This window comes from Streptomyces sp. NPDC008139, assembly GCF_042957025.1.
Taxonomy (GTDB): Bacteria; Actinomycetota; Actinomycetes; order Streptomycetales; family Streptomycetaceae; genus Actinacidiphila.
In genome coordinates this window covers 115,344-173,014 of sequence record NZ_JBIBHM010000016.1, presented here as the reverse complement: position 1 = coordinate 173,014, position 57,671 = coordinate 115,344, and the positions used below count along the sequence as shown (strand labels likewise).

At 71.1% G+C, this 57,671-nt stretch carries 43 protein-coding genes and 1 pseudogene (2 of these 44 cut by a window edge); 12 read left to right on the top strand and 32 right to left on the bottom strand.

The window, feature by feature from the left end:
* On the top strand, nt 1–633 hold the end of the coding sequence (locus ACFZBB_RS30060; RefSeq protein WP_391128850.1) for an LCP family protein. 1,176 nt of this gene lie to the left of the window's left edge; only the last 633 of its 1,809 coding nucleotides appear in the window; its start codon lies off the left edge, out of view; its stop codon occupies nt 631–633.
* 171 nt (nt 634–804) lie between these two features.
* Here the strand turns inward: ACFZBB_RS30060 and ACFZBB_RS30055 are convergent.
* Nucleotides 805–1,851 (bottom strand): annotated as a pseudogene (locus tag ACFZBB_RS30055) (glycosyltransferase family 2 protein); the annotation flags it as partial.
* A gap of 118 nt (nt 1,852–1,969) precedes the next feature.
* Here ACFZBB_RS30055 and ACFZBB_RS30050 point away from each other — a divergent pair.
* Nucleotides 1,970–3,499: an LCP family protein gene (locus tag ACFZBB_RS30050; protein WP_391128847.1), complete on the top strand. Its 1,530-nt coding sequence runs from the start codon at nt 1,970–1,972 to the stop codon at nt 3,497–3,499.
* Nucleotides 3,500–3,664: 165 nt separating this feature from the next.
* Here ACFZBB_RS30050 and ACFZBB_RS30045 read toward each other — a convergent pair whose 3' ends face one another.
* Nucleotides 3,665–4,132: an acyl-CoA thioesterase gene (locus ACFZBB_RS30045; protein WP_223187544.1), complete on the bottom strand. Its 468-nt coding sequence runs from the start codon at nt 4,130–4,132 to the stop codon at nt 3,665–3,667.
* Between the two features lie 303 nt (nt 4,133–4,435).
* Here ACFZBB_RS30045 and ACFZBB_RS30040 point away from each other — a divergent pair, with 303 nt between their 5' ends.
* Complete coding sequence (locus ACFZBB_RS30040; protein ID WP_391128844.1) at nt 4,436–5,641, top strand: LCP family protein; 1,206 nt, start codon at nt 4,436–4,438, stop codon at nt 5,639–5,641.
* A gap of 157 nt (nt 5,642–5,798) precedes the next feature.
* Here ACFZBB_RS30040 and ACFZBB_RS30035 read toward each other — a convergent pair whose 3' ends face one another.
* The 4 genes from ACFZBB_RS30035 to ACFZBB_RS30020 form a co-directional block, all read right to left on the bottom strand.
* On the bottom strand, nt 5,799–6,221 hold the full coding sequence (locus ACFZBB_RS30035) for a hypothetical protein (protein WP_355350031.1): 423 nt from the start codon (nt 6,219–6,221) through the stop codon (nt 5,799–5,801).
* 167 nt (nt 6,222–6,388) lie between these two features.
* Nucleotides 6,389–7,084 (bottom strand): LAETG motif-containing sortase-dependent surface protein, encoded by a 696-nt coding sequence (locus ACFZBB_RS30030; RefSeq protein ID WP_391128842.1) that lies wholly within the window; start codon nt 7,082–7,084, stop codon nt 6,389–6,391.
* 294 nt (nt 7,085–7,378) lie between these two features.
* On the bottom strand, nt 7,379–8,551 hold the full coding sequence (locus ACFZBB_RS30025) for an acyl-CoA dehydrogenase family protein (protein WP_391128840.1): 1,173 nt from the start codon (nt 8,549–8,551) through the stop codon (nt 7,379–7,381).
* A gap of 140 nt (nt 8,552–8,691) precedes the next feature.
* Nucleotides 8,692–10,017 carry an LCP family protein gene (locus tag ACFZBB_RS30020; protein WP_391128837.1) on the bottom strand — a complete coding sequence of 442 codons (1,326 nt, stop codon included), beginning with the start codon at nt 10,015–10,017 and terminating at the stop codon, nt 8,692–8,694.
* Between the two features lie 110 nt (nt 10,018–10,127).
* Here ACFZBB_RS30020 and ACFZBB_RS30015 point away from each other — a divergent pair, with 110 nt between their 5' ends.
* Nucleotides 10,128–11,468 carry a nucleotide sugar dehydrogenase gene (locus ACFZBB_RS30015; protein WP_391128835.1) on the top strand — a complete coding sequence of 447 codons (1,341 nt, stop codon included), beginning with the start codon at nt 10,128–10,130 and terminating at the stop codon, nt 11,466–11,468.
* A gap of 140 nt (nt 11,469–11,608) precedes the next feature.
* Here the strand turns inward: ACFZBB_RS30015 and ACFZBB_RS30010 are convergent, their stop codons facing one another.
* A complete protein-coding gene (locus tag ACFZBB_RS30010) occupies nt 11,609–12,163 on the bottom strand; it encodes a CGNR zinc finger domain-containing protein (protein ID WP_391128832.1) in 555 nt (184 codons plus the stop codon).
* A 134-nt stretch (nt 12,164–12,297) separates the two neighbouring features.
* Between ACFZBB_RS30010 and ACFZBB_RS30005 the strand changes: the two genes are divergently transcribed.
* Together ACFZBB_RS30005 and ACFZBB_RS30000 are read left to right on the top strand one after the other, a co-directional pair.
* Entirely contained in the window at nt 12,298–12,666 is a 369-nt protein-coding gene (locus ACFZBB_RS30005) for a VOC family protein (protein ID WP_355347022.1), read from the top strand.
* A 326-nt stretch (nt 12,667–12,992) separates the two neighbouring features.
* Nucleotides 12,993–13,919 carry a lysylphosphatidylglycerol synthase domain-containing protein gene (locus tag ACFZBB_RS30000; RefSeq protein WP_391128829.1) on the top strand — a complete coding sequence of 309 codons (927 nt, stop codon included), beginning with the start codon at nt 12,993–12,995 and terminating at the stop codon, nt 13,917–13,919.
* 24 nt (nt 13,920–13,943) lie between these two features.
* On the opposite strand, the gene ACFZBB_RS29995 is transcribed toward ACFZBB_RS30000, so the two are convergent.
* The 3 genes from ACFZBB_RS29995 to ACFZBB_RS29985 all read right to left on the bottom strand — a co-directional run bounded on the left by ACFZBB_RS29995 (nt 13,944) and on the right by ACFZBB_RS29985 (nt 16,906).
* The gene (locus tag ACFZBB_RS29995; protein ID WP_391128826.1) at nt 13,944–15,137 is read right to left on the bottom strand and encodes a membrane dipeptidase; all 1,194 of its coding nucleotides are present in this window, start codon (nt 15,135–15,137) and stop codon (nt 13,944–13,946) included.
* A gap of 103 nt (nt 15,138–15,240) precedes the next feature.
* Nucleotides 15,241–15,780: a 5-(carboxyamino)imidazole ribonucleotide mutase gene (gene purE, locus ACFZBB_RS29990; protein ID WP_355347013.1), complete on the bottom strand. Its 540-nt coding sequence runs from the start codon at nt 15,778–15,780 to the stop codon at nt 15,241–15,243.
* A complete protein-coding gene (locus ACFZBB_RS29985) occupies nt 15,773–16,906 on the bottom strand; it encodes a 5-(carboxyamino)imidazole ribonucleotide synthase (RefSeq protein ID WP_391051693.1) in 1,134 nt (377 codons plus the stop codon). Before ACFZBB_RS29985 ends, purE begins: the two co-directional genes overlap by 8 nt.
* A gap of 290 nt (nt 16,907–17,196) precedes the next feature.
* Here ACFZBB_RS29985 and ACFZBB_RS29980 point away from each other — a divergent pair, with 290 nt between their 5' ends.
* Nucleotides 17,197–17,763 (top strand): GtrA family protein, encoded by a 567-nt coding sequence (locus ACFZBB_RS29980; RefSeq protein ID WP_391128823.1) that lies wholly within the window; start codon nt 17,197–17,199, stop codon nt 17,761–17,763.
* Between the two features lie 113 nt (nt 17,764–17,876).
* Here ACFZBB_RS29980 and ACFZBB_RS29975 read toward each other — a convergent pair whose 3' ends face one another.
* The 10 genes from ACFZBB_RS29975 to ACFZBB_RS29930 all read right to left on the bottom strand — a co-directional run bounded on the left by ACFZBB_RS29975 (nt 17,877) and on the right by ACFZBB_RS29930 (nt 28,398).
* Nucleotides 17,877–19,145 (bottom strand): ATP-binding protein, encoded by a 1,269-nt coding sequence (locus tag ACFZBB_RS29975; protein WP_391128820.1) that lies wholly within the window; start codon nt 19,143–19,145, stop codon nt 17,877–17,879.
* Between the two features lie 12 nt (nt 19,146–19,157).
* Nucleotides 19,158–19,832, bottom strand: coding sequence for a response regulator transcription factor (locus tag ACFZBB_RS29970; protein ID WP_188285980.1), 675 nt, complete (start codon nt 19,830–19,832; stop codon nt 19,158–19,160).
* Nucleotides 19,833–20,082: 250 nt separating this feature from the next.
* Nucleotides 20,083–20,457, bottom strand: coding sequence for a VOC family protein (locus ACFZBB_RS29965; RefSeq protein WP_391128920.1), 375 nt, complete (start codon nt 20,455–20,457; stop codon nt 20,083–20,085).
* Nucleotides 20,458–20,699: 242 nt separating this feature from the next.
* Nucleotides 20,700–22,055, bottom strand: coding sequence for a hypothetical protein (locus tag ACFZBB_RS29960; RefSeq protein ID WP_391128816.1), 1,356 nt, complete (start codon nt 22,053–22,055; stop codon nt 20,700–20,702).
* On the bottom strand, nt 22,052–23,212 hold the full coding sequence (locus ACFZBB_RS29955) for a hypothetical protein (protein WP_391128917.1): 1,161 nt from the start codon (nt 23,210–23,212) through the stop codon (nt 22,052–22,054). Before ACFZBB_RS29955 ends, ACFZBB_RS29960 begins: the two co-directional genes overlap by 4 nt.
* Nucleotides 23,213–23,312: 100 nt before the next feature.
* Nucleotides 23,313–24,581 (bottom strand): WxL protein peptidoglycan domain-containing protein, encoded by a 1,269-nt coding sequence (locus ACFZBB_RS29950; RefSeq protein WP_391128813.1) that lies wholly within the window; start codon nt 24,579–24,581, stop codon nt 23,313–23,315.
* 177 nt (nt 24,582–24,758) lie between these two features.
* A complete protein-coding gene (locus ACFZBB_RS29945) occupies nt 24,759–26,120 on the bottom strand; it encodes a beta-xylosidase (RefSeq protein WP_391128810.1) in 1,362 nt (453 codons plus the stop codon).
* A 135-nt stretch (nt 26,121–26,255) separates the two neighbouring features.
* On the bottom strand, nt 26,256–26,999 hold the full coding sequence (locus tag ACFZBB_RS29940) for a peptidase (RefSeq protein WP_391128807.1): 744 nt from the start codon (nt 26,997–26,999) through the stop codon (nt 26,256–26,258).
* Nucleotides 27,000–27,384: 385 nt separating this feature from the next.
* Nucleotides 27,385–27,888 (bottom strand): ATP-binding protein, encoded by a 504-nt coding sequence (locus ACFZBB_RS29935; protein WP_355346989.1) that lies wholly within the window; start codon nt 27,886–27,888, stop codon nt 27,385–27,387.
* Nucleotides 27,889–28,029: 141 nt separating this feature from the next.
* Entirely contained in the window at nt 28,030–28,398 is a 369-nt protein-coding gene (locus ACFZBB_RS29930) for an anti-sigma factor antagonist (RefSeq protein WP_391128804.1), read from the bottom strand.
* Between the two features lie 229 nt (nt 28,399–28,627).
* Between ACFZBB_RS29930 and ACFZBB_RS29925 the strand changes: the two genes are divergently transcribed.
* The gene (locus ACFZBB_RS29925; RefSeq protein ID WP_355346983.1) at nt 28,628–29,479 is read left to right on the top strand and encodes an RNA polymerase sigma factor SigF; all 852 of its coding nucleotides are present in this window, start codon (nt 28,628–28,630) and stop codon (nt 29,477–29,479) included.
* Nucleotides 29,480–29,517: 38 nt separating this feature from the next.
* On the opposite strand, the gene hutI is transcribed toward ACFZBB_RS29925, so the two are convergent.
* The 4 genes from hutI to hutU all read right to left on the bottom strand — a co-directional run bounded on the left by hutI (nt 29,518) and on the right by hutU (nt 35,202).
* Nucleotides 29,518–30,747: an imidazolonepropionase gene (gene hutI, locus ACFZBB_RS29920; RefSeq protein WP_391128800.1), complete on the bottom strand. Its 1,230-nt coding sequence runs from the start codon at nt 30,745–30,747 to the stop codon at nt 29,518–29,520.
* A 122-nt stretch (nt 30,748–30,869) separates the two neighbouring features.
* Complete coding sequence (locus tag ACFZBB_RS29915) at nt 30,870–32,258, bottom strand: formimidoylglutamate deiminase (RefSeq protein WP_391128914.1); 1,389 nt, start codon at nt 32,256–32,258, stop codon at nt 30,870–30,872.
* A complete protein-coding gene (locus ACFZBB_RS29910; RefSeq protein WP_391128797.1) occupies nt 32,201–33,397 on the bottom strand; it encodes an allantoate amidohydrolase in 1,197 nt (398 codons plus the stop codon). Before ACFZBB_RS29910 ends, ACFZBB_RS29915 begins: the two co-directional genes overlap by 58 nt.
* Before the next feature lie 146 nt (nt 33,398–33,543).
* Nucleotides 33,544–35,202, bottom strand: coding sequence for a urocanate hydratase (hutU, locus tag ACFZBB_RS29905; RefSeq protein ID WP_391128794.1), 1,659 nt, complete (start codon nt 35,200–35,202; stop codon nt 33,544–33,546).
* 173 nt (nt 35,203–35,375) lie between these two features.
* Here hutU and ACFZBB_RS29900 point away from each other — a divergent pair, with 173 nt between their 5' ends.
* Entirely contained in the window at nt 35,376–36,701 is a 1,326-nt protein-coding gene (locus ACFZBB_RS29900) for a diaminopimelate decarboxylase (protein ID WP_391128791.1), read from the top strand.
* A gap of 327 nt (nt 36,702–37,028) precedes the next feature.
* On the opposite strand, the gene ACFZBB_RS29895 is transcribed toward ACFZBB_RS29900, so the two are convergent.
* The 7 genes from ACFZBB_RS29895 to ACFZBB_RS29865 all read right to left on the bottom strand — a co-directional run bounded on the left by ACFZBB_RS29895 (nt 37,029) and on the right by ACFZBB_RS29865 (nt 53,686).
* Nucleotides 37,029–37,625, bottom strand: a complete 597-nt coding sequence (locus ACFZBB_RS29895; protein WP_391128788.1) for a hypothetical protein — start codon at nt 37,623–37,625, stop codon at nt 37,029–37,031.
* Between the two features lie 241 nt (nt 37,626–37,866).
* Entirely contained in the window at nt 37,867–38,736 is an 870-nt protein-coding gene (locus ACFZBB_RS29890) for a MurR/RpiR family transcriptional regulator (RefSeq protein WP_391128912.1), read from the bottom strand.
* 961 nt (nt 38,737–39,697) lie between these two features.
* A complete protein-coding gene (locus ACFZBB_RS29885; protein ID WP_391128785.1) occupies nt 39,698–45,796 on the bottom strand; it encodes a hypothetical protein in 6,099 nt (2,032 codons plus the stop codon).
* A gap of 77 nt (nt 45,797–45,873) precedes the next feature.
* A complete protein-coding gene (locus ACFZBB_RS29880) occupies nt 45,874–48,069 on the bottom strand; it encodes a hypothetical protein (protein ID WP_391128782.1) in 2,196 nt (731 codons plus the stop codon).
* A 761-nt stretch (nt 48,070–48,830) separates the two neighbouring features.
* Nucleotides 48,831–49,724: a hypothetical protein gene (locus tag ACFZBB_RS29875; protein WP_391128779.1), complete on the bottom strand. Its 894-nt coding sequence runs from the start codon at nt 49,722–49,724 to the stop codon at nt 48,831–48,833.
* A 273-nt stretch (nt 49,725–49,997) separates the two neighbouring features.
* On the bottom strand, nt 49,998–52,154 hold the full coding sequence (locus ACFZBB_RS29870; protein WP_391128776.1) for an MMPL family transporter: 2,157 nt from the start codon (nt 52,152–52,154) through the stop codon (nt 49,998–50,000).
* Nucleotides 52,155–52,333: 179 nt separating this feature from the next.
* On the bottom strand, nt 52,334–53,686 hold the full coding sequence (locus ACFZBB_RS29865) for an AMP-binding protein (RefSeq protein ID WP_391128771.1): 1,353 nt from the start codon (nt 53,684–53,686) through the stop codon (nt 52,334–52,336).
* A gap of 90 nt (nt 53,687–53,776) precedes the next feature.
* Between ACFZBB_RS29865 and ACFZBB_RS29860 the strand changes: the two genes are divergently transcribed.
* Entirely contained in the window at nt 53,777–54,202 is a 426-nt protein-coding gene (locus tag ACFZBB_RS29860; protein WP_355346956.1) for a hypothetical protein, read from the top strand.
* A 380-nt stretch (nt 54,203–54,582) separates the two neighbouring features.
* Here ACFZBB_RS29860 and ACFZBB_RS29855 read toward each other — a convergent pair whose 3' ends face one another.
* Nucleotides 54,583–55,971 (bottom strand): cystathionine beta-synthase, encoded by a 1,389-nt coding sequence (locus ACFZBB_RS29855; RefSeq protein ID WP_391128768.1) that lies wholly within the window; start codon nt 55,969–55,971, stop codon nt 54,583–54,585.
* Between the two features lie 224 nt (nt 55,972–56,195).
* Between ACFZBB_RS29855 and ACFZBB_RS29850 the strand changes: the two genes are divergently transcribed.
* Together ACFZBB_RS29850 and ACFZBB_RS29845 are read left to right on the top strand one after the other, a co-directional pair.
* On the top strand, nt 56,196–57,248 hold the full coding sequence (locus ACFZBB_RS29850) for a GDSL-type esterase/lipase family protein (RefSeq protein WP_391128765.1): 1,053 nt from the start codon (nt 56,196–56,198) through the stop codon (nt 57,246–57,248).
* A 139-nt stretch (nt 57,249–57,387) separates the two neighbouring features.
* Nucleotides 57,388–57,671, top strand: the 5' portion of a protein-coding gene (locus ACFZBB_RS29845) for an acetyl-CoA C-acetyltransferase (RefSeq protein ID WP_391128761.1). It continues 946 nt past the right edge of the window; the window shows 284 of its 1,230 coding nt (coding positions 1–284); it begins with the start codon at nt 57,388–57,390; its stop codon lies off the right edge, out of view.

The following is a 57,671-nucleotide window of genomic DNA, read 5'->3' as shown; positions in this document are numbered from 1 at the left end:
TCGGACCGCATCACGATGCTGACGATGCCGCACGACGCGGACCCGAAAGCCCCGCTGGCGCACTACATCCCGTCGGCGGACGCGCCCCAGGTCTGGTCGCTGCTGCGCAACGACGTGGCGATGGACGGCAACGGCAAGGCGAAGACCCCGGCGAGCGGGGCGCCCGCCACGACACCGGCAACGACCGCGCCGCAGGGCCCGGCCGCAGCGGCGTCCGACACCATCGCGGTCTCCGTGGTCAACGGCACGGCGGGCACCTCGGACGGTGTGGCCACGCCGAACCGGGCGGGCGGTATCGCCACCACGCTCAAGACCGCGGGCTTCACCAAGGCGGAGGCGAGCCAGCAGACCAAGCCGAGCCCCGGCACCACCCTCACGTATCCGACGAGCAGCGGTGACCAGGGCAGGGCCGACGCCACGGCGGTGGCCAAGGCGCTGAAGATCCCGGCGGGCAATGTGAAGGCGTCCGCGGACGTCGACACCATCACCTTGACCATCGGCGCGGACTGGAAGACCGGTACGGACTTCAGCAAGACGCTGCCGAAGAGCGGTTCCGTGCCGACGACGGCGGAGGCGGTGAACGGCGCGGACACGACCGGCTGCATGGAGGTGCTGCCGATCTACCGCTGGTAGGACGCGGGTGGGAGAGGGCGGGACCGGCAGGTGGTACGACCGGCCCGCGCGGGAAGCGGCTCACGCCTCCGCGCGGGCCGTCTCCGTCTGCTGGCCGTCCTGCTGGCCCTGACCGTCCTGTCGTCCCCGCTGTCCGTCCTGCTGGCCCTGCTGTCGCGACTCCCCGTCGCGCACCGCGGGGCGGCGGCTGGCGATCACCCGGCGGGCCAGCGAGCGCGGGCTGGTGAGGAAGCCGTAGCCCCAGCACATGTGCATGGTGGCCAGGGCGAGTGGGATACGCAGCCGGGCGCCGAAGGACAGGCCGCGGCCCGCCGGGAGCGAGCCGACGGTGATGGCGGCCACGTACGCGGCGGGCACCAGCAGCGCCCACGGGGTGACGGCCGCGCCGACGACGATGCCCGCCGCGTTGGCGAACAGGGCGACCGGGGCGGCCAGGTAGCGCAGGTTGACCGAGCCGCGGTGGTAGCGGGTGACGACGCGGCGCCAGCGGCCGTAGTCCTTGTACTGCTTGGCGAGCGCGCGCACGGTGGGGCGCGGCCGGTAGGAGACGCGCAGTTCGGGCGAGAACCAGATGAGGTGGCCGGCCTCGCGGATGCGGTAGTTCAGCTCCCAGTCCTGGGCGCGGATGAACTCCACGTTGTAGCCGTCCTGCCGCTCAAGCACCTCGCGGCGGAAGACGCCGAGGTAGACGGTGTCGGCGGGGGCGGCGGCGCCTCCGGTGTGGAAGGCAGCGTTGCCGACGCCGATCTTCGACGTCATGGCGGCGGCGACCGCGCGCTCCCAGTCGTTCTCGCCCTCGGCGTGCATGATGCCGCCGACGTTCGCCGCGCCCGTCTCGTCGAGGAGGCGGACGGCGGTGGCGATGTAGTCGGGCGAGAGCATGCCGTGCCCGTCGACGCGTACGACGACCGGGTGCCGGGACGCCTTGATCGCCGCGTTGAGCGCGGCGGGGGTGCGGCCGGTGGGGTTGGGCACCGTGTGGACCCGCGGGTCGGCGGCGGTCAGCTCGGCGGCGATCGCGTCCGTACCGTCCGTGGACGGGCCCAGCGCGATGACGACCTCCAGCTCGCCCGGATAGTCCTGCTCCAGGATGTGCCGCACCGAGTCGCGCAGATGGCGCTCCTCGTTGAGCACCGGCATGATCACGGAGACTGCCGGGGGCGCGGGGTTCTGCGGCGCGGCGGCACGGGTGGCGGGGTCAGGAGCGGCGGCGTTCATCGCGGCAAACGTTACCGCTAATGGGGGACCCCAGCGCGTGGGGTCAAGACCTACTGTCCTATTTGTCCCTAGCCTGAACGGGTCCGCACGCCCCTGTCACCGCACGGAGGGATTCCCTGTGCCGCCCACCCGTGTGCCGCCCACCCGAGTGCCCCCCGCGCGCCGACGTCCGCCGATCCGCTGGAGCACCCGGATCATCGGCGGCCTGGCCCTGCTGATCATCACCGCGAGCGGGGTGGGCCACGCCGTACTGAACGGGGTCAGCGGCGCGATCGACCGGGTGGACGCCTTCGGCGGGATGGAGGGGCGTCCCGACGGGTCCAAGGGCACCAACTTCCTGCTGGTCGGCACGGACGGCCGCGACGGCCTGGACCCGGCGGAGAAGAAGGCGTACCACCTGGGCGGCGCGCCCTGTCACTGCACCGACACGATCATGCTGGTGCACCTGTCGGAGGATCGTTCGCGCGCGAGCATCGTGAGCATCCCGCGCGATACGTACGTACGGCTGCCGGACCAGCCGTCGGCCGGCGCGTCGTCCGCCGGGTCCCCTCCGGCGAGCGCGTCGCCGCCCGGCACGCCGTCCGCCACGCCCTCCGGTACGGCGAGTGCCGCGCCCGCCGCCGAGGTACAGGCGGGCACCCGCCCGGCGAAGATCAACCAGGCATACGCGGACGGCGGCCCGAAGCTGACCGTCCGTACCGTCGAGCAGATCACCGGTGTGCACATCGACCACTACCTGGAGGTCGACTTCACGAGCTTCATGAAGACGGTCGACGTCATCGGCGGCGTCCAGGTCTGCACGACGCGCCCGCTGAAGGACTCCTACACCGGCCTCGACCTGCCGGTCGGCACCACGAAGCTGGACGGCGGACAGGCGCTCCAGTACGTACGCGCCCGGCATCTGGACGCGGCGGCGGATCTGGGGCGGATGCAGCGGCAGCAGCGGTTCGTGGCCCAGGTCATCCACAAGATCACCAGCGGCGGGACGCTGGCCAACCCGCTGGAGCTGAGCCGGGTCGCCTCGACCGTGCTCGGCTCGGTGCGCGCCGACCAGAACCTCAAGGCGGGTGACCTGATCGCGCTCGCGGAGGGCATGAAGGGCCTCACGGCCAGCTCGTCGGAGTTCGGCTCCGTGCCGCTGAGCGACACGGACTACTCCGTCCCGGGCGTCGGCTCCACCGTGAAGTGGGACACCGCCAAGGCCGGGAAGATGTGGGCGGCGATCCGCGCGGACCGGCCGCTGGCGGTGCACCACAAGACGGCCAGGAAGCACAAGGGCGTCAAGGTGGACGTCGCCCCCGCGACCATCAGGGTCTCGGTCCAGAACGGCACCGGCACCAGCGGGCTGGCCGCCGCCGCGCAGAAGGCGCTGGCCGCCACCGGTTTCGCGACCGTCGGCACCCCCGGGACGTCCGAGCACCCCAGCGCGCGGACCGTGATCCGCTACGACCCCCGTTGGGACCGCTCCGCGCAGTCCCTCGCCACCGCGCTGCCCGGCTCCGAGCTGGTGGCCGTGCCCGGCCAGGGCAAGACGATGAAGGTGGTGCTCGGCTCCGACTACAAGGCGGTCACGCCGGTGACGGCGGACGACGGCGGGGCGTCGGGGACGATGGACTCCGCGCTGACGGGTGACGAGGTCGGGTGCTGACCGGATGGAGTGCTGATGGGATCGGCTGCTCAACTGATCGGCTGCTCAACTGATCCGCCGCTGACCGGATCGGCTGCTCAACGGCCTGATGGCCGGACGGCCGGGGGTCTCGGGGGCGCGTCCCCGGGGCCCCCGGCCGTCTTTCCGAACCGCTCCGGACAGGCCCTAGTCGTCCAGGCCCTCGGCCGCCCGGCGGCGGCGCAGCTCCACGATCGCGCGGCGGCGGGCCAGGCGGTGGGTGCGGCGGATCTGGGCCTCCTGCCAGCGGCGGCGGTCGCGGTCGGTCTCGGGCAGGACGGGCGGTACGTGCCGGGGCTTGCCCTCGACGTCGACCGCGACGAAGACGAGGTAGGCGCTGGCGACCTGCTTGGCGACGCCCGACTCGTTCCAGCGCTCGGCCATGACGCGGACGCCGACCTCCATGGAGGTGCGGCCGGTCCAGTTGACCTGGGCCTTCACGGCGAGGAGGTCACCGACCCTGACCGGTTCGAGGAAGATCATCTCGTCCATCGCGCCGGTGACGGCGGGGCCGCCCGAGTGCCGTCCCGCGACGGCGCCCGCCGCGTCGTCCACCAGTTTCATGACGACGCCGCCGTGGACGGTGCCCAGCAGATTGGTGTCGTGCGCGCTCATGATGTGCGAGAGCGTGATGCGGGACGCCGAGGTCGGCTTGCCCGGGAGCGCCGCGCCGTCGGGGGCGGGGACGTCGGGCGTGGCCAGGGCCTCGGGCGCCCCCAGGGCCTCAGGCGCGGCCGGGGTGTCGGGCGCGGCCGGGCTCTCGGGGACTGCCGGGCTCTCGGGGGTGGGGCGATCGATCATGACAGCAACCTTATGTCCGTTGCGAAACGGTCGCGGCCGGTGGCCGAATGCATCGGGTCTGCTACAGAACCGCCGTGGATTCCCGGTCGTCGCCCGAGGCCGGGCACACTTTCCACCATGAACGGTTGGAGCGATGACACCGAGCAGCGCCGCGGCGCCGAGCCGCCGCTGCCCCCTGAACTGTCGCCGCGCCGGGCCGCCGCCGCGGCGGGCGGGGTACCGCCGCAGCCCGTCCGACGTCCCGGCCCCGCGGGGCCCGGCCGAGGCGGTCAGGGCGGAGGCGGCTTCGGCCCGCCCCCGCCCGGCGTGACCGCCACCGGCCCCCGCAGGCCCCGCTGGAGCACCCGCAAGAAGATCGGCATCACGGCGCTCGGTCTGGTCGTGGCGCTGCTGGTGGTGTCCGTCTCCACGTACTTCTGGGCCGACTCCAAGGTGCGCCGCGAGGTCGACCTGAGCAAGGTCGAGGACCGGCCGCCCACGGGCAAGGGCACCAACTATCTGATCGTCGGTTCGGACAGCCGTGAGGGGCTGACCAAGCAGGACGAGAAGGACCTGCACACCGGCGCCGCGGACGGCCAGCGCACCGACTCCATGATGATCCTGCACACCGGCGGCAACGGGACCACCATGATGAGCCTGCCGCGCGACTCGTACGTCACGATCCCGGCCTTCACCGGCCAGAAGTCGGGCAAGCGGTACGCGGCCTCCACGCACAAGCTCAACCGCGCGTACTCCGACGGCGGCCCCGAGCTGCTGACCCGGACCATCGAGTACAACACCGGCCTGCACATCGACCACTACGCGGAGATCGGCTTCTCCGGGTTCGTGAACCTGGTGAACGCGCTCGGCGGCGTCAACATGTGCCTGGACAAGCCGCTGAAGGACAAGGCGTCCGGCGCCGACTTCGCGGCGGGCTGCCAGAAGCTCAACGGCAAGCAGTCGCTGGCCTTCGTCCGGCAGCGGCACCAGGAGGCCGACCAGGACCTCGGCCGGATGCGCAACCAGCAGAAGTTCCTGTCGACGCTGGCCCACCAGGCGGCCTCGCCGGCGACGATCCTCAACCCGTTCAAGCTCTACCCGGTGATCGGCTCCGGGCTCGACACGCTCATCGTCGACAAGAAGATGAGTCTGATGAACCTGGCCTCGATGTTCTGGGCCATGAAGGGCGTCACGGGCGGCGACGGCAACTCCGTCACGGTCCCGATCGGCAACGCCAACTACATGACGCCCAATGACGGCGACGCCGTGAAGTGGGACATGGCGAAGGCGAAGACGCTCTTCGACGAGCTGAAGAACGACCAGAAGGTGACCGCCACCAAGTAGGTGCCGCGTAGGCACCGACGAGGCGGCACACACCGAGGCCCCGGCCCCCGAAGCGAATCGTCGCGGCGGGGGCCGGGGCCTTTGGTGACGGTACGGAGTCTGCTGCCTCGGGGTCTGATGCCTGGGCTCAGATGCCTCGGCGTCTGATGCCTCGGGCTCAGACTGCGGCCGGGGCTCCGGTCACGGCGGGCACCCACTGGTCGAGCTCGGTGCGCCAGTAACGGGCCACGTTCAGCCGGGTCGGCTTGGGCTCACCGGGGAGCTGGAACTTCAGCGAGCTCCACAGGGCGTTCCGCTTGACCTCGGACACCAGGCCCGCGGCCTCGGCGCGCGGTATCGCGGCGACGAGCTCCTTCGGGCGGGAGCTCATGCGGCCCGCCTTGTGGAAGACCACGGCCTGCTCGGTGACCGTGACGAAGTAGTACTTCACGAATGCCTGGGCGATCAGGCCGAGCGAGTTGATCAGCCACGGGCTCGGTCCGGTGACCGTGTGGATCGTGGCGATCGGACGGTCGCTCGGGTTGATCTCCGCGATGGCCTGAGCCACCTGCTCCTGCATCGTGGACTTGCGAATGGCCATAAAGGGTCCCCCTGCTTCAGGTGTGTGGACGATTGCCGCGACGCCGTCGGATGACGACGGCGTCGCAGCGTATCGCCTGCTGCCTGTCAGGTACGCGCAGGGTTTGCATTGATACACGCCGGTGACGAACGAGACCTCAGCGACGCGTAGTTGGCCGGATCGTGACCTTAGTGACGCGCACCGGCCGTACGACGACGCAGGCCGTAGACGGCGCCGCCGCCGACCACCACGAGCGCGCCGGCGACACCGGCGATCATGCCCGTGTTGCTGCCGCCACCGGTCTCGGCCAGGTCGGTGGTGCCACCGGCCGCGGGCGAGGGAGCGTTGGTGTCGTCAACCGCCGCCGCGCCACTGGTGCTCGGCGTCGCGGTGGGGGTGTCGGACGGGGCCGTCGACGGCGTTTCGGTCGCCGGCGTGGTCGGCGTGTCCGACGGAGTGTCGGTGGTCGGCGTGTCGGTCGCGGGCGTGGTCGGGGTGTCGACCTTGCACGCGGTCTCCGGCGTCGTCACGTCCGTGGTGCCGACCTTCTGGCCGGAAGCCTTCACGACGGTGACCGTGTACGTCGTGGACGGCGACCAGGCGACCGGGAAGTTGACGGTGACGCCCTGGCGCGTCCCGGTCAGGTTCTCCTGGTGACCGACCTGGGTCTGCCCCTGCGACACGGTGATGTTCACCAGCGTGTTGGAGTAGTCCTTGTTGGTGACGTCGATCGAGCCCTTGCCGTTGTCGCACGAGGCTTGGGCGGAGAACTCGGAGATGTTGCAAGCGAACGCGTTGCCTGCAACGCCCAGCGCGAGCGCGGCTGCGGCGGAGGCAACGCCGATGGTACGCACCGCGATTGCGGTACGGCGGGATATGGACACGTCTTCCCTTCACGGGATCGGATCACAAGCGCGGAAAGGGCACACAAGGGGCGGGATCGAACTCCCGCGCCATCTGTGGCCCTCAAACCTCTACAAGCCGCCGCGTCCGCTTGTCAATTGATCGCAAACCGCCCACTAAACGGCGCCGGGTGACGATCCCACCCGCCCGAACCACCGGACTACACCGGATAGTCGGACATAGCGATCTTCCCCCGATCGTTGTACTGGACCCCCCGAACCACCCTCCCCCGTCACCCACTTCACCCCCGTCACCCACTTATCACCACCCCCGCCCTAGGGGAGGTTTCGCGCCATCACGATGCGCTGGACCTGGTTGGTGCCCTCGTAGATTTGGGTGATTTTGGCGTCGCGCATCATGCGCTCGACGGGGTAGTCGCGGGTGTAGCCGTAGCCGCCGAGGAGTTGGACGGCGTCGGTGGTGATGTCCATGGCGACGTCGGAGGCGTAGCACTTGGCGGCGGCGCCGAAGAAGGTGAGGTCTTCCTCTTTGCCGCCGGCCGAGACGCGTTCTGACTTGGCGGCGGCGGCGTAGGTGAGCTGGCGGGCGGCTTCGAGCTTCATGGCCATGTCGGCGAGCATGAACTGGATGCCCTGGAACTCGGCGATGGCCTTGCCGAACTGCCGGCGCTCCTTGACGTAGCCCTTGGCGTAGTCGAGGGCGCCCTGGGCGATGCCGATGGCCTGGGCGGCGATGGTGATGCGGGTGTGGTCGAGGGTCTTCATCGCGGTGGCGAAGCCGGTGCCCTCGGCGCCGATCATGCGGTCGGCGGGGATGCGGACGTTGTCGAAGTAGACCTCGCGGGTCGGGGAGCCCTTGATGCCGAGCTTCTTCTCGGGGGCGCCGAAGGAGACGCCCTCGTCGCCCTTCTCGACCACGAACGCGGAGATGCCCTTGGAGCGCTTGTCGGGGTCGGTGACGGCCATGACCGTGTAGAACTCGGAGACGCCCGCGTTGGTGATCCAGCGCTTGACGCCGTTGAGCACGAAGGTGTCGCCGTCGCGTACCGCGCGGGTCTTCATGCCCGCCGCGTCCGAGCCGGCCTCGGGCTCGGACAGCGCGTACGAGAACATGCCCTCCTTGCGCGCCAGGGCGCCGAGGTACCTCGTCTTCAGCTCCTCGGAGCCGGAGAGCTGTACGGGCAGCGAGCCGAGCTTGTTGACCGCGGGGATGAGGGAGGAGGAGGCGCAGACCCGCGCCACCTCCTCGATCACGATGACCGTGGACAGCGCGTCCGCGCCCGAGCCGTCGTACGCCTCGGGGACGTGGATCGCGTGCAGGTCGTTGGCCTCCAGCGCGTCACGGGCCTCCTGCGGGAAGCGGCCCTGCTCGTCCACCTCGGCCGCGAACGGCGCGATCTTCGCCTCCGCGAGGGAGCGGACCGCGTCCCGGAGCATGTCGTGCTCGTCGGACGTACGGAAAAGGTCGAAGTCGGAGGATCCGGCCAAGGTGTCTCACTCCCCGAGTGCAGCGCTAACTACCGTTAAGTAACCCAATGATCCTAGGCCCGCGCCCGCGGCGCCACCTACGTGACGTTCATGACACCCGCGGAACACCGCACGACGCCTCACGACACCCCCGCAACGCCTCACGACACCTTGTCGCCGAGCCGGTCGACGGTGTTGTTCGCGAGGTAGTCGCTCATCGTGTCGTTGCGGAGCGCCTGCCACAGCTCGGAGGAGCCGTTGGCGTCCAGCAGCACCACGGACTGCTTCTTGATGGTGTCGAAGCCGGAGATCGGCGCGTTCATGAACACCATGTCCGAGGAGCGCACATCGCGCATGTTCCACACCAGGTCGCGCAGATCGCCGTTGGACAGCTTGTCGTCCACGCTCACCACGGACGTCACCTGGTCCAGGGTCCGCTTCAGCTTGAGCGGATGGGAGAAGGTGCCGCCGGAGAGCATCTTGGACAGCACGGCCCGCAGGAAATTCTGCTGCCGGTGCGTACGGTCCAGGTCGCCGCGCGGCAGGCCGTAGCGCTCGCGTACGTAGTCGAGGGCGTCGTCGCCGTTCATGTGGTGGGGGCCGGCCGTCCAGACCCCGCCGGGGCCGTTGCGGCGGTCGACCGTCTTGTCGACGGTGATGTCCACGCCGCCGACCGCGTTGGTCAGATTCTTGAAGCCGCTCCAGTCGATCACCGCGAGGTGGTCGACCTTCACCTTGGTGAGCCGCTGCACGGTGTCGATCAGCAGCGGCGGGCCGCCCCAGGAGAAGGCCGCGTTCAGCTTCGCCTGGCCGTGGCCGGGGATGCTCACCCAGGAGTCGCGCGGGAGCGAGACGACGTACGCGTGTTTGTGGTCGGCGGGCAGGTGCACCAGCATCATCGTGTCGCTGCGCTGGGCGCCCGGCTTCCACTCCGGCGCCTTGGCGTTCTTGCCGGTGGTCGGCAGGTCGGACCTGGCGTCCAGGCCGACCAGCAAAAAGGTCTGGCTGCCGCTCTTGGACGCCTGCGGCTGCGCGGCGGCCGGTACGTCGGTCGGGAAGGCGTTCGGGATGCGCTCGACGCGGCCGGTGTAGTGCTGGAAGGCCCAGTAGGCGGTGCCGACGACCAGCAGCACTCCGGTGCAGAGCAGGATCACGGCCGCGTACAGCACGCGACGGGTACGGCGGCGCCGCCGGGTCTTGCGCGCCGGGCTGTCGGGACCGTCAGGACCGTCGGGCGCGAGGCCGTCCTCCGAATCCGGCTCAAGTCCCGGCTCCGGCTCCCGTTCCGGCTCGGACCCCGGCTCGGACCCCGGCTCGGACCCCGGCTCGCGCTTGACGGCCGATATCCGCCCCGGTATCCCCTCCGGTTCCGGCGACCGCCCCTCGTCCGGCCCCCGGTCCGGCCGCTGATCCGGCGCCGTCACGTCCGTTCCGGTCGGGACCGTCCCCTCGTCCGTCCCGCCGCCTCTGCCGCTCGCGTCACCCACGATTGCACCCCACCCCTCGACCCACCCCTTGGATATCTGCACGCATTGTGGACCCCCGGCCCCCCGACCACCCACTATTTGGTCCGCGCGGTCCCTACTATGCTCTGCGCATGCCTCTGAAGCTCACCGTCATCGGCACCGGTTATCTCGGCGCCACCCATGCCGCCGCGATGGCCGAGCTCGGTTTCGAAGTGCTCGGCCTCGACATCGTGCCGAGCAAGATCGAGATGCTGTCGCAGGGGCGCGTCCCCATGTACGAGCCGGGCCTGGAGGAACTGCTCGCGAGACATGTGGCCGGGATCGAGGGCTCCAGCGGGCGGCTGCGCTTCACCACCTCATGGGAGGAGGTCGCCGAGTTCGGCGACATCCACTTCGTCTGCGTGAACACCCCGCAGAAGCACGGCGAATACGCCTGCGACATGAGCTACGTGGAGAACGCCTTCTCCTCGCTGGCCCCGCATCTGCGGCGCCCAGCGCTGGTGGTCGGCAAGTCCACCGTGCCGGTGGGCAGCGCGGCCGGGCTGGCGGAGCGGCTGCGCGAGACGGCCCCGGCGGGCGCGGACGCGGAGCTGGCGTGGAACCCGGAGTTCCTGCGCGAGGGCTTCGCGGTGCAGGACACGCTGCACCCGGACCGGATCGTGGTCGGCGTGACCAGCGAGCGCGCCGAGTCACTCCTTCGGGAGGTTTACGCCGGACCGCTCGCAGAAGGCACGCCGTTCATCGTCACGGACTACCCGACGGCCGAACTCGTCAAGACCGCGGCCAACGCCTTCCTCGCCACCAAGATCTCCTTCATCAACGCCATGGCCGAGGTCAGCGAGGCGGCGGGCGGCGATGTCGCCAAGCTCGCCGAGGCGATCGGGCACGACGACCGGATCGGCCACAAATTCCTCAGGGCCGGGATCGGCTTCGGGGGCGGCTGTCTGCCCAAGGACATCCGCGCGTTCATGGCGCGCGCCGGTGAGCTGGGCGCCGACCAGGCGCTGACGTTCCTGCGCGAGGTCGACTCCATCAATATGCGGCGCCGCACCAGCATGGTGGAGATGGCCCGCGAGGCGGTCGGTGGGAGCCTGCTCGGCCGCCGGATCGCCGTGCTGGGCGCCACCTTCAAGCCGGACTCCGACGACGTCCGCGACTCCCCCGCCCTCAATGTGGCGGGCCAGATACACCTCCAGGGCGGCCAGGTCACGGTCTACGACCCGAAGGGCATGGAGAACGCCAAGCGGCTCTTCCCGACCCTGCGTTACGCCCCCACGCCGCTGGACGCCGTCCGCGGCGCCGACCTCGTACTGCACCTGACCGAGTGGCGGGAATTCCGCGAGCTGGACACCGCCGCCCTCGCCGACGTGGCCCGCGAGCGGCACATCCTCGACGGCCGCAACGCGCTCGACCCCGCGGTCTGGCGCAAGGCCGGCTGGACCTACCGCGCGATGGGCCGCCCCTCCGCGTAACCGACGACACCCGCGGGGCCCGTACGCGACACCACCGCGTACGGGCCCTCGTACGTGCGCACGCGCCTCGTACGTGCGCACGTGAATGACCGGCCGTACGGGCCGCCGTACCGGAAGGGAACGGCCGCCCGTCACGCGCCTCAGCGCGTACGGCTGCGGTACGCCCGCATCTTGGCGCGACTGCCGCAGATCGCCATCGTGCACCAGCGGCTGCGGCCCGAGGGGCTGCGGTCGTAGTAGACCCAGCGGCAGGTGTCGGCCGCGCACGCCTTGAGGCGGGGCCAGGTGCCGTCGGCGACGGCCGAGGCGACGGCGGCGGCGACGCGGGCGGTGAGGGCCGGGGGTCCGGTCAGGCCGGGGGCGGGGCGTACGGCGGCGGCGCCCTCGGCGTCGACGGTCAGGTGCAGCGGCGCACGGGACAGCAGGCGTTCCAGCGCCTCCAGGGTGGCGGGCGGTACGTCGACGCCCGCGTGGGCCTGGCAGACGTCGCGCAGCGCCTCGCGCAGGACCAGGACGTCGGCGAGCCCTCCGGGGTCGAAGCCGGGCCCCTCGATGCCGCGCTCCCCCGCCCAGGCGGCCAGCTCCGCCGGGGTGCGCAGCGCGTCGTCGCCGCTTTCCAGGTCGACGGTGTTGACCAGGTCCTGGACCAGCCGCAGCGGTCCAGGCGCGGGACTGCGTTCTCCGGGCTGCTCCACCCTTGAAACGTTACCGCCACTCCGCCATGATGAAGTAACCGTTACCGGCTGAGACCGTTGTACTGGTAACCGTTGTACCTGGTGACCACGGCACCGGCAGGTAGCACGGCAGCCCACCACGAGAGGAATCCGTCATGATCGGCACCTTGGGCGCGGTCGTCCTGGACTGTCCCGACCCGCGCGCGCTGGCCGCCTTCTACGCCGAGCTGGTCGGCGGCACGGTCGACGCGTCGGAGGACGACTGGGTCGACCTCAACCGCGAGGACGGCCAGCGCCTGTCCTTCCAGCTCGCCCCGGCCCACCGGGCGCCCCGCTGGCCCGACCCCGAGCGCCCCCAGCAGTTCCACCTCGACATCGCCGTGGAGCGCGCCGCGATGGACAGCGCGGAGAAGCAGGTGCTCGCGCTGGGCGCGACGCTCCTGGAGGGCGACCTGGACGGCGCGCGCAACTGGCGCGTGTACGCGGACCCCGCCGGGCACCCGTTCTGCCTCTGCGCCTGCTGAACAGCCGCCGTCCCCCGGCGGCCCCGCCGCCGTCGCCCCGCGGTCACCGCTCCGCCCCCTGGCCATCGGCCGTCCGACGCCCGGCCGTATTCCGGCCGCTGCATCCTGCTCGCGGTACTACGATCCGGTAGGCGCGTGACTGGCGGGGACGACCGAGAGCGGTGGCCATGCTCCGAACTCCACTGCGGCTGCGGGCATCCCTGCGACGACCACCGGGGGAAGCCGCACCACTGGAGCAGCGAGAACGAATACATCAGGGGGACGAAGGGCGGGAAGAGGGGGACAGCGACGAGGCGGCCGGGCGGCCGGCCCGCAGGCGTACGCGGGTGCCGTGGCGCACCCTCGCCGGGCTCATACCCGTGCTGCTCGTCGGCGGCTGGGTGTCCCAGCACTGGTCGCTGATCGAGACCGGCTGCCGTGATCTGCTGGCCGCCAACCGAGGCTGGCTGCTGGCCGCGCTCGCGGCGACCGGCCTCGGCTGGGTGGCCAACGCCGTGGCCCGGCAGGGCACGGTGCTCGAACCGCTGCCGCCCGCGCGCCTGTTGGCCACGCAGTTCGCCGCGTCGGCCGCGGGACAGCTCGCCCCCGCCGGGATCGGCGCGAGCGCGGTCAATCTGCGCTTCCTGCGCACCCAGGGGCTGCCACTGCTCCGCTCGTCGGCCGCCCTCGCGCTGTACTCGCTGGCGGAGTCCATCGGCCGGGTGACGCTGCTGCTGGTGCTGCTCGCGCTCTTCCCGCACGCGCTGCACCTGCGCGGCCTGCTGCCCGACGGCAACGCGCTGCTGCTCCTCGGGCTGCTGGCCGTTCTCGTGCTCGGCGCGGCGGCGCTCGCCCTGGCGCTGCTCCGGCCGCTGCGCCGTACGATCCGCGACTTCCTGGCGGCGGCGCTCACCGACGCCCGCACGCTGCACACCCGGCCGTCCCGCGCGCTCGCGCTGTGGGGCGGCTCGCTGGCCTTTCCCGCGCTCCAGGCCGCCGGTCTCGCCGCGATCACCCTGGCGCTGGGGATACCGGTCTCCGCCGCGCACGTGGCGCTCGCCTATCTGCTCGCCACGTGTCTGGCGGCGGCCGTGCCGACGCCCGGCGGGATCGGGTCGGTCGACGCGGCGCTCGCCCTGGCCCTGGTGGCGGCGGGCGCCTCGACGACCGCCGCCGCCTCCGCCGTACTCGGCTACCGCATCGTCACGGTGTGGCTGCCGCTGGTGCCCGCCGCGCTGACGCTGGGCGCGCTGGTGCGGCGCAAGGTGCTCTGAGCGGGCGTTTTCGCGTCCACGGGGTCAGGCGCGCGGGCCGTCCAGGGCTGCGATCGTCGCCGTCGAGGGGCCGCGCCGGGCGCGGATCGCCGCGGCGGCCGACTCGGCCTCGCGCAGCACCCGTACCGCGTTCTGCCAGGTCAGCTTGGCGATGTCCGGGTCGGACCAGCCGCGGGTGAGCAGTTCGGCGATCAGGTGCGGGTAGCCGGAGACGTCGGCGAGGCCGTCGGGGGTGAAGGCCGTGCCGTCGTAGTCGCCGCCGATGCCGATGTGGTCGACGCCCGCGACGGCCCGCATGTGGTCGAGGTGGTCGGCGACGGTGGCCGCCGTGGCGACCGGGCGCGGGTGGGCGGCCTCGTACGCGCGCTGCACGGCCATGCCGTCCGGGGTGGTGTCGAGGTGGTGCAGGCCGTGGGCGCGCATGTTCTCGTCGGCCGCCGCGGTCCACTCGATGGCGGCGGGCAGGATGAACTTGGGCACGAAGGTCGCCATCGCGACACCGCCGTTGGCGGGCAGGGCGGCCAGGACGTCGTCGGGGATGTTGCGCACGTGGTCGCAGACGGCGCGGGACGAGGAGTGCGAGAAGAGCACCGGGGCCTCGGCGACCCGCAGCGCGGCGCGCATGGTGTCGGGCGAGACGTGGGAGAGGTCCACCAGCATCCCGAGCCGGTTCATCTCGCGCACGACCTCCTCGCCGAAGGCGGTGAGACCGCCCGCGACGGGCTTGTCGGTCGCCGAGTCCGCCCACGGGGTGTTGTCGTTGTGCGTGAGCGTCATGTAGCGGACGCCGAGGTCGTACAGGCCGCGCAGCGCCCCCAGCGAGCAGTCGATGGAGTGGCCGCCCTCGGCGCCCATCAGGGAGGCGATCCTGCCCTCGGTACGGGCGGTCTCCATGTCGTCGGCGGTCAGCGCGAGCCGCAGGTCGGCCGGGTAGCGGTCGGCCAACCGCCGTACGACGTCGATCTGTTCGAGGGTCGCGGTGACGGCCTCGCCGCCGGTCAGCTCCACCGACACGTACACCGACCAGAACTGCGCGCCGACGCCGCCCGCCCGCAGCCGCGGGATGTCGGTGTGCAGCCGGTCGCTCTGGTCGGCGGCGATGTCGAGCCGGTCGAGGTCGTACGCCACCTGCTCGCGCAGCGCCCACGGCAGGTCGTTGTGCCCGTCCACCACGGGGTGGGCGGCGAGCAGTTCGCGGGCGTGCGTCAGGTGGTCCACGTCGTACCTCCGGGTGGGGAGCGGGTGTTGGCGTCGGCGGCCGGGAGCCGGGGGCGGCGGGCCTTGCGGGGCGGCGGGCCTACGGGCTTACGGGCCTTGCGGGTTAGAAGCCGAAGCCGCCCGCGCCCTTCGCCTTCGCGCGCAGCCGCTTGCCCTTCTCCGTCGCCTGCTCGTTGAGCGACTGCTGGAACTCCCGCATCCGGGTGAGGAGTTCGGGGTCGTGGGCGGCGAGGATGCGGATGGCGAGCAGCCCGGCGTTGCGGGCGCCCGCGACCGAGACGGTGGCGACCGGGACGCCCGCGGGCATCTGGACGATGGACAGCAGCGAGTCCATGCCGTCGAGGTACTTCAGCGGCACGGGCACGCCGATGACCGGCAGCGGGGTGACGGAGGCGAGCATGCCCGGCAGGTGGGCGGCGCCGCCCGCGCCCGCGATGATGGTCTTCAGGCCGCGGCCGTCGGCCTGCTCGCCGTACGCGATCATCTCGTGCGGCATGCGGTGCGCGGAGACCACGTCGACCTCGTAGGGCACCTCGAACTCGTCGAGGATCTGCGCGGCGGCCTCCATGACCTCCCAGTCGGAGTCCGAGCCCATCACGACGCCGACCAGCGGGCTCCCGGCGGAAGCGGCGGGGTTACTCATCGATCGTTCCTCGCAGATAGTCGGCCGCGTGCCGGGCGCGCTCGCGCACGTCCGCCAGGTCGTCGCCGTAGGTGTTGACGTGGCCGACCTTGCGGCCGGGCTTCACGTCCTTGCCGTACATGTGGATCTTCAGGCCCGGGTCGCGGGCCATGCAGTGCAGGTAGGCCGCGTACATGTCGGGGAAGTCGCCGCCGAGCACGTTGGCCATGACCGTCCAGCGGGCGCGCGGGCGCGGGTCGCCGAGCGGCAGGTCGAGGACGGCGCGCAGGTGGTTGGCGAACTGCGAGGTGACGGCGCCGTCCATGGTCCAGTGGCCGCTGTTGTGCGGGCGCATCGCCAGCTCGTTCACCAGGATGGCGGAGCTGCCGTCGGCCGCGCGGGTCTCGAACAGCTCCACCGCGAGGTGGCCGACCACGCCCAGCTCGCGCGCCACGGTCAGCGCGAGCTGCTGGGCCCGCGCGGACAGGGCGTCGGACAGGCCGGGCGCGGGCGCGATCACGGTGTCGCACACCCCGTCGACCTGGACGGACTCCACGACCGGGTACGCGACGGCCTGGCCGTGCGGCGACCTGACGACATTGGCGGCCAGCTCCCGTACGAAGTCCACCTTCTCCTCGGCGAGCACCGGGACGCCCGCGCGGAAGGGCTCGGCGGCGTCGGCCTCGGAGCGGGCGATCCACACGCCCTTGCCGTCGTAGCCGCCGCGCACGGTCTTCAGGACCACGGGGTAGCCCCCGGCCTGCTCCTCGGCGAACCGGGTGACGTCGGCGGGGTCGGTGACGATGCGGTTGACCGGGCAGGGCACGCCGATCTCGGCGAGGCGGGCGCGCATGACGCCCTTGTCCTGGGCGTGCACCAGCGCGTCGGGCCCCGGGCGTACGACGACGCCGTCCGCCTCCAGGGCGCGCAGGTGCTCGGCCGGTACGTGCTCGTGGTCAAAGGTCAGCACGTCGCACCCCTGGGCGAAGGCCCGCAGGGTCGCGAGGTCCCGGTAGTCACCCACGGTCACGTCGGCGACCACCTGGGCCGCCGAGTCCTGCGGGGTGTCGCTGAGGATCCTGAACCTGACGCCGAGCGGGATGCCCGCCTCGTGGGTCATGCGGGCGAGCTGGCCGCCGCCGATCATGCCGACTACCGGGAATGTCACGTTTTTTCCTGCCGGAGGTGCGCGGGCTGGTACTCGTAGGGGGTGCCACCAGGGTATCCGCCACGCGGGGACACGAATGACCGGCTCCGATCGACGTAGCTCCGTACGGCACGGTTAACATGTGGTGGAGACAACACGGAGACACGGGGCGACACGCAGGGGCACCGACCGTGCCCCCTCGTCACCCGGTTTCTCAGCGGATTCCACCCCGTTCCCACCCATGACGGCACCCGCCCCCCACCTTCCACAGACAGGGCCGAGCGATCACCATGAGCGGACTGCGAGAGCTGCGTTCCCGGCTGCGGCTGTTGTACCGCGAGATCGCGAAGTTCGGGGTCGTCGGCGCCGCCGGTGTGCTGGTCAACATCGGGGTGTTCAACCTGGTGCGGCACAGCACCGAGCTCCAGACCGTACGGGCCAGCATCCTGGCGACCGTGGTGTCCATCGCCTTCAACTACGTGGGCTTCCGGTACTTCACCTACCGTGACCGCGACAAGGCGGGCCGCACGAAGGAGCTCAGCCTCTTTCTCTTCTTCAGCGCCATCGGCCTGGTGATCGAGAACGGGGTGCTCTACACGGCGGTGTACGGCTTCGGCTGGGACAGCTCGCTCCAGGCCAACATCTTCAAATTCGTCGGCATCGGCGTGGCCACGCTCTTCCGCTTCTGGTCCTACCGGACCTGGGTCTTCCGGGCGCTGCCCGCCCGCGGGGCCGTGGAGCAGGCCGAGGCGTTCCTGGCCGACGGCAAGGGGACGAAGGCGTCCGGTGCGACCGCCAGCGCCGCCGTCAGGGCCCGGCAGGCCGCGGCGGCCAGGGAAGACGACCGTTTCAACTGAGCCGCTTCCCATCCGGCGGGCCGCTTCTCGTCCGGTTCGACCGGGCCGCTTCTTTTCCGGCCGCCTCGGCCCACGGCCGCCTCGGCTCACGACGTCCTCAGCCCACGACGTCCTCAGCCCACGACGTCCGCGCGGGGCGGCGGCGGCGGGATCTCGCGGGACAGGAAGAGCGCGAAGACCGGGGGCCGCTGCTGGAGCAGTTCCAGCCGTCCGCCGTCCGCCTCCGCCAGGTCGCGGGCGACCGCGAGGCCGAGCCCGGTGGAGTTGCGCCCGCTGACCGTCCGCTCGAAGACCCGCCCGCCGAGGTCCGGCGGCACGCCCTGCCCGTCGTCGGTGACCTCCACGACGGCCTGGTTGCCGGTGACGCGGGTGTGCAGGGTGACGGTGCCCGCACCGTGCATCAGCGAGTTCTCGATCAGCGTGGCGAGCACCTGCGCGACCGCGCCGGGGGTGCCGACCGCGCGAAGCCCCCGGGTGCCGGAGCGGGCGATGGTCCGGTCCTCGTTCTGGTACGCGGGCCGCCACTCCTCGACCTGCTGCTTGATCACCTCGTCGAGGTCGAAGTCGACGGCGGAGCCACTGCGCGGGTCGCGGGCGTTGGTCAGCAGCCGCTGCACGACGTCGGTGAGCCGCTCGACCTGGCCGAGCGCGATCGTCGCCTCCTCCTTGACCGTCTCCTGGTCGTCGGCGGTCGCCACGATCTCCTCCAGCCGCATGGACAGCGCGGTCAGCGGCGTACGGAGCTGGTGGGAGGCGTCGGCCGCGAGCCGTCGTTCCGCGGTGAGCATCCGGCCGATCCGGTCGGCGCTGGCGTCCAGGACGTCGGCGATCCGGTCCAGTTCCGGGACGCCGTAGCGGCGGTGCCGGGGGCGCGGGTCGCCCGAGCCGAGCCGCTCGGCGGTCTCCGCGAGGTCGGTGAGCGGGCTGACCAGCCGGCGGGCCTGGAGGACGGCCAGTATCACGGCGGCCAGCACCGCGAGCAGCGCGACCGCCAGGATCACCAGCAGGGTGCGGCCGATCTCCTGGCTGACCTTGGAGCGCGGCTCCTCGACCAGCACCTTCTCGCCGTGCCCGCCGGACTGCCGGGACGCCAGCACCCGCCCCTTGGGCTTGTCGCCGAGCGTGACCTCGGGGTGGCCGGGCACCTCCACCACCGCGTAACGGTCGGCGGCGATCTGCCGGTCCAGGCCCTTGGCGGTGATGCTCTCCCCCGCCAGGATGCGGTTCTCCACGATGCCGACCAGGCGCACCGCCTCGGAGTCCACGCTCTCCTGGGCGCTGCTCTCGATCGTCCGGGTCTCCACGATGACCAGGGAGATCCCGAAGACGGCGATCACGACGAGCACCACGGCCAGCGTGGAGGAGATCAGACGGCGGCGCATGGAGCCAGCGTGTCAGTTCTTCTCGAACCGGAAGCCGACGCCGCGCACGGTGGAGATGTAGCGGGGGCTGGCCGCGTCGTCGCCGAGCTTCTTGCGCAGCCACGAGATGTGCATGTCCAGCGTCTTGGTCGAGGACCACCAGGTGGTGTCCCAGACCTCGCGCATGAGCTGCTCCCGCGTGACGACCCGGCCCGCGTCGCGTACGAGCACGCGCAGCAGGTCGAACTCCTTGGCGGTGAGCTGGAGCTCGTCGTCGCCCATCCACGCCCGGTGCGACTCGACGTCGATCCGGACGCCGTGGGTGGCGGGCTGGGTGGACTCGGTGGTGCCGCGGCGCAGCAGCGCCCGCACCCGGGCCAGCAGCTCCGCCAGGCGGAACGGCTTGGTGACGTAGTCGTCGGCGCCGGCGTCCAGGCCGACGACGGTGTCGACCTCGTCGGCCCGCGCGGTGAGGACCAGCACCGGGAAGGTGTGTCCCTCGGTACGGATCCTGCGGCACACATCGAGGCCGTCCATGCCGGGCAGGCCCAGGTCGAGCACCACCAGATCGACGGCGCCGAGCAGTGCCGTCTCCAGAGCGGTGGGTCCGTCCTCGCGCACCTCGACCTCGTAGCCCTCTCGGCGCAGTGCGCGCGCGAGCGGTTCCGAGATGGATGCGTCGTCCTCGGCGAGAAGTACGCGGGTCATGGGCTTGATGGTAGTCCGCACCGGGCGCCGGGGAGGCGGTGGTACGGAGAGCCGCCCCGCGCTGCCCGCCGCGCCCCCTGTCGTGGCTCCCCTCGCGGCTCCTGGCGCGGGGCTGCCGGAGTGCCGCCGGAGAGCTTCCCGACAGCGGCCGGAGGGTCGGTGGAGCGGCCACGGACGGGCTGTCGGCGTCCGGACGCGGGGCAGCCCCGCCGCCGAAGCCGTCGGGGGCGGGGCTGCCGGGGCCGGACGGTTACAGGTAGGGGCGGGTGATCAGTTCGATCGCGTGGCCCGCGGGGTCCTTGAAGTAGACGCCCCGGCCGCCGTGTTCGGTGTTGATCTCACCGGGGCGGCGCATCTGCGGATCGGCCCAGTGCTCGACGGCGCGGTCGCGCAGCCGCCGGTACGCCCGGTCGAAGAGTTCGTCGTCGACCAGGAACGCGTAGTGCTGCATCTGGATCTCCACCGGCGGCTCGGCGAACTGGAGCAGCACCCCGGCGTCGAGCTGGACGTTGGTGAACGGACCCCAGGACGGCGCCTCGGGAAGTTCCAGCAGCTCCCGGAAGAAACGCGCCGATTCCTCGCGGTCCTTCGCGGCGACGATGGTGTGGTTGAACGTGACGGTCATACGGCTGGCCTCGCTGGTGCTCGACACGGAAAAGGGACTCGCGGCGCACGAGCGCCGGAGGTCCGCGTGCCGAGCGGGGGTGCCTTCCGCGCACCCACTGGGCGGTCAGTCCTCCGCCGGATGGCCGATCCGTGAGTGGCGTAGCGCCGGTCCGGTGTTCACATCGGCCGACGCTACGTGATCCCGCGGGCCGCGACAACAGCCCGTCGCCCCGGCTGATGTCGCGGCCCGTCGCCTGCGGGTCAGCGGCGGAGGAAGCGGCGCCAGGGGGTGAAGGTGAAGACGGCGGCGCCGAGGAGGAGCGCGGTGGCGGCGACGTAACCGAGGGCGCGGAGGGGGCCGTTGGCGTCGGAGCCGGTGGCGGCGAGATCGCCGCCCGTGGTGGAGCCGGTCGTGCTCGAACCGCCGGTCGTGGAGCCGGTGGTGGAGCCGGTGGCACCGCCGGTGGTCGTGGAGCCGGTCGTGCCGCCGCCGGGGGCGGCGGTGGTGTCGAGGGTGAGGGAGACCGGGGCGGCCTTCGTGGGCGTGCAGGTGGCGACGGCGGTGCCGCCGTCGGTGAGTTTGATGACGAGGGTGCCGGGGCTCAGCCCGACCTTGCCGGTTTTGCCGGGCACGAAGCGGCCCTTGATGTCGTCGATGGTGATGGGCGCGTTCTGGGTGAAGGCGGTGCTGTTCGGGGAGCCGGTGAGCGTGAGGGAGCCGGTCTGGGCGCCGCTGAGCAGCACGGTGATGCTCGGCGTGATCATGCCCTTGCTGATCGGACTCGGGCTGTCCATCACGCTGTTGCCGAACTTCACGGTGAGGTCGTAGCCGGAGGACGCCTTCGCCGCGTCGATCTCGACCTTCGAGGTGGCCGACTTGTCACCGATCAGCGTCTTGCAGGCGTACGGCACGTCCACGGACGTCCCCTTGAACGAGGTGCCGCCCGTCCCGCCGCCTGTCCCGCCGGACGTGCCTCCGGTGGTCGTGCCGCCGGAGGTCGTCGTGCCGCCCGTGGTCGTACCGCCCGAGGTCGTCGTGCCGCCCGTCGTCGTACCGCCGGAAGTCGCGTCCCCCTCCGTCACCTTGATCGTGGTGGCGACCGGCACGGCGGCCGTGGGGGTGCAGACGGTGTCGGTGGAGATCGGGTAGCTGACGTTGATGGTGTAGGCGCCCGGGGAGAGGGTGATGTCACCGGCCTTGGTGAGCTTGAGGGTGCCGGTCATGTCGGAGAGCTTCATTTCGCTGTTCTTGGGGATGGCCGGATTCCGGCGCGGGCCCTGGACGTCGAGGGTGCCGGTCTGGGCGCCGCCGACCGTGACCTTGCCGGACGGCTGCACCTTGTCTGCGGGCAGGTCGATGATGTCGGGGTTCTTGGAGGCGGCCTGGACGGTCTTCCAGGTGACGGTGACCGTGTCGCCGACCTTGGCGGTGGCGGGCGCGGTGATGTCGGCCTTGGTGGTGCCGTCGATGGGGCCGAGTCCTGACGCGGCCGGGGGCACGCACCTGGTCGCGAAGTCGGATGCCGCGGCGTGCGCGGCCCCCGCGGTCATCAGCACCGATCCGCCGCCGAGCAGCAGGGCGGCCACGGCCGCGGACGCGCTTCGTCGTATGGTCACGGGCTTCCTTTCGAAGGGGGGCTCGGGGCGGGGCTCTCGTGGGAGCCGGAGCCGGGCCCGGAGCCGGAGCCGGACCCGGACCCGGAGTCGGAGGAGCGCGGCGGCACAGAGCCGCGCAGGGCGGGCAGGGCGCCGTGGGTGAACCAGGGCAGCGGGCCCGCGTCCGGCGCGTACGAGGGCGGCGGGGGCGCGGAGGCCGGTGGCGGCGGTCCGGGCGGCGCGTGGCGTCCGCGCGGGACGGCGGCCTTCAGCGGCAGGTGGGCCAGTACGGTCGCCGGGTGCCACGCGGGCCGCCCGCCGGGCACGGCCGCTCCCGCACCGGGCCTGAGCCGGTCGACCGCCAGCATCCCGAGCCGGAAGACGGCGGCCGGGACGACCAGGAAGAGCAGGATCCAGAAGAGGGTGACGCCCCACGGCCGCCCGACCGACCACGCCTCGGTGACCAGCACCTTTCCGCCGTAGCGCAGTTGTACGGTGTACGCGCCGTGCGCGCCGGAGCCCAGCTCCACCGGGAAGCCGATCCGCTGTTTCCCGCCGGGCGCGACCGTGCCGTGCCACTGCTGGCGGTCCCACTGGGGTGCGTAGACGCCGTGCGAGGTGCCGACGTCGAAGGCCGGGTCCTTGACGGCGCCCGAGCCCAGATTGCCGACGGTGAACACGAGCGTGCGGTGCGCGGGCGCGCCGAACCAGGTGAGCAGTCCGCCGCCGCCGCGCAGCCGCGCGGTCAGTACGGCGAGCCTGCCGGTGCCGGTCCGCGCGGGCAGCGGCGCGGTGGGGTGTCCTGTGACGGTGAACGGCGCGTCCACGGTGAGCTGTTCACCGGTCACCGTGGACACGTGGATGACGCAGGGGCACGGCTTCGGCGGTGCCACGACCGGCAGCCGGCGGCTGAACTTCCCCGCCGTGTCGGTGGTGACGGCCCGGCCGGAGGCGTTGGCGCAGGAGTTGGTGCCGCCGATCGCGTCTTGGCCGCAGAGCAGGATGGCCAGCAGGGTGCCGGGTTTCCAACCCGCGCCGACCACGGTGATGTCGCCGCCGGGGCGGGCCGCGCCGGGGTGCGCCACGACGCTCGGCGCGGCGGCGGGCGCGCGGAGTGCGGCGGAGTCGGCGGGCGCGCCGAGCGCTGCCGGTGCCGCGACGGCCGAACCGGCCGTCAGGACAAGGGCGGTGACGAAGGCGAGGACCGGCCGCCGGAGCCGTGCCCGCCGCCCGAGGCGCAACCGCCGTCCCAGGAGCTCGCTTCGCGTCGCCCGCACGTCAACTCCCGTCCGTCGGAGCGCCGATGACGGCGGTGCTTGGCCCGGATTCCGCACCCGTATCCGCGCCGGTGTCGGTATCCGTATCCGTATCCGCACCGGTGTCCGTATCCGTATCCGCGCCCGCACGCGGACCGGGGCCCGTGTACGTATCCGAAGCGTCCGGCCGGGCGCCAGATGCCGCCTCAGCGGCTTCCGCCGCCGGGTGCCGCGACCGCCGGCGGCGTACGTACCAGACGGCCGGCACCGCGAGTCCGGCCAGGACGAGCGCCACCGCGAGCCAGGGTGCGACGAGGTACGAGGCGGTGTCGCGCTCGTCGACGCCGCCGGTCGCGGTGCTGACGGTCAGCCGGACCGAGACGCGGTCGAAGGCCGGGGCGCCCGCCCACTTCTCGGTGAGGCTGACCTGCTGTCCCGGCAGGAGTTCGAGGGGCAGGTCGCGGGCCGGGCGGTTGAGCAGGGTGCGGCCGAAGAGGCCGGTGGCCTTGACGGCCAGGCGCGGCGAGAGGGTGACATTGCCGCGATTGACCAGCGTGTAGTGGATGGTGGCTGCCGTGCTGCCGGTGCCGGGCAGCAGCGGGTCGCCGTGGCTGACGGTGAGGTGTTCGACGGAGAGCGCGGCCAGGCTCGGCCCGCCGACCCGCAGGTAGACGCGCGCGCCGACCGCCCGGCGCACGCCGACCGCGACCTTGCCCGAGCCCTCATCGGTCCGGGTGTCGAGGGCGACGATCGCGCCGGGGTGGTCGCCGGGCGAGGCGTTGGCCGGGACGGTGAGGGTGAACGGGATGTCGGCGCGGGTGCGCGGCGGCACGGTCAGCGTGGTCTTGGCGAGCCGGATCCAGGTGCCGACGTCGCGGTTGGTCTCGTCGGGGCCCCGGACGGCGAAGCCGCCGTCGCGCGGCGTGTTGTACGCGTCGGCGCCGTAGAGCCTGAAGGTCATCGGCGCGGTGGAGAGGTTGGAGACCGACACCTTGTCCTTGACGGTGGCGCCGGGGTCGGCCTGGAGGGTGAAGAACTGCCGTTCCTGGCCGGTGGCGCTGGGGTCGGCGGCGCCCGCGGCGGGGGCGGGGAAGACCGACCAGCGCCCGTTGTCGGCGGCGCCGGCCGGTCCCGCCGCCGGACCGAGGAGAGCGGCGAGGCCGACCGCCGCGGCGGCGCCGGTCGCGGTGAGCGCGCGCAGGCCCGTGGCCGCCGCGGACCGTGCCCGCGCCCGTCCGCGAGGAAGTACGCCCGGAGGTGTGCCGGCGGGTGTCCCCGCAGGTGTGCCCACGAGCACGTCCGGAAGCGGCGGACGGGGCCGCACACGTGTCCGCGTACGCGTCCGCGCGTCGGCCCTGACCCGGGCGGCGCGCGGGCGGGACCGGGACGGCAGCGGTGACCACGACCGTGCTCGCGACCACGACATCCTCGTCAACTCCCTCGGTCGGCAGCAGTATCTGACTGTGCGTCAGGTCAGGGTCAGGGTCAAGACTCCCGAGTAGGTTCCGGCGGGGTTGAACCGCGGAATGTCGAGTGAGAGACCGGCGTCGACGGTGAACTCGCCGCCGGTCGCGGTGGCGTCGGGCGCGGAGGCCAGGGTGGCTCCCGTACTGCCGACGGAACCGGCGCTGCCCGCCACGCAGTTGCTCGGGCTGCCCGTCGCGGTCGCGCAGGCGGGTGTCCAGCCGAGCTTGTCCGCGCCGATCCGCGACCCGTCCGGGCCGGTGAAGTCGCTGACCTTGCCGGTGAGCGACCAGCCGGTGGAGCCGCCGCGGAAGTCCGTGACGGTGACGGTCCTGAGCGCGCCGGTGGACGTGCCGCCCGCGCCGAAGTCGACGGGCGTCATGGTGACCGTGTCACCGGCCTGCGTCATCGACAGCGTGCCCGGGACGACCGACGCCGTGACCTTCTGCGCGCCGGGCGGTACGGGAGTGTTGTCGATGACGGTGTACGCGGCGGGTCCGGCGGCGGTCGCGGAGTCGTACGCGCCGCCCTCGTACGCCACGATCCCGGTGGTCGCGGGGTCGTTGACGGTGAGCGACGCCGTGAAGCCGCCGTAGGAGTCGGCGGTGGCCGTCGTACGGTCGGCCGTCTCGTCGGCGCCGGAGCGGCCCGCGATGGTGACGGTGGCGCCCTCGGTGAAGTGGCTGCCGGTCACCCTCACCGCGGCGCCCGGGTCACCGGACGCCGAACTCAGCGCGATGGCACGGTTGTTGGTCGGCACCGAGCCGCTCGCTGTGACGGTCTCGGAGACCGGCGCGGGCGGATTCGTCACCGTGCAGACGGTGTCCAGCTCCAGGATGTAGCTGGTGTGGACGGTGTAGTCGCCGGGCGACAGCGTGATCGTGCCCGCCGCGGTGGCGGTGAAGCTGCCGTGCATGACCAGCGCGGGGAAGGCGCCCTTCCCGGGGATCGGCGGGCTGCTCTTGGGGCCGTCCACCGTGACGGCGCCGGTCTGCGCGCCGCCGAGCACCACGACGGCGTGCGGTGTGACCACGTCGGCGGGCAGGGCGATGTCGGTCGGGTTGCTCGCGGCGGCCCGGCTGAGCGTGTAGGTGACGTTGACGGTGTCGCCGACCTTCGGCGTCGCGTTGTCCACGGTGACCGTGGCGGTGGACGTGCCGTCGATGGGCGGCAGCCCGGCGACGGCCGGCGGGATGCAGTGCGTGGCGAAGTCGACCGGGGTGTTGGCGTGCGCCGAGGCGGCGAGCACCGCGCCGCCGCCGACGACGAGCGCCGCCGTACCGATGACCGCCACGATCCTGCGCGCGCCGGTGGCTGGTCTTCGTGGACTGCGTCTGCCCGGCGCCCCGCGCGAATGAGCGTTCATGTCGTCCCCTTGATCCGTGTTCGTGACGCGGCGTCCCTCATTTCCCGCGCCGACGGTGGCCATTGAGGCCGGGCGGTCAAGAGAAGTCAGTGGGAGCGCCGCCTGCTTTTGACGATCCGTCAGTTCGTCGGGCCGTCAGACGCGGCGCCGGGTGCGGCGGGTCAGCCAGAGCGCACCACCGGCCCCGAACAGCAGCACCGTGCCGCCGAGGGTGCCGAGGGCGACCACGCCGTCGTCGGAGCCGGTCTGCGCGAGGTTGCCGCTCGAACCTCCACTCGTACCGCCGGAACCCGACGAACCGCCCGAGTTCGTCGTACCGCCGGACCCGCTCGATCCGCCCGAACCGCTCGATCCGCCCGAACCGCTCGATCCGCCCGCCGCCTTGACGGTGAGGGTGAGCGACACTCCCGGCTTGGGATCGGCCGTACAGGTCGTCGTCGTGCCCAGCGCCAGAATGGTCAGCACGCCGGGCGTGAAGGTGACCTTGCCGCTCGCCTTCGGGGTGTACGTACCCGACAGATCGGTGATCTTGATCGGCGTGTTGGCCGGTATCGGGGCCGGGTTGGACGGTCCCGTCACCGTGAGCGAACCGCTGTCCGCGCCGCCGAGCAGGATCGTCGCGTGCGGGTTCATCGCCCCCTTGCCCAGCTCGATCGGACTGGACGAGACGCCCTTCTGGAAGGTCATCTTCAGGCGGTACGACGAACCGCTGGGCGTGGCCGTGATGTCGATCGGCGAGACCGCGCTCTTGTCGCCGATCGGCGTCTTGCAGTGGTAGTTGACGTTCACCGTGGCCGCCTGCGCCGCTGGGGCGCCGGTCATGACGACCGCCCCCGCCGCTATCCCGGCCACCACGAAACCCGCCCTGGTCCTGCTCATCGGCCCATCTCCCTCCGCCGCCACCCGCACCGGCAGATCTGACGGCACATCAGATTTGGCGTGAGGGTACGCCGGTGAGGTCGGAGAGGGAAGAGAGGCGTCGCACCGACGGAAACCGGGCGCGCGAAGGCGGACCCGGAGGCGCGCGAAGGCGAGCGTGGGCGGAGGAAGGCGAGCGTGGGCGTACAGAAGGCGAGCGTGCGCGGACGGAAGGCGAGCGTGCGCGGACGGAAGCACGCGTGCGCGGACGAGAACGCGTCTGGGCGGGCGCGTACCGGTGCGGGCGTACGGGGGCTGTCGTACGAAACGGTCCGCCGTGGCCGGGAGGGGTCCGACCGCGACCGGGAGGGGTCCGGTCGTGGCCGCCGGGCGGCGGCCGTCGCGGTTACGCCGGTGCGGCCAGTTCCGCCCAGACCGTCTTGCCCGGCCGGTCGGCCTCGCGGATCACGCCCCAGTCGAGGCAGAGCCGCTGCACGATGAACATGCCGTGGCCGCCGGGGCGGCCCGCGCGGTGCGGGGTACGGGGCGACGGCTCGCCGGGGCCGCTGTCGACGACCTCGAGGCGCAGCGACTTGGGGTTGCGGCGCAGCCGCAGCTCGTCGGGGCCGCCCGCGTGCAGGCAGGCGTTGGTGACCAGCTCGGAGACGACCAGCAGCACGTCCTCGGCGGCGGCTCTGCGGTCCGCGCTCGCGGCGGGCAGCCAGCCCCAGTCGCGCAGTGCCTGCCGGGTGAAGTCACGGGCGCGCGGCACAATGCCGCTCTCGCCCGACAGCGCCAGCTTCCGAACCGGTTCGTCGGGACCGGCCCGCTCGGGCGCCGACACGTCGGACTCACCCTCGCCCGAGTCCGAGCCGCGGTCGTCCGCAGCGTAAGGCCGGGTGGTGCTCATCAGCGCCTCACCTCACGGATGTCCAACAGGTGTCCGTCGGTCTTCTTCCCGGTCGATCTCCGGGAACACGTCCGGGAGCCCACCAAACATCGTCCCGCAGGAAATCGCCACTCACGCCCCATGGCCCCCGTACGCACCCCACTACTCCTGAAGCGCCTGGTCCAGCGTGGCGTGCACGGTGAAAACCGTGTCCGCCCCGGTGATCTCGAAAACGCGGGCGACCGTCGGCTGCATGGCGGCCAGATGGACGGCCCCCCCTGCGGCGTCCGCCCGCAGTCGCGCGCTCAGCAACACGTTCAGCCCCGTGGAGTCGCAGAACTCCAGACCCGCGCAGTCGATCACCAGCCGGCTGGTGCCCGCGTCGAGAGCCGCGTCGAGCGGCTCGCTCAGCAGGTCAGCGGTGTGGTGGTCCAACTCGCCCGTGGGGGCGAAGACCGCGGATCGGCCGTGGTGTCCCACCTCGACACGCAGCCTTCCCAGGTCGGCCGTGCCGACCACATCGCGGTCCATGTGTGCTCCTCTGTGCGTCCGTGTTGACACGCCCCCCGACCCTACGCTTTTCGCAGATGGCGCGGTAGTCGGAGGTCACGGGCCCGGCCGGAACGGCTCCGCGGACCGGCCCTCACCCCTTCGAGGGAATTTGCGACCGGCCGGTGAATCGGGGTAGGGGTGGAGATACGGCACCGCTCCATCCATCGCCGCGAGTGGTCGCGAAAGGTCTCAAGAGAGGGAGGAGCACATGACACCCCGGCTGAGCCTGGATCATGCGCACGAGCAGCTCAAGGGCCTTGAGGGACTTCCCGAGATCCCGCCGTACGACCGTATAGGACCGGTCGACGCCCGCGCTCTGTCGAAGACGCTCTTCGCCCGCCTCCAGTCGCTGGAGGAGGGGACCACCGAGTACTCGTATGTCCGCAACACCCTGGTCGAACTCAATCTGGCGCTGGTGAAATTCGCCGCCTCCCGCTTCCGCACCCGCAGCGAGCCGATGGAGGACATCGTCCAGGTCGGCACGATCGGCCTGATCAAGGCGATCGACCGGTTCGAGCTGAGCCGCGGTGTGGAGTTCCCCACCTTCGCGATGCCGACGATCATCGGTGAGATCAAACGTTTCTTCCGCGACACGAGCTGGTCGGTACGGGTGCCGCGGCGGCTCCAGGAGCTGCGGCTCGACCTCGCCAAGGCGGGCGACGAGCTGGCCCAGCAACTGGACCGCTCCCCGACCGTGCGGGAACTGGCCGAACGCCTCGGCCTGCCCGAGCACGAGATCGTCGAAGGCATGGCGGCGAGCAACGCGTACACCGCCAGTTCGCTGGACGCCCAGCCCGCGGAGGACGACCCGGAGGGCGCGCTGGCCGACCGGATCGGCTACGAGGACCACGACCTCGAGGGCATCGAGTACGTCGAGTCCCTCAAGCCGCTGATCGCCGGGCTCACACCGCGCGACCGCACCATCTTGTCGCTGCGCTTCGTCGCCAATCTCACGCAGTCCGAGATCGGCGAGGAGCTGGGCATCTCGCAGATGCACGTGTCACGGCTGCTGTCGCGCACGCTGGCGCGACTGCGCCGCGGACTGATGGTCGAGGACTAGAAGCCTCCCCCGGGCGCTCAGGCGCGCTCCTCGGCGCTTCAGAGGCGCTTCCCGGCCTGCCACACCGCCGCCGTCAGGGGGACTCCCGGGCGGTAGGCGAGGTGGACGTGGCTGGGGGCGTCCAGCAGGTGCAGATCGGCGCGGGCGCCCGGCGTGACCGTGCCCACGTCCGTACGGCGCAGCGCCCGGGCGCCGCCGAGGGTGGCGGCCAGGACGGCCTCGTCGGGGGTCATGCCCATGTCGCGGACCGCGAGGGCCACGCAGAAGGCCATGGAGCTGGTGAAGGACGAGCCCGGGTTGCAGTCCGTGGACAGCGCCACCGTCGCGCCCGCGTCCAGCAGCCGCCGGGCGTCCGGGTAGACGGCCCGGGTCGAGAATTCGGCGCCGGGCAGCAGCGTCGCGACCGTACGCGGCGCGCTGGCGAGAGCGTCCACGTCGGCGTCCGTCAGATGCGTGCAGTGGTCGGCCGAGGCCGCGTCCAGCTCGACGGCGAGGCGCACGCCGGGGCCGTACGAGAGCTGGTTGGCGTGCACGCGCGGGATCAGTCCGCGGGCCGCGCCCGCGGTGAGGACCGCGCGGGCCTGGTCGCCGTCGAAGGCCCCCTCCTCGCAGAAGACGTCGATCCAGCGGGCGTGCGGCGCGCAGGCGTCCAGCATCTCGCCGGTCACCAGGGCGACGTACGCCGCCGGGTCGTCGGCGAACTCCGGGGCGACCACATGGGCGCCCAGATACGTCACCTCGTCGGTGAGACCGGCCGCGATGCGCAGCGCGCGGGCCTCGTCGTGCGTGGTCAGGCCGTAGCCGGACTTGGTCTCCTGCGTCGTGGTGCCCTGTCGCAGCGCCTCCGCGAGGTAGCGGGCGACGTTCGCCGACAGTTCGTCGTCGGTGGCCGCGCGGGTGGCCGCGACCGTGGTGCGGATGCCGCCCGCGGAGTAGGGGCGGCCCGACATCCGGGCGTGGAATTCGGCGGTCCTGTCGCCCGCGAAGACCAGGTGCGCGTGGGAGTCCACGAAGCCGGGGAGCAGCGCCCGGCCCCCCGCGTCGTGGTGACTGTCAGTGGCGGGTGCTTTGCTGTGGGTACCGGTCCAGACGACGCGGTCGCCCTCGATGACGACGGCGGCGTCCTGGATCAGGCCGAGGGGGTTTTCCGGGGTGCGGAGGGAGGGATCGTTGGTGACCAGACTGCCGATGTTGGTGATGGCCGTGCTGTGCGCCGGGCCGCTCGGGGCGCTGGTCGCCGGGCTGCTGGTCGCCGGGCTGCTGGTCATCGCGCGGGGGTTCTCCTTCGGACGCGGGCACGGGGGCGGCGTGCCGGGGCTCGGGGGCGGGCTCGGGCTCGGTGGGCGCCCCGAGAGGGGGTTCGGATTCGGGCTCGGGTTCCGGCTCGGGCTCAGCGGGTGGCCGCGATGGCCGCTGCCAGGGCGGCGGGCACGTCCTCGACGAGCTGATGCCGGCCGTCGCGGACGATCTGCCGACCGCCGACCACGGTGGACGTCACATCCGCGCCCGTGGCCGCGAATACGGCGGTCTCCGCGCCCAGCCGGGGCAGGGGCCCCGCGGTGCGGACGGAGTCCAGCGCGATCGTGGTGAAGTCCGCGGCGGCGCCCGATTCCAGGCGGCCCGCGTCGGGGCGGCCGAGGCTCGCGTGGCCGTCCTCGGTGGCGGCGCGCAACAGTTGGGCCGCGGTCCAGTGGCCGCGGGCGCGGGTGCGCAGCCGTTCGTTCAGCTCCATCGCGCGCGCCTCCTCGAACAGGTCGATGACGGCGTGGCTGTCGCTGCCCAGGCTCAGCGGGCTGCCCGCCGCCTTGAGCCGGGGCGCCGGGCCGATGCCGTCGGCGAGGTCCCGTTCCGTCGTGGGGCACATGCAGACGGTGCTGCCCGCCCGCCCGATCAGGCCGATGTCCTCACCGGTGAGGTGCGTGGCGTGCACGGCGGTGGCGGTCGGCTTCCAGAAGCCGGAGTCCGCGAGCAGCCGGGCCGGGGTGCGGCCGTGCACCGCGACGCACGCCTCGTTCTCCGCGGGCTGCTCGGACAGGTGGATGTGCGTCGGCACGCCGTCGGTCCAGCGGGCGAAGGCCGTGTAGCCGTCGCTCGCGGAGAAGGCCCGCACCGAGTGCAGCGCGGCGCCGATCGTCGCGTGGCCGCCGCCCTTGAGCTGCGACCAGCGCTCGTACCAGCGGTCGGCGGTGCCGTCGCCGAAGCGGGTCTGCGGTCCGGCCAGCGGCGCGTAGCCGTTCCGGTTCAGGCCGCCGTGCAGGTAGACGGTGTCGAGCAGCGTGATCCGGATCCCGGCCGCGCCCGCGGCGGCGATCAGGGCCTCGCCCATGGCGTTGGGATTGTCGTACGGGGTGCCGCCAGGCTGGTGGTGCAGGTAGTGGAATTCGCCGACCGCGGTGATCCCGGCCAGCGCCATCTCGGCGTAGACGGCGCGCGCGAGGTCGAAGTACGTGTCGGGGGTGAGCTTCTGCGCGACGCCGTACATGAACTCGCGCCAGGTCCAGAAGGTCCCGGAGCCGACTTGCACGGTGCCGCGCAGGGCGCGGTGGAAGGCGTGGCTGTGGGCGTTGGCCAGGCCGGGCAGGGTCAGGCCGCGCAGGACGGTCGCCCCGGCGGGCGGCGCCTCCACGCCTGTCCTGACCTCGGTGATGCGTTCGTCCGCGACCGTGAGCGCGACGCCCGGCTCGACATGAGTGCCGAGCCAGGCGTGCTCCAGCCAGTACGTCACCTGCACGCGAGACCTTCCAGTACGTCGGCGAGTGCGGTCACACCGGCGACGCAGTCGTCCTCGGCCGCCGATTCGGCCGGGGAGTGCGAGACGCCGGTGGGGTTGCGTACGAACAGCATGGCGGTTGGGACGGTCGCGGACAGGATGCCCGCGTCGTGTCCCGCGCCGGTCGGGAGGACCGGTACGGGTGCGGCGCCGCCGAGGAGCGCGGTGAGGCGGTCGCGCAGGTCGTGGGCGAATTCCACCACCGGGGTGAAGGATTCGCGGACGACCCGCACGTCCACGCCGTCGCGGGCGCCGCGCTCGGTCGCGGCCTGCTCGATGGCGGTGACGACCTCGGCGAGGGTGGCCTCGTCCGCGGCGCGCGAGTCGAGCCAGCCCCGAACGAGTGAGGCGATGGCGTTGACGCCGTTGGGTTCCACGCTGACCTTGCCGAAGGTCGCGAGGGCGCCCGCGAGGCGGGCCTTCTTGCGGGCGGCCAGCACCGTGTTGGCGTAGGTCAGCATCGGGTCGCGGCGGTCCTCCAGGCGGGTGGTGCCCGCGTGGTTGGCCTCGCCGGTGAAGTCGAACCGCCAGCGGCCGTGCGGCCAGATCGCCGAGGCGACGCCGACCGCGTCGCCCGACAGGTCCAGGGCCCGGCCCTGTTCGATGTGGAGTTCCACGAAGGCGCCGATCCGGGCGAGGCGTTCGGCATCGGGGCCGATCGCCTCCGGGTCCTGGCCCGCCGCCTCCATCGCCCGCGCGAGGCTCACGCCGTCCGCGTCGCGCAGTTCCCTGGCGCGTTCCGGGGTCAACTGGCCCGCGCTCAGCCGGGAACCTGCGCAGGCGACGCCGAAGCGGGCGCCTTCCTCGTCGGTGAAGTTGACGAGGGCCAGGGGGCGGGTGGGGGTCGCGCCGCGGGCGCGGAGTTCATCGAGGGCGGCGAAGGAGGAGATGACGCCGAGGGGGCCGTCGAAGGGGCCGCCGTCGGGGACGGAGTCCAGGTGGGAGCCGGTGACGACGGCGTCGCCCGCCGTCGGGTCGCCCTGCCAGGCCCACTGGTTGCCGTTGCGGTCGACCTCGTAGGTCAGGGCGCGGGACTCCGCTTGGGCGCGGAACCAGGCGCGGCAGTCGGTGTCCGCCGGGGTCCAGGCGTAGCGGCGGTAGCCGCCGGTTCCGGTGTCCCGGCCGACCGGGAGGAGGTCGCGCCACATCGTGTGGAAGGACGCGCCCGCGGCGGGCTGTTTCTCCCCTGGCCCACTCTCCCCTGGCCCGTTCTCCCCTGGCCCGCCTCTTCCCGAAGCCGGGAGCGCGGCCCGTGGACCCCGCTCCTCGAACGCCGGAGCGGCTGAATTCGTGCTCATTCGGTCTCCCGCATCGGGACGCGCACGCCGCGCTCGGCGGCCACCTCGTCGGCGCGGTCGTAGCCGGCGTCGACGTGGCGGATGACGCCCATGCCGGGGTCGTTGGTGAGGACGCGGCGGATCTTCTCGGCGGCGAGGGGGGTGCCGTCGGCGACGGTGACCTGGCCGGCGTGGATGCTGCGGCCGATGCCGACGCCGCCGCCGTGGTGGATGGAGACCCAGGAGGCGCCGGAGGCGACGTTGACCATGGCGTTGAGCAGCGGCCAGTCGGCGATGGCGTCGGAGCCGTCGAGCATGGCCTCGGTCTCGCGGTAGGGGGAGGCGACGGATCCGGCGTCGAGGTGGTCGCGGCCGATGACGACGGGGGCGGCGAGGGTGCCGTCGGCGACCATCTCGTTGAAGCGCTCGCCCGCGCGGTCGCGTTCGCCGTAACCGAGCCAGCAGATGCGGGCGGGCAGGCCCTGGAACTGGACGCGTTCGCCCGCGAGGCGGATCCAGCGGGCCAGCGACTCGTTCTCGGGGAAGAGTTCGAGGATGGCCTTGTCGGTCTTGTGGATGTCGGACGCCTCGCCGGACAGCGCGGCCCAGCGGAAGGGGCCCTTGCCCTCGCAGAACAGCGGCCTGATGTAGGCGGGGACGAAGCCGGGGAAGGCGAAGGCCCGCTCGTACCCGGCGAGTTGGGCCTCGCCGCGGATGGAGTTGCCGTAGTCGAAGACCTCGGCGCCCGCGTCCTGGAAGCCGACCATGGCCTCGACGTGCGTGGCCATGGACTCGCGGGCCCGCTGGGTGAATTCGGCGGGCTTCTCGGCCGCGTAGTCGGCCATGTCGGAGAAGTCGATGCCGAGCGGGAGGTACGCGAGCGGGTCGTGGGCGGAGGTCTGGTCGGTGACGATGTCGATGGGGGCGCCCATGGCGAGCAGTTGGGGCACCAGTTCGGCGGCGTTGCCGAGGACGCCGATGGACAGCGGGCGGCGGGCGTCGCGGGCCTCGGTGGCCAGCCGCAGCGCGTGCTCCAGCGAGTCGGCCTTCACGTCGAGGTAGCGGTGCTCGATGCGGCGCTCGATGGCGCGCGGGTCGACGTCGATACAGAGCACGACGCCGCCGTTCATGGTGACGGCCAGCGGCTGGGCGCCGCCCATGCCGCCGAGTCCCGCGGTGAGGGTGATGGTCCCGGCGAGCGAGCCGCCGAAGCGCTTGGCGGCGACGGCGGCGAAGGTCTCGTAGGTGCCCTGGAGGATGCCCTGGGTGCCGATGTAGATCCACGAGCCGGCGGTCATCTGGCCGTACATGGTCAGGCCCAGAGCTTCGAGGCGGCGGAATTCCTCCCAGTTCGCCCAGTCGCCGACGAGGTTGGAGTTGGCGATGAGGACGCGCGGCGCCCACTCGTGGGTCTGCATGACGCCGACCGGGCGGCCGGACTGGACGAGCATCGTCTCGTCCTGCTTGAGGCCGCGCAGAGTGCGGACCATGGCGTCGAAGGAGTTCCAGTCGCGGGCGGCCTTGCCGGTGCCGCCGTAGACGACGAGCTTGTCGGGGTGCTCGGCGACCTCCGGGTCGAGGTTGTTCTGCAACATGCGCAGCGCGGCTTCCTGCTGCCAGCCCAGCGCGCTCAGTTCCGTACCGCGCGGTGCGCGTACCGGCCTCGGTCCCGTCATCGGTGCGGCCTCCTCGTCGTCGGCGCACCCGGTGTGGGTGCATCCATTCACATCCTGACTAGCTGAATAGCTCTAGTCAACAAGGTGCGGTCGCGCGGCCCCGGTGAGATCGGCGCGACCACTCCTTGAGCCGGGTTGGCGGGCGCGGGCGGGGAGGTGGTGGGATGGATGTCATGACGGATGAACTGGGAATACGGCGGGGGCACGCGCTGCGTGCCGCGGTGGAGCAGGGACTGGTCGGCGAGGCGGAGCCGGTCGTCGGTCTGCTGGATGTCACCGGCATCGAACGCTCGGCGACGGCGCTGCACGCCGCCTTCGCGACGCCGGGCGTGGCCGTCACTCATACCTTCGCCGTCAAGGCCGCCTCCCTCGTCCCGGTGCTCGCGCTGCTCGGCGAGTGCGGGCTCGGCGCGGAGGTCGCCAGCCCCGGCGAGCTGGCGCTGGCGCGCGCCGCGGGCATCCCGGCCGACCGGACCGTGCTGGACTCCCCCGCCAAGACCGTGGCGGAGCTGCGCGAGGCGCTGGAGCTGGGCATCGCCGTCAACGCGGACAATCCGCAGGAGCTGGCCAGGATCGACGCGCTGCGGTCGGCGGGGGCGGAGTCGGCCTCCCCCGTCGGGCTGCGGGTCAACCCGCAGGTGGGCGGCGGCACGATCGGCGCGATGAGCACCGCGACGGCCACCTCGAAGTTCGGCGTGGCGCTGCGCGACCCGGGCGCGGAGGAGTGGGTGCTGCGCGCGTACGCCGAGCGCCCCTGGCTCAACCGGCTGCACACCCACACCGGTTCGCAGGGTGTGCCGCTCGAACTGATGGCGGCGGGAGTGCGGGCGGCGTACGAGCTGGCCGAGCGGATCAACGCGGCGGCCGGACGGCAGCAGGTCAGCGTGCTCGACATCGGCGGCGGCCTGCCGGTGAACTTCCGCTCCGACGACGTCGCGCCGTCCTTCGCGGACTACGCGCGCGTGCTGCGCGCCGAGGTGCCCGGCCTCTTCGACGGGCGCTACGGCATCGTCACCGAGTTCGGGCGCTCGCTGCTGGCCAAGAACGGCACGGTGCTGGCGCGGGTGGAGTACGCCAAGTCCGCGGGCGGGCGGCCGATCGCGGTGACCCACGCGGGCGCGCAGGTGGCCACCCGTACCGTCTTCGTCCCCGAGGCGTGGCCGATACGGGTGCTGGCGCTGGACGGGAAGGGCCGCGAGAAGGACGGCGAGCCGGTCGTGCAGGACGTGGCGGGGCCGTGCTGCTTCGCGGGCGACCTGGTCGCGCAGGGCCGAGCGCTGCCGCTGCTGGACGCGGGCGATTTTGTCGCGCTGCTCGACACCGGCGCGTACTACTTCTCGAACCACTTCGCGTACAACTCGCTGCCCCGGCCCGCCGTCCACGGCTACACCGCGGACGACACGGGCTCGGTCACCTTCGCCCGGGTCAGGACCGCCCAGACCCTGGACGACCTGGTCGCGGAGAGCGGAGGCGCTCTGCCGCCCCTGCGCCGGGGCTGACGTCGGCCACCGGGCGGTTGCCATCCCCCAGCTCAGGGGCGGCCCGGTGCCGGGCCGCCCGCCGTCACACGGGTCAAGGCCGCCCGGCGGCGGCCACCGGCCGGTTGCCTTCGCCTAGGTCAGGACCGCCCGGTGCCGGGGCCGACCACCGTCACCCGGCGGTCACCATCCCTCGGGTCAGGACCGCCCGGCGGCGGCCACCGGGCGGTTGCCTTCGCCTAGGTCAGGACCGCCCGGTGCCGGGGCCGACCGCCGTCACCCGGCGGTCACCATCCCTCGGGTCAGGACCGCCCGGCGGCAGCCACCGGGCGGTCGCTGTCCCTCGGGTCAGGACCGTCCGGCACCCGAACGAGCCGGGCGCGCGGAGCGGCGGCGCGCCGCCGGGGCCGCGACGGGGCCGGCGGCGGTCACCGGGCCGCGGCGGCGACCGCCGCCGGGGGCCGCGTCGCCCGCGGCGATCCCGGTGAGCTGGTAGGCGGCGCCGTCGCCGTCCGGGCGGACCCACAGCAGGGCATCCTGGGAGCGCTCGATCCGGCCGATCCTGCGGGACTTGGCCCACAGTCCGGCGCCGATGCCGCCGAGCAGCATGCCGCCCGCGCAGGGCAGCGCGAGCGACGAGGCCGCGGCCACCACGAAGGCGGCGAGCAGCCACCACCTGCGGCGGCGCAGCCAGGCGCGGGCGGTGACCCTGCGGTCCTGGAGGAAGACGCTCTTCGCCGCCTTGGTCGCGGCGACCGCCCGCTCGGCGTACCGGCCGCCGCGTACCGCGTAGGCGGTCACCGCGGCCACGATGAACGCCGCCGCGCCCGCCATGACGCCGATCCGGCGTCCCGTCGGGCTGAAGGTCACCGCCGTGCCCGGCACGGCCGCGATCACCCCCGCCCACCACAGCCAGCACGCCGCCGCGCGCACCGTCACTGCCACCCGTGCCAATGTGTAGGCCCCGCGCACCACGTCGCGCCTCCTCCTTCGCTGCCGTCCTTCGCCACGGCATCACCCAGCAAGTGGTGGGGAGGGTACTCAGTGTTTCTCAGATTTTCGTTAAGAAGTGCGGCTTCCGGCCCGGAATCATGCGGATTCGCCGCGGGCGGGGCGGCGCCGGGCCCATGAGACCGGCGCCGGGCCATGAGAACGGCGCCGGGCCACGAGAACGGCGCCCGAGGCGCTACTCGGTGAAGACACCCCGCGCTGCCGCCTGCGCGTCGAATTCCTCCAGGCGCGCCTGGGCGTCGGGGAGGGCGTCGCACATCGACTCCAGCAGGACGCGGCCGAGAAGCATGGGGGCGCAGGCGGTGTCGAAGGCGAGGCCGGTGCCGACGGCGGCGGGGAGGAGGAGGTCGGTGTGGGCGGCGACGGGGGCGAAGGCGCTGTCGGCGACGGTGACGACGGTCAGGCCGGCCGCGCGGGCGTGGGCGAGGGCGTCGACGACCTCGCGGGGGTGGCGGGGCAGCGCGAAGCACAGGAGGGCGGTGGCTCCGGCGCGCACGGCCGCGTCGAGCCGGTCGGCGAGCATCGTGCCGCCCTCGTCGAGGAGCCGCACGTCGGGGTGGACCTTGGCGGCGAAGTACGCGAAGCCGCGGGCCTGGGCGCCGGCCGCGCGCAGGCCGAGGACCGGGAGCGGCCGGGACGCGGCGAGTACGGCGCCCGCGCGGGTGGCGGGGCCGGTGTCGCCGAGCAGTTCCGCGAGGTGCCGCAGATTCTCGATCTCGGCGTGCACGGCCTGCTGGTACTCGTTGTACGCGGCCGTCTCCGGCTCCGCGGGCGCGGGCGCGACCTCGCGCAGGTGGCGGCGGAGCGCCGGGTAGCCGTCGAAGCCGAGGGCGACGGCGAAACGGGTGACCGACGGCTGGCTGACGCCCGCCAGTTCCGCCACCTCCACGCTCGACAGGTACGGCGCCTGCGCGGCCTTACGCACCAGGCAGTGCGCGATCCGCCGCTGGGTGGGCGTGAGGCGGTGCGCCTCGAAGAGTTTCAGCAGCCGGGCCGAGGCGCCGCCCGCCGCGTCCCGCGCCGCCGCGTCGCCGCCCGTCACCACGTCGCTCCCCGTCACCGCACCGGCCCTTCGCCGTCCCCGACCTTCGCCGCCCAGCCCATCGTGACCCCGTCCACCGGCTCTTATTCACTGGGACAAGACTCTGCATGACGATATGCAGTCCGGGCAAGGCTACGGCGCCTGGGCGCCGCCCACGGTTAGCACTGACCACGACCTCGCCTCCGGGAGACGGCACAGATTGATCGAGTCAAATGCTGTCTCGCAGAGGCGGCCCGCTGGAGTCCGGCCGTGTAAAAAGGCTTCTGCGCATTTCCCGGCTCAACCAGCGTGGAGTCGATGTCCCCTTATGGCAGATGGGGCTGGGCAGCCGATGACTTGACCGCGGGCCAGAACCTGGCCGTCCGAATGAGGGCCGAGGCTCTGCGTGAAGTCGGCAGAGGGCATAACCAGCGAGCCGGGCGAACGGCCCCGGCTGATCTACGCGATGCGCAAGTATCCAGCTGGATGGCCCGACCATGCTGGTCTGGGAGCGTTGGATCACGCCGTTGCTGGCCTTCCTCGGTGCTGATACCCCCTGATCAGATCAACTGGTTCGCAAAAGCGCCAGGTGCGGACTGCAGCGGTCGCCGAAGACATCGCGTTCTTCCTTCAGCTCGCCGAAGGAATGACGGACCGGGGAACCTTCGAGTCCGCAGCACTACTGGACCTCAAGACGATCGGACGGCTATGCGACGACCTGACGCGGTCACGTCGTCAGCCGTTGGGAAGGCGCTCTGCAGGTCGACTCCGCGTGGCACGAGATCCAGACCCTGGCCCGTCGGATCCTCATCAACCGCCTCGGCACATGGAACGTGCCACTTCCGCGTCGCGTGCTGCCTCAGCAAACGACGGCTGAGGCCTGTCGAATTCTCACCAGTCATGTCACGAACTCGGCATGATGGCCGTGCCGCTGGCGTCCGGCCGCCCGGATATACCGGCGGCCGGACTGCTGACTCGCCCGGAGTCACATGCCGATCGCCACGCACTGGCGCAACATGGGTTCTAGGCGCAGTTGGGTGTCCTCTCGGTCGAATACTTGGAGGGCGTCGAGGCAGTTGACGATCCACCGCGCCTCGTCCTCGTCCTCGATCTTGAGCGCGACAGCGGTAACCGCACCCTCCAGATCGAACGAACCGTCCTTGAACTCGTCCTCAAGGGATCGGTACCCAGTGGCCAACAACGGATCCGCGTACACCCCAGTCGCGTTGACGAAGGCACGGGTCTCGGCCGGGCTTTCGCGGCGACTAGTCAGGAGGCGCAGAACCTCGTCAGGGTCGCCCAGGTCTCCATGTAGGCGATGCGCCTGTCCGACCAGGAGTGGCCAGCCGCCAGTCAACTCGTAGAGACGGTCAAGGCGGTCCTCTGTATGGAACATGTTGACGCGCTGAGCCCAGCCGCGAAGGCTGCGACGGTCGTGGCGGCGAAGCACTACGGGGGCGGCCAATGTGTGTTCCGTACCGGTCAGCAGGCTCCGCCACAGGGCCAACTGAGTCACGTCGGTGACGAGGACGACCGCACGGGTGACCCCTGGGATGGTAGGCAGCAGCGTCTCGGCCAGGTCGACGGCCTCCCGACAGGTCTCAGGCCTCACCGGGTCCCGGTAGTTGGCGAAGTCACTGATGATGACACGTCGTTCACGAGGACGTCCGCCGGTGAGCTCCTGCTTGTAAACGCTGGGCTTACCAACTGGCGGCAGCGTCCAGCCATCGATCGGTCCTGCGATCGTACGCAGTGTCTGTGAGACCTCGGTGACTCCGGTAGCGGGTGTTCCAAGAACGATCCTGGTTCGGTTGGACCTCTCACCCAGAAGATCGTCGAGTTGGGTGTTGGTCAGCGGCGCAGGCTGGCCGTCAGGCAACTCAGGGCGGCCTTCCTGCACAATGCTTTCCTGGAGTTCACAGTCAAGTTCGGCCCTGAGCAGACGGGCCTCCACCTCGTGGGACGTACCGATCATGCGCAAGGCGTTCGGTCCACGCAGATGCCAGCCCAGACCGTCGTGGTTGGGTGCGAGGATACCGAGACCGACCATCTCGGAGAGATAAGCGCGGAAACCTTCGGTGTCGAGCTGCTCGAACCCCCTGCGCCAGTACGTCTCACACTCCTCGCGCAACTCGGTGTCGCTCAGCCTCACCTCCAGGCCGTGGTGCCGGGCGTGGTAGGCCAGCACGTTGGCGATCACGTCGTAGCGGTGGTCGAGACTCAGCGTGTCCTTGAAGGCCGCCGAAATACCGTCTCTGAGCGCGGCGTCCGACTCCACAACCTCGATGTCAGCCACCTCCACCTCGTACGGAGGCCCCTCGGCTCCGCGTCGCGCCCGCTTGCGATGCATCAGCTCGACCAGCCGATGCCCGAACATCTGGAGCAGGAAGGGCTGGTAGGAGCAGTAGCCCAGAACCCGGTTGACGAGATCCAAGTCCTTGAACTCGAATCCGAGCGCCCGCATTGGCTCTACCAGCAGCTCGGCTGCGGATTGGGGAGCCAACGGGCCGATCACCTTGGGGGTTTGCGCGAGGTGGCCGAAGGGACCGTTGCTCGCGAGCTTGGAGAATCGCTGCACCGAGTGCAGTCCGGCGAAGACGACCTTGGCGCGGTCCTTGGTGTCGGACCCGAGTCCCTTGAGCTTTTTGGTCTGGTCGAAGCGCGGGGCGTCTGCCTCGAAGAACTGGTCGCACTCATCAAGCAGGATCAGCAGACGGCGGCGCGAGTCCCCGTCCAGCCAAATTCGGATGCCGGCGCGCACTCGATCGGATATCTCCTGCCGTTTCCTGTGGCTCTGCGGCCGATCGTCGAGAATCTGCTCCTCAGCCAATTCCCGCTCCAGGACACTCCACAGCGTCTCCGGCCCGAACGAGCTGCCCTTGCCGATGTTCTCTTGATCGAGGTTGACGTACACCACCTGGTGGTAGCCGGGGCGTTGCTCCGTGAACCGTTCGCCGGCGTCAGCGAGCAGTGCGGATTTGCCGAGCCCACGACCGCCGTAGATGACTTGAGTGCCACGCGGATCGAGAATGCTCTTGCGCTCGGCGTCACGACCGTAGAACATCTCGCCGCCGATCCGGCCACGCTTTTCTCTGATGTACGGGTTGACGCCGGAGAAGGGCAGCAGTGTCTGAGTGGCAGTGCTGACCTGACGGTTGCCACGGGCGGCGAGATAGGCGAGGGCAGCATCGTCCACGACCAGCAGCGGTTGCAACCGGCCTGAGCCAATGGCGAGTTCGACACGGGCCTCACGGCTCAGAGTTCCAAAGTAGACGACGAGGAGGCTCGCATCGCTGGTGTCGCGCTCTGCCCAGCTCATGATGACCTTGGCAGGCGGTCTGCCCCAGACCATCATCACCCGTAGGTTGCCACCCTGTTCTCTGATCTGCGAGCCGAACGCGGGCGCCTTCGCCCTACCGTTGATCTCGACCCCGATTGCTTCAAAGAGGCGGTACTCCCTACGGTGCTGGGATCTGTCGTCCAGCGGCCTAGCGCTCTTGGCGTCGTAGCCGAGAAGCTTGAGGAGCGGTGGCACCTGCCGTGTCGGAGCCACTTGGAGGCGGTCGTTCCGCTCGGCGGCGGCCAACGCACGCCACTCTTCGAGGGCGTCCGCCGCGAGCGCCGCCTCGTCGGTGGAGAGGCTTCCATAGTCCAGGGCGGGAAGCGTCGGATGCTTGCCACCAGACCTGACCAGGCTCACCAAGTCGTGGTCTATGCCTCCCGGCAGGCTGTAAGGCACGGCCGGGAAGAAGTCGGTCAGGTGCGACTCGCCGCCCTCAATCTCCGGGACGGGTTCGCCGATCTCCAGGAAATACACGAGGTCAGCGGCGGTGGCCAGGTCATTCGTCTCCAAGCGACGCAGCACCTGGGCCCGCTCCTCCGTGGTCGGATCCAGGCCGTCGAGCCGGGCGCGAATTCGGTCGGCCGCCTGCCGCCGGAAGGCAGGCAGGTCATTCCGTACCGCGTCGAGTGCGCGACGCACGTCCACTAGGTCACGACCGTCGGCGCCTTCAAGGCGATCACGGGCGTCCTCCAGCAACTCCTGAAGGCCCAGGTCCTGGTCCTCGGTCACAGCACCGTCCGCCTGCGCACGGTGCAACTCGGCGACGAGTTCGCCGTATGCCTTGCGCAGGTCCGTGCGCCGGACAGCTTCCAGGTCATTGATCTCAGTGTCCTTGGGTGGGGTGAAATCCCCCGGTCTGGCAGCGGGAAGCAGTCCTCGCCCGGCCAGCTCGACGATCGTGCGGGCCGCGGTGAAGGCGTCGTGTGAGAGCCGCTCGTTGAATCCTTCCTGCCAGCTCCGGTCCACCGCCGTGAGAAGCTCGTCGAGCGACGGCCGCTCCCCAGGGGTGTCGCACACCTTCAACAGTTCCGCGTCCAGCACGATTTCCGGGTCGACGGGACCGCCGAAACGCGTGGTCACGGTGTCACGGGCCAGCAGAGCGAACAGGTCCTCCAACGAGGCGTGTGCCGCCCATGCCGTCGCGGCCGAGATAGCGTCCGAGCTCCGCACCAACTGCTCCAAATCAGCCAGCGCAGCCGCCCTGCCGTCCAACAGCGACTGACGCAGGGAGGAAATCTCCTTGGCCGCGCGGTTGCCGTCGGAACGCTCGCCTCGGCGCGTGCCGTCGACCACCAGGCACCACTCTTTGACGAGCCCTACCGCTCGCTCCACGAGATGGACCAGATCCTGCCGCCCGGAGCCTTGCAGCGGCTTGCCGCTGGACGAGCGGTGTTTGCGGTCCATGCGGTCGATCTCGCTATTCACCTCAGCCAGCTTCGACAACCGCTCGGCCTGTTCGCGCACATCCTGCATCGCGTCGCGGTTGTCCCGGACGACGGTCGTGAGTAGTGATCCGATCATCCCCCCGGCGGGGGCCAGCCAATGCTTGGCGATCTCCGTTGCCCGTGCGAACCGCAGCCTCTGCGGCGCGAGCAAGGCTCGACTCTGCTCGCGCAACTCGCGCAGTCGAAGCTCGCTTTCGGACGTGTCAGCCGCTAGCGGGGAAGCGATCATCAGGGCGCCACTGAGGGCACGGTCACCGACCGCCGTCGCCGCTTCCCCCAGCCGGTCCGGGAGCCGAGGCACCAGCGCCTTCAGTTGAGCGCCTGCCGAGTGGTCGCCAGTGATCAGCGCGGTACGCAACAAGGCTGGCAGAAGAAGGAGTTCGACACCCTCGCTGTCCCGGCCCGCATATCGACCATATGCTTGGAGGAGGTCCGCCGTAAGCCGAGCGCTCTGGCTGTCACCGGAGATGAGCAGCGCGGCAGCGCCTGCCAGGCGGATCGCCGCAACGTGGGCCTCGGGGTAGCCGGCGGCTATCGCCACACGGTGCGCGAGTCCGAAGCGCCGGTCCACGAGTAGTTGTGCCAAAGCCGCCTGGGCTGCGGCCTCGTTAGTGTCGTCACCCGTAGACAACGCTGTTTCGCGTACATGTGTGTCCCCGGTGGGACAGGTTGTTGATGCGGCGGACACCGGGACCAGTACGTCAGACCCCGACCGGAGTGTCGACTCGCTGTCGACGGGGAGTGTGGCCGCTGCGTCGGTGGTGCCAACCGTGTCAGGCGCAATCGATCTGGAGAGCGCGGCGGCTTCCGGCTGGGAGGGGGGGCGGGTCGTGGCTTCCTCGGTTGGGTGATCGACGGCCTCGTGCATTTGATCAGCCGGTTGGACGGCCTCGTGCTCCACGGCCTTCTCGGCGGCAGCACGTCCGGTGGCGCCGTCAGGCTCGGCCGCGGCGGGTTCTTGGGCGGTGACCTCCAGGTGGACGAGAGTCAGTTCAGGGGCTAAGACCACCGCCATGGCACACGCGGGCAGCACCCGTACCACACGCTCTTGAAGAGCCAGAATCTCCGCCGCAGCATCCGCCTGCCGCCCCAATATGATGATCCGCGCCAGCGCCGCCAGCGCGGCGCTCTCCTCCCAATGTGGCTCGTCCCAGACTGGTGTGTCCAGCAGACGGCGGGCCGCGCCCCGCACAGCCTCGGCGGCACTGGCCGCGGCGGCGGAACTGTCCGGGCGGGAGGCGACATCCAGCAGCTTCCGCAGCGGCTCCTGCGCTTGGACGCTACGCTCATGCGCCGCCCGATGCGCACGAGCAGCTCGCGTCAAGTCCTCCAATCGACATGGCACCCCCACGATCCCTGCTGCGCGGAGCACCGCGACGACGCTGTCGAAGACGGCGCCCAGCGCGGCCAGTGGAGCCAGGTCCTCGTCCTGCGGAGGACTGCCGTCCAGGACCGCACCCTTCACCTTCTCCACGGCTTGCCGAGCTTGTGCGAGGGCCGATTCCAACAGCAGGCAAGCCGCTTCCGGGTCCGTCTCCTCGTCGGCTCGGGCACTGTCGGATGCCATCGTGGTCGCCTCGTGAGAGGTGCCTGCGTCGTGTACCACGGGCTCGGGGGCGGACGCCTTCGTGCCCGGCTGATCGGCAACGGCGGCGCGCACAGCTTTTCCGTCGCCCGTGAGCGCCAGTTCATCGTCACCCGCTGATCCGGGGGCGAAGTCCGGGTTCGCCGCCACGATGGACCGTGCCGCTACACCAACAGCGGCGAATTGAGCCGTATCCTTATCGTCGGTCGTCGCCGCGAACCAGTCCCGGTCGGCAGTCCAAACAAGGATGTAAGCGTCAGCAACGGACGCATTGCACCACGCGAACACCGTGGCCCGGACGAGCGTCTCACCCCACCGCATAACGGGATCGGGAACCGTCTCACCATCCTGTGCGAAGACGAAGTTGCCCACCTGATTCATCACGGTGACTGTGAGCGCTTTGATCCCGCATGTGCAGATGTGTTGCCGCGAATCACGTCGCAGCCTGGCGAGAACATCCTGGCACAAGGCATTGCTCACCCGTCGAGGCGCCGCCATGCGTATGCCCAGGCTGCTGAGTAACTCCTGCCGGTCCCTCGGCCGCAGGGAGTTGAAAGCCAGTTCCACCATCTCGGCTGTGAGGTCGTTGAGGGCGGCAATGGCCGGTGGCTCTAAGGCGTTAAGCGCGGTGGCCAGGCCTTCGAGATCCTGGGCCGAGACGTTCAACGGGGACAACGGCGGCCCCGTGACGACGCGGTAGTGATCCTGCATATACGCGTACTCCATTTTCTGTGAGCCAAATGAGTGAGGGATGACTGGACTAGTGGAGCTGCAACAGCCAAGACGGGTCAGCGGCCGCGCGTGTGCTCGGTGACAAACGTGTAGCCGAAGGGCAGGTCCCAGCCGTCCGCCTTGCCAAGCCTGCGGCAGTGTTCCCGAAAGGCCGCACGTTGCACGTCGCTGGGCGAGCAACCCGGTCGCAGCCGGCGCAGATGGCCGGGAACGAACTGAACACCCCGGAGCCCGTCAATGCTCGGTTCGGCGCCGTCCCAGGGCCGTATCACCCGTGGCAGAGCGGGACGGTAGCCGATAAGAGGGATGGTTCGCTGGCCGTCTCGCGGCGGAAAATGCGGCTGCCCCCACGTATCTCGGCTGCCGAGGGCCGGTTCCAGGAGTCGGTCCGTCAGCAGTTCCGCAACGGCCAATTCCATGGCGAAAGCCTGTGACCGAGTCGGCTGGCACCCGTAGACCGCGTTTGGCAGGACTGATCGGTCCATCAGGGCATGGCCGTCGAGCGTGAGCAGACCGCAGCGGCGCACGGTACGCATCACCAACTGGCGCGGGCCAAGGCCGATTGCGCTGTCACCGTGACGGTCACTTCCCGGGGTGTCCTCCCTGGTGAGCACACGAGGGTCGTAACAGTGACCAGTTTCTCGGTCGCCGACCCGCACCCGTTCCTTGAGCTGCGTCGTGGCCAGGCGTATCTCCGAGCCGCCGCGAAGCCAGCGCAGGTCAAGCATCAGGCCGGGAAAGAAGTCATCGGGCCAGACAATTTCGGTCAACCGACCCGATCCGTCGATGATTTCGGCGCTGACGTCCTGAGTTGCCTCTTTCTCCTCCAATACCCTTCCGCCGTGGTATAGTTCAAGGCGGAGCTTGGAGCGCGCACCGAAAGACCTGTGGAGCTCTTCGGCCGCATTTGGATGCACGGGGAACCAGCCGTTGATGAGCTGGGCCAACCGCAGGGGCGCTCGCCAGACGATCTCCCGCGCGTCGCTCCGCAGAAGTTCGGCGGTGCCGAGAGAGGCATCATCTGCCAGAGGCAGATCGACCGGATCCGGCTCTCGTTCGAGTTCTTGCTCCGATGGCGCGGGCAGCGTGGACGCCCAGCCTTCACCGGCCGGGGCCAGGGGGTCTCCGGACGCTTCTGCATCACCGGGATGATGAGACCGCCAAATGCCACCGCTCTCGAAAGTGTCGTCGAGCGTAATCCGGGAGCCGTTCTTGAACAGGCCTTGTTCACTGTCTCCTTGGACGATGTCGGCGAGCGCTATGTTCGCCCGGCACACTGCTGCGGCGTATCCCGCGCCCCTAAGTACTTCCGTCGCCCCTGGGAATCCGCGAAGCCGCGGTCCGACCGCTGTGTACGTGGTGACCGGCGCCGTGAGGCCGTAGCGCCGTCGGCTTGGGGTGGCCGCGCGTTCGACCGTCGCGGCAAGCGACTTGAGGTCGTCGCCGCCCAGCGGTCCGGTGTCCCGCCAGCAGTCCGCAAGGGAGGTCCGAGTCATGGCGTAGTCACCCCATGTGCGCAAAGCGGAGCTGGAATTGAGCACATCCCGCACTGTGCTGAGGAGACCGAGCAGGCCCGCCCGCAAGTCGCCGTCGTGCGTGCCGCCCACCAACGCGGCGAGGGAGACGGGTACGAATGGACTGAGCAACTGCTCTCGTGCCGTCGTCAGAAGATAGTCGGCATAGGCTGTCAGATCGTCGCGCTGAGCCGCCTCCGCTGACGAGTAGCGGACATCGACGACGACGTGTCCATCCTCGTTGATCCAGCGTCGGCGCGTGCGTAAGCGGTGAAGCTGGGCCGACGACAAGCTCAGAGCCGGGCCGAAGGCATGGAGATCAGGGACGAGGAGCTCTCTTCGCCGTGGGGCGGCGTCCTCTGCCAGCACCCCCGGGCCTTCGGCACCTGCAGGCGCCCCCGAGACCCAGGCCGGTACGTCACCGAGCGCGCCCGCCTCCGGGTGGGCACCCTCCCGATAAACGATCTCGGCATACAACGGGTCCGACCCGGTGGCGACACACACCATTGCTCCGACCGGAAGTGCGGGGGCGCACCCACCGAAAGCGATCACAGGAAAGTCGTCGAGGCGGAGCGGGCTTCCGCCGTAGCCATCGCCGCCGACGTCGAAACCGAAGTACACGGCGTTGAAGGCGACGGTAGTGTGCACGGGCGCCAAACGCGCTGTGACAACAGCATCGAGATACCGCCGTAACCGATCGCGCTCTTCGTGGGGTACGGCCTCGTAACCGTTCGTCATGGCAGACGTCAACAATGCCCGGTCACCGTACGGGCCAGGCACCTGCGTCCTACCTCGGGTCGTCAGTGACGCCTCCGGCCCACCACGTTCGTCAACTCTTGCTTGTACATACGGGTCCCCACCCATGTCACCTCCACCGCGCTTCAGACCGCTGCGGTCTGACGTGCGATAATTCACGCAGGGTATGCCGATCCGGAACGTTCCGGAAGCACTTTCGCCACATTGCAATGTTCAGCAAAGGCTCACACCAAACGCATGCGCACGCCGACATCAGGCCATGCTCCTGCCGTGGAACTTGGGCAGGCCAAGGCCGCGCGAACGGCTCCATGGCAGCTCACGGAAGCGCCCAACCGTCACCTCACTTTCAAGGTAAGACGGCTTGGCACTCCTCAAGCCCGGGACACCGAGCACAAGGGCCACGTTGATCGATCACCTTGACAGCGATGTCACGCCCTGCCATTTCGTCAGGTTCAAACGGCGAAAAGAGGACACGAATCGCCCGATCACCATCCGGACCGACGTGTCGGCTATTGGCGAAGGCTGACTTGGGGGCAAGAGCGAGAGACGCTGCGTCCGCCAGGGCGCATATATGCCCCCATCGATCACAGGCTCCGATCATCGATAAGCGCTGGTCGACCCAACTCTCGCTATCAGCGGCCCAAGCGCACACAGCTTCGATGACTGCAAAGTGACGGTGAGCACCTCGGCCGTCATCGACGATCATCGTCACTGGTGGCTCTCAACCACGGTGCTAACAGGCGCTACGGCGCCTGGGCGCCCGGCAGGTCGCGGTTCTCCTCGACCCGGCGGGGGCGCTCCTCGGTTCGGTGCGGGCGCTCCTCGACCCGGCGGGGGCGCTCCTCGGTTCGGTGCGGGCGCTCCTCGACCCGGCGGGGGTGCTCCTCGGCGACGGAGCTGCGGATCACGCGCGAGGCCGACAGCGTGTGGCGGCGGTGGATGACGGCCAGGACGATCGCGGTGGCGATGGCGATCAGGTGCTCGCGGCCCGCCAGATTCGGCTTGATGACGGACTCCATGACCATGGAGCCGCCGGTGAAGAAGAAGACGATGGGTGCGCGCTGTGTGATCGACAGATAGGTGAAGAGCCCGACGACGGCGGCGGACGGCCCGGTGTCGAGGATCGCCCCGGCGTCGGGCGGCAGCCCGAGCCCCCACCAGCCGGTGCCCATCGCGATCATGGCGCGCGCCATCAGGGTGCCGACCAGCGTCGTGGTGTACGCGATCACCAGCGTCCTGGCCCGCCCGAGTACCAGCTCGGCGAGCGCGAAGGCGAGGAAGAGCTGCGTCATGCCCGCCCACACGGGCAGGTCGAGCGCGGGGACGTACAGCGAGACCGGTGTCCGCAACAGGGCCAGCGGCAGCGGCAGATCGGCGTAGACACCGCCGACCACGCGCACCACGGTCGCGCCCGCGCTGCTCTGCGCTATCCCGTGGAAGAAGATCACCCCGAGCCCGGCGAGGAACGCCAGGGACAGTCCGGGCAGCCCGCGCCGCAGCAGCTCACGCACCGGCGCGACGACGATCCCCTGCCACTCCCCGCGCACGGTCCGCCAGATCAGCCGCAGGGCTCCCCGCAGCGCCGTCCCCACCCGCTCCGCGGCGCCCCGACTCCCCTCGCGGACCTTGCCCCGCACCCGACACCGCCCCCTCTCCCGCTCCCGAACTCCGCCCACAAGCGTATAGACGCGTCTATCCGCCGGACATCCGCCCCATGCGGACCATGACGTAGGACGCCGTCAGGGTTTGCGAGGTTTACCCACCCGCGTCCGCGACCGGCACGGCGAAGGGGCCGGGCAGGCGGTGAACACCTGCCCGGCCCCTTCTGGAGCCGGAGCGGACCGAACGAATCGGGCGGACCGAACGGACCGACCGAACAGTGCGGACCGAGCGGACCGGACCGACCGAGGTCAGCGGTGGCCGGACTCGTCCAGTTCGCGCTCGGGAGCGGGACCGCCGGGTGCGGCCTCGCGGGTGCGGTCGGCGTGGCCGGGCCACCAGGCCGCGTGCCCCATCAGGGCGGTGAGGCTGGGGGTGAAGAACATGGCCATGACGAAGGCGGCGACGATGATGCCGAAGGCGACGGCGAAGCCCATCTGGGTCAGGAAGGCGTTGCCGGAGAGCATCAGGGTCGCGAAGGTCGCGGCCAGGATGAATCCCGCGGCGCCGATCGTCGGACCCGCGTGCCGCAGCGCCATGCTGGCGGCCTCGCGTGGCTCGCGGCCTTCCTGCGCCTCCTCCCGCAATCGGGCGATCATGAGGATGTTGTAGTCGGTGCCGATGGCGACGACGAACAGATACATGATGATCGGCAGCAGGAAGATCAGCCCGTCGCCGCGGCCGAAGATGAGCACGGTCGCGCCGAGGGTGGCGCCGAAGCCGAGGGCGACGGACGCGATGAGGTACCAGGGCGCCACGACGCTGCGCAGCAGCAGTCCCAGGATGATCATGATGAGGATCGCGGCGACCGGGAAGACCGTCTTGTAGTCGTGGTTCACCGCCGCGTTGATGTCCTTGAAGATCGAGGACGAGCCGCCGACGAGGGCCTCGGTGCCGGGCGGGGCGTTGTCGTGCGCGACCGTGCGCACATCACCCACCGCGGCGATCGCCTTGTCGCTGGCCGACTCGTACTTCAGGGTCACCGTGAAGTTCGCGGTGGTGCCGTCCTTGTTGAGGTCGTTCTTCTGGTCGAAGGAGACGTCCGCGACGCCGTCGACCTTCTTCAGCTTGTCGGCGTACGCGGTGTAGTCGACCGAGCCCAGCGGCTTGTTCGAGGTGCTGGTGAGGAAGACCGAGGTCGGCTCCGCCGCGCCGGCCGAGTACGCCTTCTGGAGGGTGTCCTGGACGACCATCGACTCCTTGGTCTTCGGGATCGACCCGGACGCCAGGTCGTAGGACGCCTTGTAGCCGAGGGTGCCGAGCGCGAGCAGCAGCATGACGAGGCCGGAGACGATCGCCACCATGCCGGACCTGCGGCCGACGACCCGGCCGATGGCCGCGAAGCGCGCGTCGGAGGGCTCCTGCTGCCACTTCTTGCCGGGCCAGAACAGGGCGCGCGGCGGGATCAGCGAGCAGATCGCGGGGAAGAGCGTGAGGCCCGCGATCAGGGTGACGGCGACCAGGATGGCCAGCGCCGGGCCGAGCTGGGTGAGGAAGCCCAGGGTGGACAGCGCCAGCGCCAGGAAGGAGATGATGACCGCGCCCGCCGCCGAGGCGATGGCCTCGCCGACGCGGGTGACGCTGTTGATCATCGCTTCCTTGGGTTCGTCACCCGCCCGCAGGCGTTCCCGGTAGCGGAACATCAGGAAGAGGAAGTAGTCGGTGCCGACGCCGAGGACGACCACGATCAGCAGCGCCGAGATGGAGCTGTTGGCCTGGAGTCCGAAGATCTTGGTGGCGTCCGCGATCAGCGCGTTGGCGACGGTGAAGACGACGCCGGTCAGGATGACCAGCGGCATGATCGCGATGATCGGCGATCTGAAGATGATCGCCAGCGTGATGATGATGATCAGCAGGGAGCCGACGAGCGCCACGGCGTCCGACGTCTTGCCCGCGTCCTGCTGGTCGAGGGCCTGCGCCGCCTGCCCGCCGACCTGCACCTTCAGATCGGTGCCCTTGGCGAGCGCCGTGGAGTCGTCACGCAGCGCCTTGGCCGCGTCGGCCTGTTTGGGCTGACCGGCCGTCTCCTTGTTCATCTGGACCAGCGCGGTCTGGTACTTGCCGTCCTTGGACGCGCTGCCCTCGACGACCTTCTGGACCTGGTCGATCTTCTTCTTGCCCAGCTCGTCGGTGATCTTGGTGATCTCCGACTTGTCGGCGTCGGTCAGCGCCGCGCCGTCCGTGCGCTGGTAGAGGACGATCGCGGCCGGGGTGAAGGCGGCGGGGAACGCCTTCTCCTGGACGTCCATCGCCTTGATCGACTCGTAACTGCTGGGCAGGAAGCTGCTCTCGTCGCTGTTGGACGGGAGACTCGGTGCGGTGGCGATGATCGCGACGGCGGCGATCAGCCACGCGACGATCGTCCATACGGGATGGCGGACGACGGTGCGTCCGATGCGGTGGAACATGCGGTACTGCCTCCATGGCAGGACGTATCACCGCCACCCTTTGGAGCGGGGCCCGGGTATCGGCGACCCGGGCGGCGTATACCGGCCGCCCGGTGGTGTGCAAGGGGGTGGACTTATAGGCCAGGAGCCTACTTGCCGCCCGGCAAGCAGCAACTCCGACCCCCGTATCCGTACCTTTTTCATACGGGCGGCAGCAACTTCTTTTGCGGCTTCCCCATCGCGTTGCGCGGCAGTTCAGGCAGGAAACGGACCATTCTGGGCCGCTTGTGGACCGACAGCCGGGTGGCCACGTAGTCCGTCAGTTCGGCCGCCGTCACCCCGTCCGCGACGACGTACGCGACGATCTGCTGGCCGAGGTCCGCGTGCGGCGCGCCGACGACGGCGGCCTCCCGTACCGCCGGGTGGTCGAGCAGCGCGTTCTCCACCTCGCCCGCGCCGATCCGGTAACCGCCGGACTTGATCAGGTCGGTGGAGGCCCGGCCGACGATCCGGTGCGTGCCGTCCTCGTCCACGCTCGCGATGTCGCCGGTACGGAACCAGCCGTCGGCGGTGTACGAGGCCGCCGTCGCCTCGGGGCGCCCGAGGTAGCCGTCGAAGAGGGTGAGCCCGGTGAGCTGCAACTCGCCGACGCCGTCGGCGGATTCGGCGATCCGGGTACGGATGCCGGGCAGCGGGGTGCCGACCGCGCCGGGGCGCCGCTCCCCCGCGGCCCGCGCGCTCAGGGTGATCAGCGTCTCGGTCATGCCGTACCGCTCCACCGGGGCCTGGCCGGTGAGCGCCAGCAGGTCGCGGAAGACGGGCGCGGGTAGCGGCGCGCTGCCGGAGACCAGCAGCCGCGCCCCGGACAGCGCGCGGGCGGCGGCCTCGTCCCGCACCACCCGGTGCCAGACCGTCGGCACGCCGAAGTAGAGGCTGCCGCCCGCCGCCGCGTACGCCTGCGGGGTCGGCCGTCCGGTGTGCACCAGGCGGCTGCCGGTGCGCAGCGCGCCGAGCACGCCGAGGACCAGGCCGTGCACATGGAAGAGCGGCAGGCCGTGCACCAGGGTGTCGTCGGCGGTCCACTGCCAGGCGGCGGCCAGCGCGTCCAGGTCGGCGGCGACGGCGGCACGTGAGATCAGCACGCCCTTGGGCGGGCCCGTGGTGCCGGAGGTGTAGAGGATCAGGGCCGGGCCCGGCGCGGGCGTCCCGGTGAAGTCGGCGCGCTCGGCGAAGTCCACCGGCAGCGTCCGGGCACCGGAGTCCCGCAGGACGTGCTCGCGCTCGGCCGGGCCCGCGTCCGGCGCGAGCGGCACCACCGGCACCCCGGCGAGCAGCCCGCCGACCACGGCCGCCACCGTCTCCAGCGACGCCGTCGCCTCCACGACGAAGGCCCCGGTCCCGGCCGCCCGCCGCGCGACCGCGCCCGCGGCGCCCAGCAGTTCCTCGTACGAGCAGGACCGGCCGTCCACGGTCAGCGCGTCCGCCCGGTCCCGGCCCTCGTAGAGCGCCGTGAGCAGGGGGACGGCGGGCGGCTGCGGCACGGGGGAAGGCATACGGGAATCTCCTCGCGGACGGCTGGCCCCCGGTGAAGTCGGGGGCTAACCCCAGTGTCGCCCACCCCCCGCTGTCCGTACGGTGTCCGCATGGACGCCCGCGACCCGGAACTCAACAAGGAACTCTCCGCCACCTTGCAGGCACGCAAGGACCTCGGAGCGGAGTACGAGTCGGAGCTGGTCGACTCGTTCATGGAGAAGGTGACAGAGCGCGTCGACAGCCGCGTGGAGCAGCGCGTACGGCGTGAGCTGGCGCAGCAGCAGACGTCGTACGCCCGCGCCGACCGCCGCCCGATCGGGCCCCCGCAGCCCAGCGCGCGCTTCGCCCGCTACGGCTTCGCCGGGTTCACGATGATCGCCGCCATCCCGCTGTCCGCGATCGGCGCGGTCAACGCCGGTACGGCGGGCCTGTTCATCACCTGGGCGGGCATCGTGGGCGTGAACGTCGCCCAGGGCCTGAGCAGCTTCCTGGTCCCGCGCTCGAAGCGCGACGACGACAAGGACGATTGGGCCTAGCCGGCCGGGCCCCGCGCCAAAGAACCCGCACCCGTACGGTGCGCCCTCGCGATCGGGCCGGCAAAAAAGTTAGCGCGGGAACCGCCGCACCCCCGGAACAAGGCCGGAGGGCGGGACGACGGCGGTTCCCGCGGTGGACGCGGGCTGGGTCAGGGCCGAGCACTCGCGTCCAAGGGTCACCATGGAGTCCGGGAGCCGCTCCGGAGGTCCTTGGCGCCACATTCAGTTGTGCCGACCGGCCGGTCTCCCGTGCCTTTCGACATCCCCCAATGTGCCGGACGCTTGTTAAGCCCGTGCTGCGCGGACGTGTCGCGGGTGTACCAGTTCCGCGAATCCCCGCCCGCGCCGCGGACACCCGCCGCACACGGCCCCCCGGCGGCTCAGACGCCGGTGTGCCCGGCCAGGAAGGTGAGCAGGTCCTGCCTGCTCACGACGCCGGTCGGCTTGCCCTCCACCAGCACGATCGCGGCGTCGGCGCTCTCCAGCACCGTCATCAGATCGGCGACCGGCTCGCCCGAGCCGACCTGCGGCAGCGGCGCGGACAGGTGCTTGTCCAGCGGGTCCTCCAGCGTGGCGCGCTTGGTGAACAGCGCGTGCAGCAGGTCGCGTTCCACGACGGAGCCGATCACCTCTGCGGCCATCACGTCCGGGTGCCCGGCGCCGGGCTTGACGACGGGCATCTGCGAGACGCCGTACTCGCGCAGCACCTCGATGGCCTGGCCGACCGTCTCGTCCGGGTGCATGTGGACGAGCTGCGGCAGCCCGCCGTCCTTGTGCGCGAGGACGTCGGCGATCCGTTGGTTGCCGCCGCTCTCGTCGAGGAAGCCGTGCGAGCTCATCCACTCGTCGCTGAAGATCTTGGAGAGGTAGCCGCGCCCGCTGTCCGGCAGCAGGACGACGACCACGTCGTCGGGGCCGAGCCGCTTGGCGACCTCCAGCGCGGCGACGACCGCCATCCCGCAGGAGCCGCCGACCAGCAGGCCCTCCTCCTTGGCCAGGCGGCGCGTCATCTGGAAGGAGTCCTTGTCGGAGACGGCGACGATCTCGTCGGCCACCTCACGGTCGTACGCGGTCGGCCAGAAGTCCTCGCCGACGCCCTCGACCAGGTAGGGCCGCCCGGAGCCGCCGCTGTAGACCGAGCCCTCGGGGTCGGCGCCGACCACCTGGACGCGGCCTTCGCTGGCGTCCTTCAGATAGCGCCCGGTGCCGGAGATGGTGCCGCCGGTGCCGACGCCCGCGACGAAGTGGGTGATCCGCCCCTCGGTCTGCTCCCACAGCTCGGGGCCGGTGGAGTGATAGTGCGACAGCGGGTTGTTCGGGTTGCTGTACTGGTCCGGCTTCCATGCGTTGGGCGTCTCGCGCACCAGCCGGTCGGACACGTTGTAGTACGAGTCCGGGTGGCTGGGGTCGACGGCCGTCGGGCAGACGACGACCTCGGCGCCGTACGCCCGCATGACGTTGATCTTGTCGGTGGAGACCTTGTCGGGGCAGACGAAGACGCAGTGGTAGCCCTTCTGCTGCGCGACGATGGCCAGGCCCACGCCGGTGTTGCCCGAGGTGGGCTCCACGATGGTGCCGCCGGGCTTGAGATCGCCGCTGCGTTCCGCGGCCTCGATCATGCGCAGCGCGATGCGGTCCTTCACCGAACCGCCGGGGTTGAAGTATTCGACCTTGGCCAGGACGGTCGCCTGGATCCCCTCGGTCACGCTGTTGAGCCTCACCAGCGGGGTATTGCCCACGAGGCTGATCATCGAGTCGTGAAACTGCACCGTATGTCTCCGGGTTCTCCGTGATGGTGGGGCCAAGCCTAGGACCTGGCGGGCAGGTCCAGGACGGGGGAAGCGAAGCGCGGGCGAAACGTGGACGACGCGGACAGCGTTGACGTTGCTGATGGTCCCTGACGGGGCACCAGGTTCATGTACCAAGTAACCAGGACCGATACGCGTGCATACACGCAGTAGGCCGGTGGAGTCAGTGGGAGGTGACCGGCTCGATGTCGAGGGCGACGGTGGCACGGCGGATCGCGACGGCGGCGGCGTTCGGAGGCGGCGGCATCAGCCTGCTGGGCGGGGCCGCGATCGGGGTGCTGCTGACCGAGGCGCGGCTGGCCAAGCGGATGGTCGGCGGATCCGGCGCGGTCGCGCCGCGGGCGGACGGGAGGTACGGCTCCGCGTTCGCGCACCGGACCGGCGAGACGCCGCTGCGATTGGGCTTCCTGGGTGATTCCACGGCGGCGGGTCAGGGCGTGCGCCGGGCCAGGGAGACGCCGGGCGCGCTGCTGGCCTCCGGGCTCGCCGCGGTCGCCGAGCGGCCGGTGCAGTTGGTGAACGTGGCGCTGCCCGGCGCGCAGTCCGACGACCTGGCCCGTCAGGTGACGCTGCTGCTGGAGTCGGGCGCTCCGGTGCCCGAGGTCGTGGTGATCATGATCGGCGCCAACGACGTGACGCACCGGATGCCGCTGGCCACCTCGGTCCGGCTGCTGTCGGACGCGGTACGGCGGCTGCGCGAGGCGGAGTGCGAGGTGGTCGTGGGCACCTGTCCCGACCTGGGCTCGGTCGAGCCGGTCTACCAGCCGCTGCGCTATCTGGCCCGCCGGATGAGCCGCCAGCTCGCCGCCGCGCAGACCATCGCGGTGGTGGGCCTGGGCGGCCGTACGGTGTCGCTGGGCGCGCTGCTGGGCCCGGAGTTCGAGGCCAGGCCGCGCGAGCTGTTCGGCCCCGACAACTTCCACCCGTCGGCGGAGGGCTACGCGACGGCCGCCATGGCCGTACTGCCGACGCTGTGCGCGGCGCTGGGGCTGTGGCCGGACACCGACGACGAGCGGCCGGACGCGCGCCGCGGCGAGGGCTTCCTGCCGGTGGCCCAGGCGGCGGCCGAGGCGGCGGCCGAGGGCGGTACGGAGGTCACGGCGGCGCGGGGCGCGGTGTCCGGTCCCCGCGGGCGCTGGGCGCTGATCAAGCGGCGCAGGCGGCGCGGACTGCCGGCGGAGGACGAGCGGCACCCGGAGGCCGCGGCCGAAGGGGTAGGAACGGGCGGAGCCGGGTAGGACCAGCCACGGAGCGGGGTAAGCAAGCGCTCAGAAAGAGGCCCGCATCACAGGCGGTGTCTGATGACTCGCTGCGCTACGTGGCGGTAGCTTCCCCAGGAGTCCCGAGAATCCCGCAGCCTCGACGAGGAGTGTCGCGATGCCAGAAGCCGTCATCGTCTCTGCCGCCCGTTCGCCCATCGGGCGCGCCTTCAAGGGGTCGCTGAAGGAGCTGCGGCCCGACGACCTGGCCGCCACGATCATCAGGACCGCACTGGACAAGGTTCCGCAGCTCGACCCGCGCCAGATCGACGACCTGATGCTGGGCTGCGGTCTGCCCGGCGGCGAGCAGGGCTTCAACATGGGCCGGATCGTGGCCGTGCGGATGGGCATGGACCACCTGCCGGGCTGTACGGTCACCCGCTACTGCTCCTCGTCGCTCCA

Excerpts from the sequence above, each read along its gene's own strand:
- ACFZBB_RS29850 (WP_391128765.1), top strand. The coding sequence starts at position 56,196 with ATGTCGAGGGCGACGGTGGCACGGCGGATCGCGACGGCGGCGGCGTTC.
- ACFZBB_RS29945 (WP_391128810.1), bottom strand. The coding sequence starts at position 26,120 with ATGAACGCTCATTCGCGCGGGGCGCCGGGCAGACGCAGTCCACGAAGA.
- ACFZBB_RS29860 (WP_355346956.1), top strand. The coding sequence starts at position 53,777 with ATGGACGCCCGCGACCCGGAACTCAACAAGGAACTCTCCGCCACCTTG.
- ACFZBB_RS29935 (WP_355346989.1), bottom strand. The coding sequence starts at position 27,888 with ATGAGCACCACCCGGCCTTACGCTGCGGACGACCGCGGCTCGGACTCG.
- ACFZBB_RS29980 (WP_391128823.1), top strand. The coding sequence starts at position 17,197 with ATGAGCGGACTGCGAGAGCTGCGTTCCCGGCTGCGGCTGTTGTACCGC.
- hutI (WP_391128800.1), bottom strand. The coding sequence starts at position 30,747 with ATGACCAGCAGCCCGGCGACCAGCAGCCCGGCGACCAGCGCCCCGAGC.
- ACFZBB_RS29910 (WP_391128797.1), bottom strand. The coding sequence starts at position 33,397 with ATGTGGCGCGACCTCCTCCCGGTCGGCCGGGACACCGGAACCGGCGGC.
- ACFZBB_RS30005 (WP_355347022.1), top strand. The coding sequence starts at position 12,298 with ATGATCGGCACCTTGGGCGCGGTCGTCCTGGACTGTCCCGACCCGCGC.
- ACFZBB_RS30040 (WP_391128844.1), top strand. The coding sequence starts at position 4,436 with ATGAACGGTTGGAGCGATGACACCGAGCAGCGCCGCGGCGCCGAGCCG.
- ACFZBB_RS29900 (WP_391128791.1), top strand. The coding sequence starts at position 35,376 with ATGACGGATGAACTGGGAATACGGCGGGGGCACGCGCTGCGTGCCGCG.
- ACFZBB_RS29930 (WP_391128804.1), bottom strand. The coding sequence starts at position 28,398 with ATGGACCGCGATGTGGTCGGCACGGCCGACCTGGGAAGGCTGCGTGTC.
- ACFZBB_RS29880 (WP_391128782.1), bottom strand. The coding sequence starts at position 48,069 with ATGACGAACGGTTACGAGGCCGTACCCCACGAAGAGCGCGATCGGTTA.
- ACFZBB_RS29885 (WP_391128785.1), bottom strand. The coding sequence starts at position 45,796 with ATGCAGGATCACTACCGCGTCGTCACGGGGCCGCCGTTGTCCCCGTTG.
- ACFZBB_RS29940 (WP_391128807.1), bottom strand. The coding sequence starts at position 26,999 with ATGAGCAGGACCAGGGCGGGTTTCGTGGTGGCCGGGATAGCGGCGGGG.
- ACFZBB_RS29865 (WP_391128771.1), bottom strand. The coding sequence starts at position 53,686 with ATGCCTTCCCCCGTGCCGCAGCCGCCCGCCGTCCCCCTGCTCACGGCG.
- ACFZBB_RS29965 (WP_391128920.1), bottom strand. The coding sequence starts at position 20,457 with ATGACCGTCACGTTCAACCACACCATCGTCGCCGCGAAGGACCGCGAG.
- purE (WP_355347013.1), bottom strand. The coding sequence starts at position 15,780 with ATGAGTAACCCCGCCGCTTCCGCCGGGAGCCCGCTGGTCGGCGTCGTG.
- ACFZBB_RS30045 (WP_223187544.1), bottom strand. The coding sequence starts at position 4,132 with ATGAGCGCGCACGACACCAATCTGCTGGGCACCGTCCACGGCGGCGTC.
- ACFZBB_RS29975 (WP_391128820.1), bottom strand. The coding sequence starts at position 19,145 with ATGCGCCGCCGTCTGATCTCCTCCACGCTGGCCGTGGTGCTCGTCGTG.
- ACFZBB_RS30015 (WP_391128835.1), top strand. The coding sequence starts at position 10,128 with ATGCCTCTGAAGCTCACCGTCATCGGCACCGGTTATCTCGGCGCCACC.
- hutU (WP_391128794.1), bottom strand. The coding sequence starts at position 35,202 with ATGACGGGACCGAGGCCGGTACGCGCACCGCGCGGTACGGAACTGAGC.
- ACFZBB_RS29870 (WP_391128776.1), bottom strand. The coding sequence starts at position 52,154 with ATGTTCCACCGCATCGGACGCACCGTCGTCCGCCATCCCGTATGGACG.
- ACFZBB_RS29985 (WP_391051693.1), bottom strand. The coding sequence starts at position 16,906 with ATGATCGGCGGCGGCCAGCTCGCCCGCATGACCCACGAGGCGGGCATC.
- ACFZBB_RS29970 (WP_188285980.1), bottom strand. The coding sequence starts at position 19,832 with ATGACCCGCGTACTTCTCGCCGAGGACGACGCATCCATCTCGGAACCG.
- ACFZBB_RS30035 (WP_355350031.1), bottom strand. The coding sequence starts at position 6,221 with ATGGCCATTCGCAAGTCCACGATGCAGGAGCAGGTGGCTCAGGCCATC.
- ACFZBB_RS29925 (WP_355346983.1), top strand. The coding sequence starts at position 28,628 with ATGACACCCCGGCTGAGCCTGGATCATGCGCACGAGCAGCTCAAGGGC.